Here is a 57,671-nt window from a genome sequence, read left to right as displayed (position 1 = left end):
TTATCGGCAAGGTTGAAGATGTGGTTGAGCTCAACGGAAAGAAAGCGATAATTCCGAGCATTGAAGGCTGGGCAAGGGTTTATGGCTATAATACGATTAAGATTGATGAAGAGGATCCTTATGCAGAAGGCTTTCAGGTAATTTAAGTATATCATTAATGTTTTTTAAGGATTAGTATGTCCAGAGTAATTATAATAGGCGGCGGGATAATAGGTCTAACATCTGCCTGGTATTTGCAAAAGTCGGGTTACGAAGTAACCATAATTGATAAATCCGACCTCTCGGACAATTGTTCTTACGGAAATGCAGGAATGATTGTACCCAGTCATTTTGTCCCACTTGCGGCCCCAGGAATGATAGAGAAGGGTATACGATGGATGTTCAACAGTAAGAGTCCTTTTTATGTGCGACCTTCTTTAAATGCCGGCTTATTTTCCTGGGGCTTGAAGTTTATGCAGAACGCTACCTCTGAAAAAGCTGAAAGAGCTGCGATTCCTCTACGTGACATATCCTTATTAAGTAAAGCCTTGTTTGAGGATATTGAGCGGGATTTAGGTGATTTTGGCTTGCAGGAGAATGGTATCCTAATGATGTATAAAACGGCAAAGACGGAGGAGGAGGAGCTGCATTTGGCAGAAAAGGCGCGTTCGTTAGGACTGGATGTCCAGCAGCTTTCAGCTAAGGAATGCAAAGATCTGCAGCCTGGTTTAGAAGTGGATATAAAAGGAGCGGTTCATTACAAGTGTGACGCGCACTTGTATCCTTATGTACTAATGTCGATGCTTATCTCGCGGCTGGAAGCTTCAGGAGTGAAGTTCGCAAGGAATAAGGCAATTACACGAATTAAAACCGGAGAGGGGAAAATTCTGGGTATCTATTCCGGAGATGAACATTTTACGGCCGACTACTATGTATTAGCCTCGGGATCCTGGTCGCCTGAAGTTGCCGCTCTGGCAGGACTGAAGATCCCGATGATGCCGGGGAAAGGATATTCTTTTATGTTGCCGGAACCTCAGAAGCGTATGCATATCCCCGCGCTACTTTGCGAGGCTAAAGTTGCCGTTACTCCAATGAACGGAAGTATCCGTTTAGGAGGCACGATGGAGATTGATAAGATAAATAGCAGGGTTAACATGAACCGTGTAAAGGGTATTGTAGAATCTACGAGGAATTATTTTCCGGGTTTAAAACCAGAACTTCCTGAGATTTCAAATGTCTGGTATGGCTTCCGTCCCTGCTCTCCCGACGGATTGCCTTACATCGGCCGTTCGCAAAAGTTGAACAATTTGATTGTAGCAACAGGACACGGCATGATGGGGCTAAGTCTTGGTCCGGCCACAGGTAAACTTGTATCTGAGTTGATAAAGGAGGAGAAAACATCTCTCGATGTTTCCGTTTACTCTCCCAATAGGTTTTAGTAAATTAATAGTGTTTATAAGAAAGGCCATGGTGATTGGATTCACCCGGCCTTTATACTTGAATTCTAATTTGTTTTTTTTTTTGTCCTAAAGAACCCGCCTTCAATTGCTCCCCTGTTTGGGAATTCGGTTCCTGCGGGTTTTGTTATTATTAATTAACGTACTGATCAGTATAAGATCGTGGCGATAATCCTGTTGTAGATTTAAATACCCTGTTGAAATTTGTAATGCTGTTAAAACCACAGGTGTAAGCTACTTCTGAAATGCCTGAGAAGTTACCACTCGTTAGCATTTTACATGCTTCATTCACCCTTACCTTATTTAAGAACGTGACAAGTGTATGCCTGGTGTGTTTTTTGAAATACCTGCAGAAAGCATGAGGGGTCATAAACGCTTGGTCAGCTACATCCTCCAGGGTTAAAGGCTTGTTATAATTCTGCATTATATAATTATAGATGTTGGCTATTCTCATACCCTCACTGTCGTTTATGGATTTGGGGTAAGAGTTAACTGCTAAAGGCTCCAGATCCTGGGTTCCACTCATTTCTTTTAAAAGATTTAAAAAGATCATGAATTGTTCTATTCCATCAGTTTTAAGCATGGAACTAATACTGGTTGACACTCGCGATACAGTTTGCGCTGGTACTTTAAACCCGTTTTGAAATTTCCCCAGAAATGAGGTGATGTTCTTCATCTCTGGAAGATCAAATAAAGAATTGAGTTTACCACGGGGATTGAAGAATATCGTTGTTGCATGAATATTTTTTTGACTGTTAAGTTCAAAGTATGAAGGATCGCTTTTAAAGAGATGCGGCAGGTTTGCCCCCAACAGGAAAATTTCCCCCGAATTAAACATGTGCATGTTATTTCCTGCAATTAGTGTCCCTTCGCCTTCCTGAACCCAGGTAACCTGAATTTCCTCGTGGCGGTGAAGATGACTGTAGAAATAGGGAAGCTTTTCGTCCTGAATAATGACTGTCCGGTCAAAGGGAACAGGGATGGTAAACGGTAGTACTTTCATGCTCACAAGAATTGATGGTTATACATAAATTAACCCGGATGGTTAACCTACTGTTAAATCTAAGATAATTTGTGGTGATATGCAAGATAGTATCTCGAAGTGGTGAAAATGTGATTAAGGTTGGTTAATATATGGTAAGTTTGAAGGAAAATATGACAGAAATCATATTTTCCTAAGGAGTATTGCCTTCTATCTACTCAATCGTATTGCTGATTTCTTAATTTATGCTGTCGTTTTATTGATTTTTTTAACGAATTTGCAAGAGACACGCCTTAATTAAGCTTCCAACTTTTCGCATTTTTCTTTAAGCCACTCTGCTTCCTCAGGCTCCAAATAGGGTTGTAATTTTAAATAGACGAACTCATTATAGTCATTCAACCATTTTATCTGTTGTTCATCAAGCAAGTCTGTAAGGATTAAAGATGTATCGATATAGCAAAGAGTAATAGTTTCAAATTTTAAAAACTCTCCGAATTCACTGCTACCGTCAGCAACTGTTAATACCAGGTTTTCAATCCTCACCCCGTGTTTTCCTGGCCGGTAAATTCCGGGTTCTATAGAGGTGATCATACCTTCCTCTACAGCAAAGGGGGCATTAGCGGGGCCTATATTTTGTGGCCCTTCGTGGACGTTCAAAAAGTACCCTACGCCGTGCCCGGTACCGTGGCCATAATTTATCTTATTTTCCCATAATGGCTTTCTGCAAATTGCGTCTATCTGGTAACCTCGGGTTCCCTTCGGAAAGCTTGCATCTGAGCCAGAAATAAGCGCAGCAAGTACGAGTGTATAATCACGTTTTTCTTCCAGGGTGTTTTCTCCCAAAGAAACGGTACGGGTAATGTCTGTGGTGCCGTAATAATACTGTCCCCCCGAGTCTAACAAAAACAGACCTCTCTGTTCAAGTGCAAGGTCAGTCTGTGGTGTAGGGCAATAGTGGGGTAAGGCTGCATGAGCTTGGTAACCAGCGATTGAAGCGAAGCTCACACCCGCAAATCCTTCATTTTGTTCCCGGAAGTATTTTACTTTTTCTGATGCCGTGATTTCAGTAATTTCCTCTTTACCCAAGGTTTCATATAACCATTTGAAGAAGCGGGTTAGTGCAACACCATCCTTTATCATCGCCTGCTGCATGTTTTCAATCTCGGTACGATTCTTAATCGCCTTGAGCAAGGTGCTGGGATTGGTTTCCTTAATTATCCTGGCAGAAGTGGAAATTGAAGTCAGGATCTTATACGCATTTCTTTTATCATCTATTAAGACTGTAGAATCCGACGTTAGCTGGTTGATCTGGCCATAAACTTCTTCGTAAGGCTCTACCTGTACCCCCTGAATGTGGAGGCTGCTGATTGAGTTTTCGCTAAGTTTTTCTTTATCTATAAAAAGAGCACAGCTTTCGGTACCTATCATAGCATAACTTAGAACCACAGGATTGAAGTTTACGTCATTACCTCTAATATTGAAGAGCCAGGCAATGTCATCCAGGGAAGAAATAAAATGGAGATTGCACTTAGATGCTTTCATTGCAGACCTTACATGTTTTAGTTTTTCAGCAACTGATAGTCCGCACGCGATTTCCTCAAGCAGAGTAGCCTTCTGAGCTGGTAAGGCGGGGCGGTCAACCCATATAGGAGAGATGAAATCACAATCGTTTATGGAAATGTTCTTATAAGACAATTCTGTTCTCAGTTGATAAGCTATCTGCATCGAAAGGAGGCTGAAGTCGAATCCCACCTTTGCATTTTCAGGGAGTTCCTGATATAGCCATTGAATATATTCTGGAGTGTGCTGAACTTTTAACTTTACCAACTCGTAACCGCTGTCTTTTAATTGTTCTTCCGCCTGGACGAAGTAGCGGAAATCTGCCCATAGACCGGCGAATTCCCGGGTAATAACCAGGGTACCGGCAGAGCCGGTAAAGCCCGATGCGAAAGCTAGTATCTTATAATATTCAGGTACGTACTCGCTAATATGTGAGTCGGAAGAAGGAATGATATAAGCATTTATATCCTGTTCTGACATTAAAGACCGGATAGCGGCTAACTTTTCTTTAAAGTTCATGAATGACTAAGTTTATACAAGCACTAAAATAACTTCCCATCTTCTCCAATCTAACCGGATTTTAACTTGTAGTAGTTTGATTTTGTAATCCCCGTATCGTGTAAAAACATTGCGCCCCGGCATCAATCCAAAAGATTCTCCTGACTCTGTCAATGCTAATCCCCTGGGCGAATGTCGGAAAATTCCTGATTCAAGTTAATTCCTGGTAGGTTTTTGATAAAATACGAAAAAGCTGAGATGCGATTACTAAATATATTTAGCAAATAGATTTTCCTTATGTTTCTTACAAAACGAAATGCATTTTTATTGGCCTTTTTGGTTAATCAGGCTGTGGCTCAAACAAAACCTGCTCCGTTCGTTCCTTCCCGGGAGTATTTAAAAATTGCTTTTCGCCGGGCTGAGATGCTTGATTCTACGGCAAGAAAATCAGTATACAAAACAACAGTTAGTGCAAACTGGAATCCTGATGGATACTCTTTCTGGTATGTTAACAGGCTGGCAGGTGATAAACAAGAATATATTTATGTAGATCCGGGCAGAGGTATTAAACGTGAAGCATTTGATGCAGGTAAAATTGCAAAAGTACTTTCCGAGCTTGAAGGTAAGAGAGTGTTGCAGGATCGGCTGAATATTGATGAGATGTATTTTCTGGAAGGTGGGAGCAATCTTCAATTAAAAAATAAGGGAAAGTGGTATCTGATAGATCTTACTGATTACTCGTTCGTGGAAGCAAAGCTACCCGGCGGGGAGCGCTATAAAGACAGCAGGCCCTTGCAGTATTCCCGGCCAAGATGGGAAGACCCTAAAAGGGATTCTGTCTCTGCCGATCAGAAATGGGTTGCTCTTGTAAAGGACGGAAATGTATTTTTGAAGGAAAAAAATGGAACAGAGGTAAAGCAGTTAAGTACCGATGGAACTGCCGCAATCCCTTATGATGCCTTAAGTTGGGCTCCTGATGGAAAAACTATCGTAGCATGGAAGGTAGATGAACGGAAGGAGAAGGAGGTGCACTTACTTCTAAGCTCAGTATCGGGTACCACACGTGCGCAATTAAAATCCAGGCCTTATGCGCAGCCTGGCGACGAGTTTACCAGCTATGAAATGAATTTATTCAGTCCGGAAACCAGGTCGCATATTAAGCCTTCGGTTGAGAAGATAGATTTTTTCGGTGCACCAGAATTACATTGGCGCAATGCGAGTAGCCGTTATTTTACTTATGAGAAAGTTGACCGCGGACATCAGCGCTTCCGAGTGATAGAAGTGGATGCTCTTACCGGGAAAAGCAGGAATATTATTGATGAACAAACTCCTACGTTTATTTATGAGCAGCGGATTTACACACATTATCTACCTAAGACCGCGGAAATTGTTTGGATAAGCGAGAAAGATGGCTGGCGTCATATTTACCTGATCGATGAGCGCACAGGTAAACAAAAGCAGCAGATAACCCGAGGGAACTGGGTTGTACGTGGTATAGACAGCGTTGATGCTAAAAAGCGGGAAATTTGGTTCAGGGCAAGTGGAATGAACCCTGATGAGGATCCTTACCTTATTCATTACTACAGGATCGGCTTTGATGGGAAGAATCTGATAAATCTTACACCGGAAAAGGGGACGCATTTGGTTAGATATTCTCCTGATAGAAAATACTTTATTGATACCTATTCGCTAATAAACGTTGCCCCTGTTACAGAATTAAAGAGGACATCTGACGGCAGGGTAATTATGCGGCTTGAAACTGCTGATCTTAGAGATCTGGAAAAACTTGGTGTAAAAGCTCCGGTTCCTTTCTCCGCAAAAGGAAGGGATAGTAAGACAGAAATTTATGGTATCGCTTGTTTCCCAACTAGCTTTGATCCTGATAAAACATATCCTGTTATTGAAAATATATATGCCGGTCCCCAGGATTCTTACGTACGAAAAGATTATTCTGCCTATAGCGAGATGCAGAGCCTGGCGGATGCAGGCTTCATCGTTGTTCAAATAGATGGCATGGGTACGGCGAACCGGTCGAAGGCATTTCATGATGTTTGCTGGAAGAATTTAGCTGATGCTGGTTTTCCTGATCGCATTTTATGGATGAAAGCATTGGCGGCCAAATATCCTCAGGCTGATATTAGCAGGGTAGGGGCCTATGGCACCTCCGCTGGCGGTCAAAATGCAGCTGGTGCATTATTGTTCCAATCTGATTTTTATAAAGCCGCTGTAGCTTCCTGCGGTTGTCACGATAATCGCATTGATAAGCAATGGTGGAATGAACAATGGATGGGGTATCCGGTTGGGCCTCATTATGATCAGCAGTCGAATATAAGCAACGCTCAAAAGTTACGGGGAGATCTAATGCTGATTGTTGGTGAGGTCGACGAGAACGTTCCTCCCGAGTCTACTTACCGGTTTGCCGACGCGCTGATTAAAGCGAATAAAGATTTCGACTTTCTGATGATCCCCGGGATGGGGCACAGCGATGGTGGCACTTATGGTAGAAGAAGAAAAAGGGACTTCTTTCTTAAGCACCTGCATCATGTAGATATACCAAACAGGGATGAAAGTAAAGAACTATCTGTCTCAGGAAGATAGATTTTAAATGATGATCGAGAAGGGGCGAAAAGCCCCTTTGTTGCTCTTTATTTTGACTGTTTTAAATAATGAATCAAGTCCTTTAACAGTTCATTCTGCTGTTGTTTTATATCCAGATTTCGCTGGGTAGTATGTTTTATAAATTTGAATATCACAATAATTAGTACTGCAATTATTAAAAAGAACAGGACAGGGATGACGGAGATTAATTGGAATACAGACATAGCTAGATAGTTTAAAGATTATTTAAAAGGCAATTGCCCTCATTGCTTCAATTTCGGATATAGTTTTCTGCAAGGGTTGTCCCAATACTTTTGCACCATCATTGGTAATTAAAAAATTGTCTTCGATGCGAATTCCACCGAAGTGACGATATTCTTCCAGAAGCTCATAGTTGATATATTCCCTGTGTTTCTTCTCTGCCTTCCAAAGATCAATAAGATAAGGATTGAAGTAAATACCTGGTTCCACGGTTAACACAAATCCAGGTTGTAGTTCTTTACCTAATCGCAGTGATTTAAGACCAAATAGTTCAGTTTCTTTTTTTACGGAATCGTTGTAGCCTACATACTCTTCTCCCAGGTCTTCCATATCGTGAACGTCCATGCCCATCATGTGCCCCGTTCCACATTGGAAAAACATAGCGTGAGCTCCTGCAGCTACTGCCTCATCCGGATCTCCTTTCATTAAGCCCAGATCTTTTAGTCCCTCTGTGAGTTTTTTGCAGGCAGTAAAATGAACATCCAAATATCTTGTGTTTGGCTTAAGTGCCTCTGATGCTGATCTCAGTGAATCAAGTACAATTTTATAGATCTCTTTTTGCCGCTCGCTGAACTTTTTCCCAGCCGGAAAAGTTCGGGTAAGATCTCCACAATATCCCATTGCGGTTTCAGCTCCGGAATCGTTAAGTACAAGGTCTCCGTCAGTAAGAGTGTGGATCCTATTGTAATTATGGAGGATATGCCCGTTCTTGGTAAGGATAATAGGATAAGCCAGATTCCCGCCGTCCTTCAGCGCAGCCTCATGGATCATGGCAGCAACTTCAGATTCAGTGGAACCTGGTTTGGTATTTAACATGGCCAGCTTATGCATCTTGACTGATGTATTTACTGCTTTTTCAATTTCCTCTACTTCTTCGGCACCTTTGACTGACCTTTGTTCTACTACGGCTTTTATGAACTCGACAGAAGCCGACTCTTTAATCTTATTTAAATCCAGCGCCAGAAGCTGCTGCAGCTTTATCTTATTTTCTGCCCTATAGGGTGGTAGGAAGTGAACCGGTCTGTCTTGGTCCTTCGCATGTTTGATAACTTCAGCGAGCTTATAAGCCGGGTAAGCTCCTTTTACTCCCGCCTTCAGACACTTCTCTTCCAAGGTCTCCAACTGTCCTGTCCATACCAGGTCGTCAATGTTCATTTCGTTTCCAAACATCATCTCCGTATTCTGATCCAGATCTATAATTGCTGCAAGGCCTGGCGCACTAATTCCAAAATAGTATAAAAAGCTGCTATCCTGGCGAAAATGATAGGTGTTAGCCTCATAATTCATAGGACTTTCCTCGTTACCAAGAAATAGTAATAGTCCCTTTTGTACTCTTTGCTTTAATTTTCCTCTCCTTGATAAATAAACTTCAGTTTCAAACATTTGATGGCTCAATTAGAATTGAAAGATTGAAAGTAATTAAAAAGCAGAATTGGTAGAAGTATTAGATTAAAGAGGCTAATATCTGGTATAATAGAGCGAATATTTGCTAATCATCTCAGTCTTTTTAATAAGATATTCGCTTTATTAATTGATTGTAAACTAAGGATAACTAACCATTTTCCTCTAAGCAGCATCTGATTTTAATTTATTAGGCAACAAGTGATTCGAGAATGAAGGGTGTCGTTCTTGTGTTTCTTTTTTCTTTTTTGCGATTTGTTAAAGTATTTTTAATCGGATTGAAGGAATGTAGCCTACTGCTGAATGATTTTACGCAGTTTTTTTATTATTTTAATATTTTGCGAGGTTTAGTGTTCGTTTTTTGGATGAATCATTCGTTTTTGTTCTAAATTATTGCCCTAAGTTTCTGTGATGTTAATATCTGGTTTGAAAAAGTAAATATCTGGCTAAAAAACGACTCGTTTTTACTCGATTTTTACACCTGTTGAAATATGATAAGAAGTAATAAGTATCCTGCCAGTGTGCCTTATATTATTGCAAATGAAGGGGCCGAAAGATTTAGCTTTTATGGGATGAGATCAATACTGGCGACTTTTCTGGTTGCCCAGTTTTTTAATCCAACATTGAATCCTGCCCTTCAAACTGTAGCTGAAGCAAAAGCCAATGAAGCTACTCATTTCTTTGTGTCCTTAGCTTATGCCTTACCATTTATTGGAGGCCTAATGGCCGATTGGTTTTTTGGAAAGTATAAAGTTATTCTTTATATATCGGTAGTATACTGTCTTGGACATTTAATGCTGGCTTCGTTTGAAACAGATCTAACCAAATTTCAGTATGGTCTTCTGCTTATCGCGATTGGAGCTGGAGGGATCAAATCATGCGTTTCCGCTAATTTAGGTGACCAATTTGACAGGAGCAACCGGCACTTGCTATCTAAAAGTTATGGCTGGTTTTACTTTAGCATCAATGTAGGATCAGTCCTGTCTACAATATTTATTCCCATGCTATATGCTAAAGCTGGGGCAGCCTGGGCTTTTGGGGTACCGGGAATATTAATGGCGCTGGCCACCATTGTATTTTTCCTCGGCCGGAAGAACTATGTTAAAGTTCCGCCATCAGGTGTAAATAAGAACAATTTCGTATTCATATCTTTTTATGCCCTGTTTAATTTCGGAAAGAAAAGGAAGGGACAGCACTGGCTGGATGTAGCCAAGGATAATTTTAATCCGGAGAAAGTTGAAGACGTGAAGACTGTTTACAATGTGCTGATCGTGTTCTCTTTTATTCCTGTGTTTTGGGCATTATGGGATCAGAATTTATCAGAATGGGTGTTGCAGGCCACTAAGTTAGACCGCCATATTCTAGGCGTCGAGCTGCTACCCGAACAGGTTCAAACCTTCAATCCTGCTTTTCTTTTGATCTGTATTCCATTATTTAATTATGCCTTGTTTCCTTTTTTACGAAATATGGGTATTCGAATCACCCCTTTACGAAAAATAGGTGCAGGATTAGTTTTGACAGCTCTTTCATTTGTGGTGATAGCTTTCTTACAGGAGAAAATCGATCAGGGAGCTGCTCCTTCCGTTTGGTGGCAAATATTAGCCTATGCAATATTAGCAGCAGCAGAAGTGCTTGTTTCTGTAACTGGTTTAGAGTACGCTTACACCCAGGCTTCCAAATCAATGAAAAGTACAATGATTGCCCTCTGGTTACTTACTACAGCCCTGGGAAATTTATTTACCGCGCTTGTGAATCGTAGTATTTCATCCAATACTACTTTTTTTGGCGATTTAAGCGGAGCAAGGTACTATTGGTTTTTTATAACGCTACTATGTGTTTTTATAGTGTTATTTATGATCATTACTCCATTTTTGAAAGAACGGACTGAGGATGCGTACCAGGAGGTTGAACCCGATCTTGATGATCAGAAAGTTTTATCGGTAGCGAATTAAAATTATGCAGAAGTTAACAGTTTACAGGGCAATTGGCTTTGCCTTCCTTTTTCAACTCTTTTCAAGCAATCTATTACTTGCTCAGGCAGTACGGTGGACTCTAGACAATAAAGGAATCTACGAGGTTTCTGATAATAATATTATTGTAAGAGACATTTCAGGTGCAGTGAGTAATGTAATCGTCAAGAAGTCGGATCTGATACCAGCTGGAACCAGCCGTCCTCTCGAAATCAAGAATTTTGCCTTCTCAGCTAATCGATCCCTGATCCTCATAAGTACCAATACCCGCAAGGTTTGGAGGTACGAGACCCGTGGAGATTATTGGGTGATGGACCTTAAAACGAAGCGTCTTTTTCAAATCGGAAAGGCACTGCCGGAAGCTTCTTTGATGTTTGCGAAGTTTTCGCCGGATGCCTCCAAAGTAGCCTACGTCTCCGGCCATAATTTGTATTGCGAAGAGCTTTCAAACGGAAAAATCACGGCTCTAACAAAAGATGGGAGTAGCAAGATCATCAACGGAACGTTTGACTGGGTATATGAAGAGGAATTCGACTGCAGGGATGGCTTCCGCTGGTCTGATAATAGTAAAAGTATCGCTTTCTGGAAGCTGGATGCCGGGAAGACCAGGAATTACCTGATGTTGAATACTACAGATTCCATTTATTCACGTACCATACCTGTAGAATATCCTAAAGCCGGGGAGGATCCAAGTAAATGTTCAATTGCTGTGGTAAATATAGCCACCGGAGAGACAACGCTGATGGATATACCCGGAGACCCTGTGCAAAACTACATTCCGAGGATGGAATGGGCAGCCAGCTCTGATCAGATTATCCTGCAGCAACTAAACCGGGAGCAAAACCTCAGTAATATTATCATTTGCGATGTAAATGGGGGCAACTCAAAAGTAATATACACAGAAACCGATCCTGCGTGGATTGACGTAAAAGCCAGGTGGAGCGAGGACCCTACAGGTTGGGATTGGATCAATAAAGGCAAAGAGTTTTTATGGGTCTCTGAGAAGGATGGTTGGAGGCATATTTATAGGGTAGATCGCGAGGGGAAAGAAAAGCTGATCACCCGGGGCGATTATGATATGATTTCACTTAGCCTTGTCGACGAACCTAATGGCTATATCTACTATATGGCTTCGCCTGATAATGCTACAGAAAGCTATTTGTATAGAACAAGGCTGGATGGCAATGGTAATGCTGAAAAAGTAACTCCCCAATCACTGAAGGGTAGTCATTCTTATCAGATTTCAGACAAGGGGAAGTTTGCTATACATCGTTTTTCAAACGCATCAACGCTACCGGGGCAGGAAATTGTAAGCTTAGCTGATCATAAGAACATGTCTGGTAAATTAAATGCTGCTGAAGCAAGTGCTGCCAGCCCCGAGTTTTTTAAAATTAAAACAGCGGAGGGTGTTGAAATGGATGGGTGGATGTTGAAACCGACCGACTTCAACCCTAAGAAAAAGTACCCTGTATTATTTTATGTATATGGAGAGCCGGCCAGTCAAACCGTGACAAACAGGTACGGCGCTGGACGCAACCGACTTTATAAGGGGAGCATGGCAAACGATGGCTACATCTATATATCTCTGGAAAACCGGGGCGCTCCAGCTCCAAAAGGTAGAACCTGGCGAAAATCAATTTATAAAAGCATTGGTACTGTAAATATAAGGGACCAGGCAATGGCTGCTAAAGAAATTCTTAAATGGTCTTTTATAGATTCTTCGCGCGTGGCGGTTTGGGGCTGGAGCGGTGGCGGTTCATCTACCCTGAATTTAATGTTCCAATATCCCGAGATCTACAAAACCGGGATTGCTATAGCAGCTGTTGCAAGTCAGTTTACCTACGATAATATTTACCAGGAGCGCTATATGGGTAATCCTAAACAAGATAGCACGCCTTACCTTAAAGGTTCGCCACTTACTTATGCTAGAAATCTCAAAGGAAATCTTCTTTACATTCATGGTACCGGGGATGACAATGTGCATTATCAAAATGCCGAGCTGTTGATCAACGAATTAGTAAAGTACAATAAGCAGTTTGAAATGATGGCTTACCCAAACCGAACCCATTCCATATCTGAAGGGGCAGGGACAACAGAACATTTAGCAACGTTATTCACCGAGTTTTTGAAAAAGCACTGCCCTCCTGGGGGCAGGTAGTCTATAGGGGTATGAGAATAAATCGCCTTCAGTTTTCTCTTCTGTGCTTCTTTTGCTTATGCTTCTCCCTCTCAGCGCATGCTCAGTTTTATAAAAAGGAGAAAGTTTTTAGCAGGGCGGATTCTTTAAGAGGTTCTTTAACTTCACTGCGATCAGTTTACGACATCACCTATTACCATCTTAACGTTAAGGTAGATCCTGAAAAGAAGTTCATTCAGGGATCCAATCTCTTTAAATTCAAAGCGACAGGTGATCTTGATAAGTTACAGTTCGATCTCTTCGCCAATCTTAAAGTGGATAGCATAGTCTTTAACGGTAAAGCTGTTCCTTTTTCGCGGGAACATAATGCTGTGTTTATCAACTTCCCTTATTTAATTAGAGAGGGAAGTAATCAAAGCTTTATTGTTTATTACTCCGGCTTTCCAACAGTGGCTATAAGGGCTCCCTGGGACGGCGGCTTTGTGTTTTCCAAAGATGCAAAGGGAAAGCCATGGATAGCAACGGCTTGCCAGGGAATTGGAGCAAGCGTATGGTTTCCAAATAAAGATCACCAGTCTGACGAGGTTGACAGTATGCTGCTCAGTGTAAGTGTTCCTGCCGGATTAAAGGATATTTCCAACGGGACGCTGAGAAAAGTTACAAAACGTAAAGATGGTTATACCCAGTTTGATTGGTTTATCGCTAACCCGATTAATAATTATAGTGTGGTCCTTAATATTGGTGATTTCGTTCATTTCTCTGATAGCTTTGTTGGGGAAGCTGGAAAATTACGACTAGACTATTGGGTTCTTCCGGAGAACCTGAATAAAGCAAAAGTTCACTTTGGCGCTAATGTGAAAAAGATGCTGAAAGCCTTTGAACATTGGTTTGGTCCTTATCCCTTTTACAAAGACGGTTATAAACTTATTGAAGCCCCGCATCTCGGGATGGAGCACCAGAGCGCTGTAGCTTATGGAAATAAATTTCAGAACGGGTACAAGAATACAGATTTAAGTGGAACCGGTTGGGGCATGAAATGGGATTTCATCATTGTTCACGAAAGCGGGCACGAGTGGTTCGGGAATAATATTACAGCCAAAGATCAGGCGGACATGTGGATCCATGAAAGCTTTACCAACTATTCAGAATCGCTGTTCCTGGACTTTCATTATGGTAAAAAAGCCGGAACGGAGTACGTTAATGGTACAAGAAATAAGATCTTAAACGATGTCCCCATCATCCCGGCTTACCATGTTAATGCAACCGGGTCGGGAGATATGTATTATAAGGGAGGTAATCTTCTCAACATGATCAGGACCATATTGAACGATGATGAAAAATGGCGAAGAATTCTAAGGGGCCTGAATGAGCAGTTTTTTCATCAAACGGTTACTTCCGCTGATGTTATCGGGTATATCAATAAAGAGGCTAAAAGGGATTTCAGCAGGATATTTGATCAATATTTAAATTACACCAGCATTCCTGTATTGGAGATCCGCCGGAAAGAAGGCAAATTAATGGGCCGTTGGATCGCTAACACCCCGGGATTTGATATGCCAGTGAGACTAAGAGTTAAAGGTTCTGAATATTCTATTGTCGAACTTACTTCGGATCATTTTTCTGAAATTAAACTACCTGGGGCAACAGCTGAAAATATAGAAGCAGACACCTTTAACTTTTACATCGGCTTGCTTAAAGTTTAACAACACTTAGATCAATATGAATAGAGGATATTTTCAAAAACTCCTTTTTATACTGGCAATTCTTCTGCCGGCGAAGCAGGCTGAGGCCCAATCGCCATGGGAAGCTTTAGGCAAGCGCCCCTCTAATCTCCATGTAGAAAATGGTACTATAGACGTGGCTACTGAAGATTTTACGCTTAAGCTTCTGCGTTCGTCGCAGACCTTGTCGGCTTTAAGTTCAAAATTAGAGCCTGGCTTTGATTTCACACCAGGCGAGCGGTTAAATCTGAGAAGCAAAGATGGCCTATACCATTTGGGAGATCTGAACCTAAGATTAAGAGCAGGTGCTGATGCTGTATGGAAACTGTATTCTACAGCAGCTAAACGAATGGATGTAGCGAGTTTGACTGTAGGGGGAAAGGTATTAGCTGCTGCAAATCTTGCTGCAACGCTTCCTGCAGATATCCCTTTGCGGGTGATTCGCTATTGGGAAAAAGATGGTAAAGATCTGGTGCTCCGGTTTGAAATAAAGAACACTTCAAACTCTCCTGTCGAGATAGGTGCTCTTGGTATTCCGATGATATTTAACAATATTTTACATGAAAAGACATTGGAACAAACCCATGCAAGCAACGTTTTTTACGATCCTTATATCGGAAGGGACGCGGGTTACCTTCAGGTTTGCCGGCTAAAGGGGAATGGGCCGGTGTTGCTTGTTCTACCCGCTAAAAATGCGTCGTTTGAAGCATACAACCCTCTTCTGGATGATCCTACGCCCCGTGGAATTACGTTTGAGGGATTTCATGAATGGATGATACATAGCAAAGCTTATGCGGAGAACGAATGGAAAAATGCCCAACCCTGGAATCAGCCAACATCAACGACCCTGGCTGCCGGAGAAAGTAAGAATTATGCACTTAAATTTACCATAGCGGAATCTGTAAAAAAGATAGAAGCAAAGTTACTGGAAGAAAAGCGTCCGGTAGCTGTGGGTATCCCAGGTTATGTTATATCACAGAATATTCCCGCTAAGTTATTCCTTAACTATAGCTCTAAAGTGCTTAAAACAGAAGTGTTCCCTGAAGGATCATTGGCAGTTGCACCAGTATCCAAAGGAAGGAATGGCTGGAGATCTTACCAGGTAACTGGTAAGGTTTGGGGACGATCAAGGCTTTCTGTAACCTACGCGAACGGACTTACTCAAACGGTTCATTACAAGGTTATTCAGCCGGAAGAGAAAGTTCTTTCAAACTTCGGGAAGTTTCTTACAAGCGAGCAGTGGTATAAAAAAGATTCAGATCCGTTCAAACGAAGCGAATCAGTGATAAGCTATGATTACGAAACTAAAAAGCAGGTAACGGAGGATAACCGTGTTTGGATTGCAGGACTGAGTGATGAAGGTGGAGCTGGCGGATGGTTGGCTGCTATTATGAAACAATTGGTCCAGCCGGAGAAGGCTGAGGTTGAAAAGCTGCAACGCTTTGTTAATCATACACTTTGGGGTAATTTGCAGGTCGCAGATGGAGATCAAAAATATGGGGTGAAAAAAAGCTTGTTCTATTACGAGCCTGATAAAATGCCTGCCGGTACTTATAGCAAGGATATTAACTATAAAGTTTGGTCGGCCTGGCCGCAAAAAGAGGCTTTCAATTTAGGGCGTTCCTATAATTATCCTCATGTTGCTGCCGCTCATTGGGTTTTTTACAGACTTGCCCGTTTTCATAAAGCTCTTGTAACCGAGCATTCCTGGGACCTGCATTTAAAAAATGCCTTTCACACATCAATTGCAATGGTTGAATTAGCACCGCATTATGCTCAGTTCGGGCAGATGGAAGGGAGCGTTTTCTTATACATCTTGAAGGATCTGAAGGCAGAAGGATACAATGATCTCGCAGAGAAGCTCGAAACCGAAATGAAGAAAAGGGCTGATCTCTGGAAATCTTTAAGTTATCCATTTGGCAGTGAAATGCCATGGGACTCAACAGGACAGGAGGAGGTATATATGTGGTCAGATTATTTTGGCTATAATGATAAGTCGAAAGTAACGCTGGATGCGATACTTGCTTATATGCCTACCGTACCTCATTGGGGATACAATGGCAGTGCCAGAAGATATTGGGATTTCCTTTACGGAGGGAAGTTGTCGAGAGTAGAGCGACAGTTGCACCATTACGGATCCGGATTAAACGCTATTCCGGTACTGCAGGAATACAGAAAGAATCCGGAGGACCTTTATTTATTGCGTGTGGGATATGGCGGCTTGATGGGTGCAGTATCAAACATCACCGAAGACGGGTTTGGCTCCGCTGCTTTTCATTCATTTCCATCAACGCTAAAGATCGATGCCCTTTCAGGAGACTACGGTTCAAATTTTTACGGTTATGCTGTGAATACCTCCTCTTATATCCTAAATGACAAACAATTGGGCTGGCTGGCATTCGGTGGATTGCTAGAGAAATCTGGCAAATGGATCAATACAAAGATTACCACTGCAGCAAAGTCGAAAGTGTTTATTGCTCCTGCGGGCTTATGGCTTACATTGGATGCAGGCAAAGTTGAACAGATAAGTTACAATATTAATTCAGGAGAAGTTCTTTTAAGCTTAGCAGAAGATGATGGGTCGACTCCCTCAGCATACCTTCAGATGGAACAAATGAATAAGGCTTATAAGTATAGCATTGCTGGAAACTATCCGACTGAAAGAGGGCGGATCGTAGTACCCTTAGGTGAAGGAAAAACTTCAGTAAGCCTGAGGAAAGAAAACTGATAGAACGAGTAGAATGGCTGATATAAAGTTAAGATTGGGTAACAGCCTGCTAATATCTTAACCTCCATATCGGGGATGGTTTGGTAATTTAGGTTTTGTCTACGCAGGTTTAAATGGGCCTCTTTTAAAACTTCAATATTGATTCAATGAAATTTAGAATTTTTATATTTCTACTCGCTTCTCTCCTTTGTGTCTCCCTAGGCTACTCTAAAACCTACGATCTTTTGTCGCCAGACAAAAAGATTAAAATACAGGTACTTGCAGATAAAGATCTTAAATGGTCAGTAAGCCGGCAGCAAGAAATTTTACTTGATCCTGGTACGATCGCGTTATATTTTAGTAATGGCAGGTCGGCTGGCACTTCACCGGCGATTGATAAAGTCGAGAGGACAACGGTTAGCTCTACAATTACATCCATTGTTCCCATTAGGAGTAAACAAATTCCAGAGCATTATAACGAACTGAAGCTGGTTTTAAAAGGCGGCTTTGCCGTAGTTTTCCGGGCTTATAATGATGGCGTAGCTTACCGCTTCGAGTCAGCTTTGTCAGATGCGAAAGTGCAGGTTGTAAAAGAGATTGCTGACTTCAACTTCAACGAAAACTGTGAGGTTTACCTTCCACAGGAGAAGGATCCGGAAATGCAATCGCACTATGAAGGGAACTTCAAAAGACAGAAATTTAACGAGATAAGCGATGGGCAATACGGCTTTCTCCCGCTCCATATTTCTACGGGAAAAGGAACTAAAATGGTGGTAACAGAGTCTGATCTTTATGACTACCCTAACATGTTCTTGTTTGGAAGTGGAGGCAACTCACTTAAAGCGAACTTTCCTAAAGTAATTCTGGAAAATAAACTGAAGCCGAAATCCGACAGGTCTGAGATTATTGTAAGAAAAGCAGATTATATCGCAGAAACAAAGGGTGCCAGAACTTTCCCCTGGAGAACAATTATAATCAGCCCTGACGATCGGCAGCTGCTGGAGAACGAGCTGGTTTACAAGTTGTCCAGTCCTAATGTAATAGCCGATCCCAGTTGGATTAAGCCTGGAAAAGTAGCCTGGGACTGGTGGAATGCTAATAATATTTATGGCGTTGACTTCAAATCGGGAATTAATACAGATACCTACAAGTACTATATTGATTTTGCCTCGGAATATGGATTAGAGTATATCATTCTGGATGAGGGCTGGTCTTTGACAACAACTAATCTGTTGGCTACTACTCCTGACCTTAACATTGAAGAACTGATAAGATACGGCAAGAGCAAAAATGTAGGAGTGATTCTTTGGGCCTTATGGCAACCCCTGGACAAGGATATGGACCGGATCCTGGATCGATTTGTAAAGTGGGGCGCAGCAGGCATAAAGGTTGACTTTATGGCACGTGCAGACCAGTACATGGTGAATTATTATGAACGCGTTGCCGCAGCTGCTGCTAAGAGAAAATTATTGGTTGATCTGCACGGCGCTTATAAGCCCGTGGGATTGAACCGGAAATATCCTAACGTGGTGAATTATGAAGGTGTTCGCGGACTTGAAAACAACAAGTGGGAGGAAACGATCACACCCGAACATAACGTTACGCTTCCTTTTACCCGAATGGTTGCAGGGCCGATGGACTACACGCCCGGAGCAATGATTAACGCCACTAAAAAGAATTTTCATATCACATTTACCGAACCGATGAGTATGGGTACCAGAGCCCATCAGGCTGCCATGTACGTAATCTATGATAGTCCATTGCAGATGTTGGCTGATAACCCTTCCAACTACAGGAAGGAGCCGGATTTCACCCGTTTCATTGCTCAAATGCCTACCACCTGGGATAAAACCATAGGGCTTGCAGGCGAGGCTGGTAAATATGTAGTTACTGCAAGAAAGAACGGATCGAAATGGTATATCGGGGCAATGACTAACTGGGATGAAAGGGAAATAAAGGTTGACCTGTCATTTCTGGAACCTGGTAAATATAAAATGCAAATCCTTCAGGACGGTGTAAATGCAGATAAGCATGCCGCCGACTATAAAATTTTGAAGGATCAAGATCTTACTTCAAAGTCAATTACAGCAAAATTGGCTTCAGGGGGAGGATGGGTAGCTGTGATCACACCTGAAAAATAATACATACATTAATCTATTTTCAATGATTATAAAAGGCGCTTTAAAATTTGCTTGTTGTTGCTCTATAGCGGCTGCTCTGTTCGCATCAGAGAATGCTTCAGCCCAACCGCAGTACTACCCAATGAAAGGTACTCCCTTGGTTAATAAGTATGAAAATGTTGTAATAAGCAGGCCTCCGGCTTCTTTAAATTTCGATGCATTTTATAAAAAGTATATCGATGCTTGTGGGATTCCGGTTGTATCCTCTGAAAAAGTTTCTGATGCCGCTTTACTAATGGCAAGAGACATCATCAATTATATGCTGGCGAAGCGCCCTGATGTTAGAACTCAGATGATGAAAGATAAGGCGATGCTTTCGATAATGGCATATACGGAAATGCAAACTGACCTGCCGGAATACAGAGATTGGAAAAAGCCGGCGAAGGATGATATCCGTCTGATCCCATCAGAGCGCGAAAACTATGATAAACCAGGTGGGATTGCGAGTATGACAGATAAGGAGTACTGGAACAAAAGAGCTCGGGGAATGGGAGGGATTCAGACTTCCTGCGCCGAAGAAAACTTATTGGGATTTCCTGGTACCAAGTATTTCGGAGAGAACATCATGATACATGAATGGAGCCATAATATTATGGAAGCTTTGAGGACCTGTGATCCTGAGCTTATATCAAGGGTGGAAAAGGCCTATGAGAATGCAAAGAAAAAGGATATGTATAAGAACCAGTATGCCATTAACACCATTGACGAATATTGGGCTGAGGGGACGCAATGGTGGTTCTGGTCTAACTTCGAATTCAATGATGGAAAAACACGACTTCAGGGACCGGATGATTTAAAAGCGTATGACCCGGTTTTATATGAGATCTTGAGTGAAGTTTATATTGGTCATCATATTCCAGCAGATATCTATTACGGGAAAAATATAAAGAAGAACTTCTGAGATTGCAATAATTTTTATTGCCTCAGGTTTGTTTTGTTTAATAGCTACTCTTCACAGGGTAGCTGTTTTTTATTAATAGAGGTTGTTGAAATTATTACTGGAACTTGTCCTTATGATCGTTAAAGACCATCACAGCCAAATTATATCTTATGAGGTCTATCCCTCTTTTTTAGCTAAAAAGCACAGCATTGGGTCTCATTCGTTAACTTCAGTAATAGACAGTGAAAAAGTAAGCTATAATTCGGGAAAGCTAATTATTATGTTAGGAGTACAGTATAGGGATGAGCAGACGAAAGAATTGCTGTTTAAGTACGAAGCGCGTGAGGAAGTGAACTTCTTTTTAGAAGATGAGAATAAGGATAAACTTGACTTCGGGAACCTGTATGTTCAGATTTGTAATAAAACTTTTGATTTTATAGCCAATGGGCCGGTTAAAGATTTTGCCAGATGTGAGATAGAAGAAGGATCAGTAGATGAACAAGCTGATTCTATTATAAGGAACCTTAAGTTTAATGGGTTTTATAAACAGGAATAGGCTGTTCTCTCCTGGCTTTTAGAAATCATCTGTCTACTAAACATAAGAGAACAGATGATTTCAATTCTTTAAACTTCTACTTCAACGTAACGTCCAGATAAACTGAATGACGACCGTAGGTATTATAAAAGGGTTTGAACACTACACCATCAAGAGTGAATTCTAATTTTTTAGGGTCACCCTTAATTGATCTTCCAATGTCTTCGGCATCCAAAGTTACTTTGCGCCATTCTTTTCTGGCTTCGGGTTCCTGTGCGGCAAGCAGTACCGGGCCATAGAATAAACTTGCTATGTTCTGCTGATCCATAACGGGATCCAGATGAAATTGGAAAGGCATCTTCAACTCTATTTTATCCCCATCTTTCCACTGACGTTTGATCTTTAAGTAAGTTCCCGGAGTTGAACTGATCTTCTCTTCTTTCCCGTTGATCTTCACAAAGAATCCTTTTGTAGCCCAGGAAGGGACACGCACATTAATATCAAACTTTCCACTACCTCTGACAGTCAGACTGGTATGATCCTCATTTGGAAAGTTAGTGGCTTGCTCCACGCTTACCTTACGTTCTGTCCAGTTTAATACTGATGGGACGTACAGATTCACGTAAAGGGACTTATTATCTTTATCTTTAAAGTAGATAGAATTTTGAAGCTTCGTGCTGCTTTCTATTGCTGTACCGTTACAGCAAGTAAAACCGCTCATATCATCGTTACCAAACTGCTTTACTGATCCAGGTCTCAAGGGTACGTGATAAGTATTTGCAGGACTATCTTCTGCAACGGAAGCCAGAATATGGTTATACAGACCGCGTTCGTAGTAATCCATATACTCGGCCCGTTGATCAAAGAAAAATAATTGACTGGTCAGTTTCAGCATGTTGTAAGTAGCACAGGTTTCGTTCTGCCCACCGGCAGAAAAACCGTTTTGGTACAGCGTTGAGGGCTGACTGATAAAACACTCTGCATTTGCAGGATTACGTGCACCTGCAACTCCTCCTATACTGTACATATATTCGTTTACCGCCTTATACCAGAAATTTTCGGCGATCTTGTAATACTCTGGATTTTTTGACGCCTGGTAAGTCTCGATACTTCCAACTATTTGAGGGATATGTTGATTAGCGTGTAAGCCCCGGAAAATATCGACATTTTTGGCCAGCCCGTGAGAATGAGCAGTATCGCCAAAGAACACCTTTATATTATCAAACAGCTGAGCTGTTTTCAAGTATTTCTGCTCGCCGGTGATCCTGTATAAATGTGCCATCGATTCGTTCATTCCTCCAAACTCTCCGGCTATGTAAGTGTTCCACATTTTTATCAATGTATCTGTAGGAACATTGCTAAGTCGGGCATTCACCCAATTACCCATACCGTTCGCTATTGCCAGGGCCTTTTTATTCCCACTGACTTCATAAACATCGATCAGGCCGGCGAGTATCTTATGCAAAGTGTAATAAGGTGCCCAAATCTGGTTCTTTTGCCCCCCATATTTTGCTCCTTTCTCGAGCATGATAAATTGGTCGGGAGGGTAGGCGCTAATAAAACCGGCACCCCAGTTCCAATAATCTCTCCGGATCCCTTCATCGCTGAGATCGGAATCATAAGTTGTTTTTCCTGGACCATAAGGAACTGCTCTTGGATCCGAAACTTCTGATCCTCCTGCTTCTTTTGCTTTTCCTGATAGCTGGGATAGCTCGTAAAGGGAATTTACCATGTACTCCATCTTCTTTGCGAAATTGGCTTGCAGCGCTTTATCGTATCCCGTACCGGCATAAGCTTGGGCAATGGCCGTCAGATAATGGCCGGTAGCGTGTCCCCTTAATTTCGTGTCCTCACTGTCCCAAACTCCGAGAGGTTTTGCTCCTTCAGGTTGTTTCTGACCGAAGGCATGGCGGAACATATATAAGAAAGAATTGGGATCGGTTTGAGCTAATGTTTTTATAAACTTATCGCGGTTCTCTATGAACTTCGTTTGATGTCCGTTAATGTTTGATTTGAGGGAAACCTGATCAAGATTAAATGCCTCCAATCTGAGCTTAGGTTTAATAACTTTGTCCGTGTTCTTAACCGTAACAAGTGCCTTAGGCTCAAAAGCAGTTCCGGGAACCCGGCCTGTAATAGTATATTGGCCAGACTTGATCACAGATGTGTTATCGACAGGCGCAGGCCATATCACCCGAATTTTAGGGCCCTTCAATCCATTCTTATAAGTTCCCTCTACAACAGCTGGAAGTCGTGGTAAATTGCCCGCCTCAGTTTCAACTTGTACGTCTGAAACACCAGCTAAATAAGCCGTATAAAGCTGAGGAGTGTTGGTTGAAAAACGTTGAAGATCATCCACCTGCTCAGGCTTTGTGTTTACAGAACTCTGATTAATGCCTTTTTGAGCATTGTTGTAGATCCCTGCAATCTGCCTGCTGTCTAGAGCTACCCGGTAGAGACGGAAATCATGGATCATAGCATTTAGATAAGGGTCCTCTGCTTGCAGTGATTTTCCTATATAAAGCAGTTTTTCTCCTGTTTTCGCTCCGAAAACATCGGTTAGCTCCCGAGGAGTGTCCTTTGACATTCCGGCTGGCTTTCCGTCTACATAGGTCGTTATCGATTTTGAAGGAATATCTACGACTATGGCCAGGTGGACCCACTTATTCAATTCTATAGCAGGAGATACTGCTCCGTTTTTACTGTCTTTTTCAGTTGTAATTAGTGCCAGAAGGCCTTGTTGCTTCTTTGTCCCTACAGGCGCAGTAAAAAAGTGCCTGTTGGCATCCCTGCCGAAATCAAAAAAGCGCTGACCAGGTTCTTTCGAGCGCAGGAATATCCATCCAGAAATACTAAGTGATTCCAGATCTGTTAAAGCTTCTCCAGGTATTTTAACATGGGAGGTGCTTTCTCCGGATAGGGACAGAACCTTTCCAAAGCGGTCATCCGTTACAAACCTTACGCTGGGACCCAGAGTTTTAGCATGGAGTGTATTGCGGGACCAGTCTTTGGTATCTCCGTTAAAAACATACCGGGCTATCATTTCGGTTTCACCAATCCCATCTAATATCTGATCTCCATTTTGTGCTAAAGCGCTTTTGCAAACACAGGCAAAAATACCTGCTGTTAGCATGCCGCGGAAAAGCATACTATATTTTCTCATATGTGTGTTCATTAAAGCCTTCGCTTAAATTATTGATATTTTTATTATTATCTAAGAGAGCTTAACTATTAAGGAGGTTATATGCTAACTCATGCAGCATTGTAAAACTAAAGACATTCCTTGTAGTGATCTATGTTAATTTTAGCTAATAATTGCTTGATTTTAACAGGAATTAGACCTCTTCAAAAAATCTTCCATCCTTCTTTTGTTAGCTGCCCTTCAATATCCATTGTTCCCATTTCACTGATTAATATCTGTTAAGAAATGGATAATAAGCGGAAATGATAAGCGAATTCAAGCCCCTAGTTTTGAACCCGTAAAACGAGGTTCTCAAATCCAAAAACATAGGAAAAATGATTAACTATACATTTAACAAAGCTGACTTCAGGTCAGCCGGGCGGATTATTTCATCTAATGTTTTTTATCAGTTAAGCCCCGAGGCACTAGTTAAAGAAACACTTGGTAGAGGACTTGGAGTATTAAATGATGCGGGCGCTTTAATTGTTAAAACCGGTAAGTTCACCGGTCGTTCTCCTAAAGACAAGTATATAGTGAGTGACCACTATACTAAAGAAACTGTTTCCTGGAACGACTTCAACAATCCGGTAAGCGAGAGTACTTTCAATAACCTATATGAGCGTGTGCTTCAGCACATAGAAGGTAAGGATACATGGGTTAGAGATGCAAGCGTTTGTGCCGAAAGTCTATATCGTTTGAAATTGAGGGTGATTACGGATACACCCTGGGCAAATCTCTTTGCCTATAATATGTTCTTGAGACTCTCCTTAGACGAGCTGCAAGCTTTTGGACCTGATTGGCTTATTTATCATATAGAATCGTTTAGGGCTATTCCTGGACAGGATGGAGTACGGTCAGAAAACTTTTCGATCATCAATTTTTCAAAAAAAATCATCTTAATTGGTGGTACTGGCTATACCGGAGAAATCAAAAAGGGAATGTTTAGTGTTTTGAATATGATCCTACCTCTGGAGAAGAAGGTATTGAGCATGCACTGCAGTGCTAATATAGGTATAAAGGGAGATACTGCTCTCTTCTTCGGACTTAGCGGAACGGGCAAAACTACTTTAAGTGCAGATGTGGATCGTTACTTAATTGGAGATGATGAGCATGGCTGGTCAGATAATGGGATTTTTAATTTCGAAGGTGGCTGTTATGCTAAATGTCAGGGATTACACAAGGAAAAGGAGCCACAGATATTTAATGCTATCCGACCCGGGGCCTTACTTGAAAATGTAGTTTTTGTTGAAGGCTCCAACGAGATCGATTTTAATGATACTACAATTACAGAAAATACCCGTGTAAGCTATCCTATACATTTTATTGAAAACGCTGTTTCTCCCTCCGTAGGAAAGGTACCTCAGAACATCTTCTTCTTAACCTGTGATGCTTATGGGATTTTACCTCCGGTATCAAAGTTAAACACCGAACAGGCGATCTATCATTTTCTTAGTGGTTATACTTCGAAAATTGCAGGAACCGAGCTAGGTATTACTGAGCCTGTCCCTACATTCAGCACGTGTTTTGGAGCACCCTTTCTTCCACTCGATCCTATTGAATATGCTAAGTTATTAGAAACTAAAATAAAAGAGAATAATGTTAATGTATGGTTGATTAATACTGGTTGGACGCGAGGACCATACGGCATTGGGGAGAGGATTGGCTTGAAATATACCAGGGCAATTATAAGGGCGGTTCTGCACGATAAATTGGATGTTATTGAGTATAGTGAGCACTCCGTTTTTGGAGTTGCTATTCCCACAAGTTGTCCTGGTGTGCCATCCTCTATTCTTGATCCCGGATCTACCTGGAAAGACAGAGCTGAATATGAGGAAAAAGCGAGGGTATTAGCTGATAAGTTTATGAATAACTTTAAAAAATTTGATGCTTCTGTTTGTTCTCATTTTGTAAAAGGCGGGCCATTCATCTCTTAATATAGCGAGATGTAAGTGAACTATATTGAATTTCAGGGATATTCAGAAAATTCCTTTTCCGGAAAAATAAATGTAATTTAGACAATTGCAAGAAGAATGTTACCTTAGGGTTTCAAACTAATAACCAATTAAAGCTGGCAGTTCGTGCTACTTAAAAACATTTATGGCTTCAAAGGATTTAAAATATTTGGAAGACAATTCGCTTTTTGAGTTGCTAAAGCTAAATAGCAAACAAGCCTTTGATGAGCTTTATAACCGGTATTGGGAAAAGCTCTTCTTGTACCTGGTACGGGTTATAAAAGACGAGGAGGAAACCAAAGACATTATTCAGGAGGTATTTATTTCGGTATGGAACAGAAGGTTCGAGCTGGAAAACATCGAATCTATAAATGCCTACCTTTTTTCATCGGTGCGTTTTAAAGGGCTCAACTTCCTTCAGAGAGAAAGTAAAAAGAGTTTTATAATAGACGCGCTGTTAATCCAGTCAGCACAGGAGGATAATTCTCTTGACTCTCTGCAATCTGTAAAAGACATCAATAGTTTGCTCGATAGCACTATTGAAAACCTTCCTTCCAAAATGCAGCAGGTTTTTATTCTGAGCCGTAAGGAACAACTGTCCTATAAGGAAATAGCCGAGCGATTGAGCATTTCTGATAAAACCGTAAAAAAGCAGATCAGTAATGCCCTGAAGATATTCCGTCTTAGCCTTCAACGGGAAAAATTAATTAGCATATTCCTGCTTATAAACCTGCTATTCAAGTCCTGATAATTTTTTTTAAAAAAAATCTACTACCATCGCCCCCCCTTAATGTACTTACTTATACTAACCGATTATGGACAAGGATAGACTTATCTCTTTATTAGACCGGCACGCAAAAGGAACATCTACTCCTGAGGAGGAGCATGAACTCCATATATGGTTTGAAAAGACTTCGGAGAGGGGAGAGTGGGTATGGTCGGATGAAGAAAAAACGAAAATAAGTTCTGAGCTTAAGTCAAAAATTGATTCAGGAATCGAAGTAAATAATCGTCAAACTAATTCTGGCTGGGGCTTCCTTAAAGTTGCAGCAACCTTAGTGTTAATATCTGCAATCGCATTTCTGTTCTGGAAAAGGGGATCTTTCAAAACTGTATCTGCTACCCAATATGCAGTGTCGGCTGCAGAATCTGGAAAAAGAGTAAGCCTTAAGCTTAGCGATGGTACTACCATTATTCTGAATGCTGAAAGCCGTTTAAAGTATCCTCTGAAGTTTAATGATAGTATTCGCAAGGTGGAGCTCCTGGAAGGGGAGGCTTATTTCGATGTTGCTCATGACGAGACAAAACCTTTTATCGTTATCAGCGATAAAACCCGTACCCAGGTACTTGGAACAGCTTTCAACATCCGGGCTTACCGTTCATTTACAGATATAAAAATCACTGTTACCCGCGGAAAGGTAGGGGTTTGCAAGACAGATAAAAATGAGAGGCCGGTTAGTGGGGCAGAGCTCCTGTTACCAAATGAACAATTGCAGATCAACCGAAATACAGGAGATCAGAAGAAGGTTTATACGGATGGTAATGAAATTCTCGGATGGACCCAGGGAAAACTGATCTTCAATAATGAACGCTTAACGGATGTAAGCACACTACTGGAGAATACTTACGGAGTGCAGTTTAAATTTGCAAATGAATCTATTGGAAGGATACGGTTCAGCGGGTTTTTTAACTCCAGTGACAGCTTTAGGGAAATCCTCTTTTCTATAGCAAAAGCTAATAACCTGAAATACACTCAAACAGGAAATACCATCACATTTAAAACTAACATCAATTAAACTTAAAAAAGAAAGCTATGACGTGAGTATGTACACAAAAAAACCGGCATGAGCTGGTCAAACCGGTTTCAGACAGCTTCCTAACGCCAATTAATAGGCTGTCTGCTCTTTAGTAATAAACGCATTTATTAACCAAACATCATCAAAGGTATGAAAAATTATACCATAAGGACGAACTATGCCCTTAAGCAAACCATGAGAATTAGTTGTCAAATTTTCTTCGTGCTGGCTTTAAGTACACAGCTTTTATTAGCCAGTACCTCCGAGGGACAGGTTGCATCCGAAGTGAAAATTGATTTGCAGGCCGAGAACAAAGGCTTGAAAAACATCCTGAATACTATTCAGAAAAAAAGCGGCTTAAGATTTATTTATAATGATAAGCTGATAGACACCTACCGGAACATCAGCATTTCTGAAAAGAATAAGGCGGTAGATTATATTTTGAAGGAAGTCCTAAAAAATACCGAACTGGATTACCTTGAACAGAATAAGAAAATAATCATTATTACAAGGTCTGCACCCCAGAAAAACAAAGAAGTTTCAAAAGCGGAGTTACTTGATATTCCGGTGAAAGGAGTGGTGAAAAGTGAAAAGGGGGAAACTCTTATCGGGGTTGCTGTTAAAATTAAGGGGGGCACAAGAGGAGCTACTACTGATACTCGCGGCGGCTTTAGTCTTTCAGTACCTACAGAGAATACAGTACTTGTGTTTACCTATCTGGGTTATGAGGCACTGGAAGTTCCACTGAATGGCAGGACAAATGTCGAAGTTGTTATGCGCGAGTCAACCAACAATCTTAATGAGGTTGTAGTGATCGGTTACGGTTCGCAAAAGCGGGCAAATGTTACTGCTTCTGTTGCAACAGTAAAAGCTGAGAATTTTGTTAAAGGACCTGTGCAGGATGTTGGCCAATTGATACAGGGTAAAGTGGCTGGTTTAACAGTGTCAAATCCTAATGGAGATCCAACTGGCAGCTCCCAGATTCTCCTGAGAGGTAATACTACTCTATTTGGTGCCAATGGAGATCCTCTTGTTATTATAGATGGGGTACCCGGCAGTCTTAAAACTGTAGCGCCTGAAGATATTGAATCCATAGATGTATTAAAAGATGGTTCAGCAGCAGCGATATATGGGGTAAGAGGAACTAATGGAGTAATACTTATTACAACAAAGCGTGCAAGCGGAAACTTTAGCAATGCTGTTGAGTATAGCGGTTCTGCAAGTACTCAGACCATTGCAAAGCACCCTGAAATGCTTACAGCTCAAGACTATCGGGCACAGATAGCAGCAGGAACCCGTGATGCCAACCAGGAGTACGGTGCTTCAACTGATTGGCTAGACGAAATAACTCAAACGCCGGTAACACAGATCCATAATTTAACTTTCAGAGGAGGTAGTAATAAAACGAATTATCTGGCTTCTTTAAATTACAGGGCTTTGGAAGGTATTTTCCTTAAATCGGATAACAAAACTTTTACCGGAAGGGTGGATGTGAATCATTTCATGCTTAATGATAAATTGAAGGTAAATCTTACGCTTTTAAGCCAGAACAATAATTTTACTCAAACACAAAATGGTGGCTCATTTAATGGTTATACCTACCGGCAGGCACTTATCCGAAACCCGACAGAACCAGTTTACGGAACAGACGGTAAATGGCTGGAATTGCCCGGGAATTTTAACTACGAGAATCCTCTTGCCCGGATCTACGAAAGTGACGGACAAACGAAGGGTATAAATTCAAGGGTGAATGGAACCCTCGTCTATAATCCCGTTAAAGGACTGAGGTTGTCCTCCCTTTTCTCTTACAACCGCTTTAACTCCAATTCCGGTTATTCTGAAACCAAAGGTCATATTTCTAACATACGTGATAATATGAATGGATATGCAGCAGTTGGAAGTTCCTTGTCTATAGACCGCTTAATGGAGCTTACTGCCGAGTATTCAACGAAGATCAAGGATCACCAGCTAACCGTATTGGGCGGCTATGGTTACCAAGAGTCTGAATCGTACAACAATTTTATACAAAACTGGGATTTTACTCTGGATGACTTTGGGTATAATAACATTGCGTTAGGCCGGGCAATAAAGGACGGAAAAGGGGCAATAGGAAGTGGTAAAGGCGAGTCTAACCTTGTAAGTTTTTTTGGCCGGATGACGTATAGCTATAAAGATAAATATCTCCTGATGGCTAATGTGAGGCATGAAGGTGCTAGTCAGCTTTTTGGCGCAAACAAACCCTTCGGTACCTTTCCTGCCGTTTCCGTCGGATGGCGAATTACTAACGAAGGCTTTATGAAGAACCAGAAGATCTTCGATGACCTGAAGTTAAGAGCGGGTTACGGAGTAACAGGGAATCCACCTGCAGGCGGTTTTCTTAGTCAGGCACTCCTTGGGTTTGGCTCTTTTGTCTATAGTGACGGGAAGTGGATCCAGGTATTGGAGCCTTCTACAAATCCGAATCCCTATATCAGATGGGAGGAGAAGCATGAATCCAATTATGGCATTGACTTTAGTATGTTCAAAGGAAGAATCTTCGGTAATTTCGACTACTACGAACGAAGGATAAAGGGCTTGCTTTACGACTACCAGGTTCCTAGTCCCCCTAACTTATATCCCTCCACGAGAGCCAATGTGGGCACTATGGAAAATAAGGGACTCGAAGCGATCATAAGTATGGTTCCTGTAAGGTCCAAAAAGATCAACTGGACAACCAGTTTCAACTTCTCAACGAATACAAACAAGTTAATAAGTTTATCTAACGACCTGTATAAAACTACTAACAACTATTTTACCACAGGTGGAACTGGAGAACCTATTCAAACGTTTACCAATATTGTTTTCATTGGGAAAGGTATCGGAGACTTCTATGGCTTCAAGGTGGTGGATATTGACGAGAATGGAAAATGGATCTATGAAGACAATAACGGTGACCGGGTGCCTTCCGCTAGCTTCGCTCGAACTTTCGAAAACAAAAAGGTGCTAGGCAATGGACTTCCAAAATATTATGCAGGTTGGAACAATAATTTTCAGTACAAAAACTTCGACCTGTCAGTAACCATGCGTGGTGCGTTCGATTATCAGATCCTGAACTTCGAAAGGATGTACCTTGAAAATCCTACGATTAAAAATTATAACCGCTTGAAGTCATCGGAGGAAATGGTTTTTGGGAAGAGCCTGTTAAATGAGCCCCTGGAATTTAACAGCTATTATATTGAAGATGGTGATTTTTGGAAGATCGATAATATCACATTTGGATATAGCTTTAATAAGCTGAAAACAAAGTATCTTAAAAGTGCAAGGGTTTTTGCCAGCTGCTTAAATACGTTTGTGTTTACAGGTTATTCCGGGATAGATCCTGAGGTTAACAGAAGTGGTCTTTCTCCTGGTAATGACGTACGTGACCGGTATCCGACGACACGCACTTTTACGGTCGGACTTAATTTGAACCTCTAATTCTGGTTTTAAAGAGTTTCATCCAAGCAATGATTTAATTTTCAGAGCGGTATTGCTATCGCTGGAATTATAACAAATTTCCCTTATAACCCGAATGTAATATGAAAACCAATTTTAAATACATAAAAGGCATCTTCTTATCCTCTATCTTACTAGGCAGCTTCTCCTGTACCAAGTTAAAGGATGAGCCATATACAACTATAATTTCCTCTCAGCTTACAGTTAATGATCAAAGTAGTGCAGCTCTTTTAGGGGCAGCCTATTCGAACTGGCGCTTCGTTTTACTGGATTGGGATGGATTATGGAGAGCGCAAGAACTGTCTGCAGATCAGGAAGTCATTCCTGGAAGACCCAACGGTTGGGTAGATGGAGGCGTTTATAAAAGGATCCATGATCATAAATGGACAGCAGACGAAGGAATTGTTGTCAATACCTGGGGCCGCACCTATGCCGGAATCACTAACTGCAACAGGCTGATCTACCAGATTGAAACAGGATTAATCCCACTGGGTGCTACGAAGGAAGCAACAATAGCAGAGTTAAAAGCATTAAGGGCATCCTATTACTATATCTTATGTGACATTTTTGGAAATGTCCCAATTGTAACTCAATTCGACTTGCCTGAAGGTTTTCTGCCTCAGCAGAGTACACGTAAACAGGTCTATGATTTTATTATCAAGGAATTAACAGAGGCCATTCCTTTGCTTAACGAGAAAAACGATGCTTCCACTTATGGCAAGTTTAACAAATGGACTGCTTATACCCTGCTCGCTAAAATGTACCTTAATGCCCAGGTATATTCAGGCACAGCTGAATGGGCTAAATGTATTGAAGCCTGTAATGCTGTTATTAATTCTAATGCAGGCTTCAGACTGGAAGCCGACCAGAAGAATGTATTTCTCACCAATAATGAGAATTCAAAGGAAATAATTTTCGCTTTGCCTCTGGATGAAAAATATACGAATAACTGGAATGCATTTGATCTTCACATGCAATCTCTTTCTCCCGAAAATCAGAAGACGTATAATTTGTTATCTGCTCCATGGGGGGGGATGGCTGCAATTCCTCAATTTATCAGCTCTTACGATCCTGACGATCAGCGTTTCAGGAAAAACTGGATCAAGGGGCAGCAATATGCCGCTGACGGAACTCCATTACTTGGTACTATGGGTGCTACGAAAGATAAGCCGCTTGTTTATCTTAATGAAATTCCAAGCATTGATTTTGGAGAATCTGTCCATGGATTACGCTTAGGGAAATTTGAGATAAAAATGGGTGCTACCGTTCAGTTAAGTAATGATTTTCCGCTATTTCGATATGCTGATGTATTAATGATGAAGGCAGAGGCGTTGTTGCGTACCGGGCAGGCTGATGCTGCTGCTCTTATTGTAACCGAAATTAGACGAAGGGCTTTTCCAGGCACTCCAGACAAGGCTGTTGTTACTGGCGCTCAGCTTCAGAACGGAAGCACATATAATTATGGTCGCAGAGATAAAGATGTTACTACCAACGAAGGTGGAGCAAATATTACCTATGGTAGGTTTCTGGATGAATTGGGTTGGGAGTTTGATCAGGAAGGCAGAAGAAGGCAGGATATGATCCGCTTTGGGGCATTCACTACCAAATCCTGGTTCTCTCATAATGCAGATAATAACCCAGACAAGAACCTCTTTCCAATTCCAAGACCGGAGATCGCAAAAAATCCAAATCTTACTCAAAATAAAGGCTATTAACTCGTACCAAGGGTTGATTTAATTGGTAGTCATCGGGCATTGCCCGATGGCTTTTTATGCCGCACACACATGAATGATAAATAATTAAGCAATGAAAAAAAGTACTTTGATTAAAGCAACTCTGGCTCTGATCTTTTCAGGAGCATTGGTTCCGTCATATGCACAGCAGAAAGATTATCCCTTTCATGCGGTAAATTTCACTTCCGTAAAGTTTACTGATAATTTCTGGCTTCCACGTCTTCGAATAAACCATACGGCCACTATACCCGCTTCCTTTGAGCGCTGTGAAAATACCGGACGGGTTAAGAATTTCGAGATGGCTGCGTCAAGAAGCGGGAAGTTCTGCACGACATTCCCATTTGATGATACTGACATCTACAAAACAATAGAAGGTGCTTCTTTTTCACTAAGCCTTTTTCCGGATAAGAAACTGGAGTCTTATATAGATGGTCTTATTACAAAAGTGGCAAATGCCCAGGAGCCTGACGGTTATCTGTATACGGCTCGTACAATCGATCCTTCACATCCCCATGCCTGGGCTGGATTACAGCGCTGGGAAAAAGAGCGCGAGTTAAGTCACGAGCTATACAATTCAGGGCATTTATACGAGGCTGCTGCCGCTCATTACTATGCAACCGGGAAGAAGAATCTGCTGAATATAGCGCTTAAGAATGCCGACCTGGTTTGTTCTGTTTTCGGTGAAGGCAAAAAACATGTTGCTCCCGGACACGAAATTGTAGAAATGGGACTTGTGAAGTTATATCGTATTACTGGCAAGAAGGAATATCTGGTAACTGCGAAAGACTTTATTGACGAACGCGGCCGCTATGCGAAATATGATAAAAGTAGTAGTGACCCATGGAAGAACGGAGCTTACTGGCAGGATAATAAACCTGTTACAGAGCAGAAGGAAGCTATCGGCCATGCTGTAAGGGCTGCCTATCTGTATTCTGGAGTGGCAGACGTTGCTGCACTTACCGGAAATAAAGCGTATTTAGAAGCAGTGGATAGTATTTGGGAAAATACAGTTAGTAAGAAGATGTATGTGCAGGGTGGTATAGGTGCTGTACCAAGCGGAGAAAGATTTGGAGATAATTATGAGCTACCTAATACTACTGCTTATAATGAGACTTGTGCGGCTATCGCTAACGTTTATTGGAACCATCGTATGTTCTTGCTTCACGGTGATTCAAAGTATATGGACATTCTGGAGAAGAGCTTATATAATGGGTTGATATCAGGTGTAGCCTTAGATGGCAAATCATTTTTCTACAGTAATGCCATGCAAATTAAACATAGCTTTTCCCATAGTGCAATGGAGCCAGAAAGGGCAGGCTGGTTCGAGTGCTCTTGCTGCCCAACCAATATGACCAGACTTCTTCCTTCTATTCCTGGTTATGTGTATGCTCAGAAAGATCAGGATGTATATGTTAACCTATTTGTAAAGAGTAATGCAACTTTAAATGTAAAAGGCAATTCAGTAAGTATAGAGCAACAAAATAACTATCCCTGGCAGGGAGCTTTAAGGTTTATCATTTCTCCTAAGAGTTCATCATCGTTTGGAATGAAGATCCGTATCCCTGGCTGGGCAAGGAACGAAGCGATGCCGTCTGATCTTTACCGCTTCACGAATAATGTCCCATCAAAAGTAGAGATCAGGGTAAATGGCAAATCACAAGATTATAAAATTGAAAAGGGTTACGCTTACATTAACAGAACCTGGAAAAAAGGAGATGTTATTGATGTAAATCTACCGATGGATGTACAGAAAGTAGTGGCCAATGAAAAAGTTAAAGAGGATATGGGTAAAGTGGCTCTTCAGCGGGGTCCACTCGTTTATTGCGCTGAATGGGTAGACAATAATGGAAAAGCTTCAAATATGTTAGTGCCAGCTGAAGCTGCTTTTCAAACTGAATTCCGACCTGATCTTCTCAACGGCGTTATCATAATCAAAGCGAAAGTGCCGGTCATTGAAATTGATGCTAAGGGACAGAACGTTACTACAGTGCAAAAGGATCTTACTGCAATACCTTATTACTCCTGGGCGAACAGGGGCAAAGGAGAAATGCTCATTTGGTTTCCGCAACAAATAAAGGACCTCGATGTGATAACTGCCGATGTCGGTGATAAAAGTGTGCGTAAATAAGGTAGTCAAATTATTGGGTCATGTTATAAAAGTAGTGTTTGCGCTACAGAAAAGCCATAGCCTTGAACTTAACGGTTCAGGGCTTTTTTGATACGATTGTGAGGAGTATTTTTCAACCCTTTATCATTTCAGAATTTGGGTAGAATTTTGGATAAGTAAATTGGGATTGGTGTCGTTAAGAATTTGGAAACTATTAAATTTGGGTCGGTGCTTCTTGAATTTTGCTAACCATTCCTCTAAATATGATTCACATCCGTTCCCTTTTAGTATCTGTCCTGTTCCTTTTTTCATTTTCTGTGCTTTCAATAGCTCAAAATAATTCATTCGATTCTACGGTTATTTTTCATCCTAAGTCAGCACTTAAGCTGGTAAGCAGACAATTTTCTTTCACCGAAGGACCGGCGGTAGATAAAAAGGGAAACATCTATTTCACCGATCAACCGAATAACAAGATTTGGAAATACACAAATACCGGGCATCTGGAGGTCTTTAAAGAAGATGCTGGCCGCTCAAACGGAATGTATTTCGATTCGGAGAACAAGTTAATCACCTGCGCCGATGAGCATAATGAATTGTGGCAGATTGATCGCCATGGAAATGTAAAGGTCCTTTTGAAGGATTTTAAAGGAATAAAGTTCAATGGCCCGAACGATGTCTGGACAGACAGAAGCAGGGGGATTTATTTTACGGACCCCTATTATCAGAGGGACTATTGGGTAAGGAAACAACCGGATATGGAAAAACAGAGGGTGTATTACCTGTGTTATGGTGCCGATTCAGCGAAGATTGCAACAGATGATGTTAAGCAACCAAATGGCATTGTAGGTACCCCGGATGGTAAAGTTCTCTATATAGCCGACTTTGGACAGGGTAAGACATTCAAATATTCCATAGCTGCTGATGGCTCATTATTCGACCGTCAGGTATTTGCTAATATGGCCTCGGATGGTATGACTATAGATGATAAAGGGAATGTTTACCTTACCGGTAAAGGTGTAACTGTATTCAACTCTTCGGGGCACCAAATTGCTCACATTTCTGTGCCAGAAAAATGGACAGCCAACGTATGTTTTGGAGGGAAGAGGAAAGATCTGCTATTTATAACAGCATCAGAGGGGATCTACATAAGAAAAATGGCAGTGAAGGGAGTTGAGTAGGGTTGAGGGATTTCTGGCTGTTTGATCCCTGCGCAGATGAATCATTAAATTACATGGCCGACTTTATGCACAAGGTGTTTAAGTAGCAGGCAGGAACAAAGGACCTGAATGAAAAAACGTTTAGGTCCCTTGCTTTAGTTCGATATAAAATAAACTTGCTTTATAAATTATTTGATTCCTGAAAAAAATCTGTAGTTTAGTGGTACATCTACTAACAACATGACTTTTCTTTTATTTAAGCGGTTCTTCCACGAGCCCGTTAACCTATATTCTTTTTTACAGACCTTAACGTTTACTCTGCTGGTAGACTTTCTGTTTATTTCAATTCTGCTGATTAAGCTGGAATTTCTTTAGGCAAGTAAACTATCAGCCGGAATTCAAATCCTGGTATGAGGTGCAGAGTTAGGATGATCTCGCAGGAAGGCGTGATGAAGCTCAAGAAGATCGGTATATTTCTGCTTCCAGAACAAAGCATTAACGCGACTGGATTTGCTATCGGTGTTCTTTTTGGCCGACAACTCAGGAAGTTCTTCTGAGAAATCATAGTCAAGAACCAGGGCTATCTCTTCGATTATAGCAAAACTCAGATCGGGTTTCTTGAACCAATTATAAATGGTTCTTCTGCTAACGTTTAGATGCCTTGAAAATTCGGAAATACTAATCCTGGTCCTGATGATCTTTTCGATGATTTGTCCACGATGTTCCATTTTTAATTGGTATTGGGTTTATAATAGTTTAGCTTAAGGTTGAGCCTTATACGTATTAAGATGCGTAGAGGTTGCAATGTTTTTACGAAAATTTCGTCTAAATGTACCATATAATGGATCAGAAGCACAAGAAGCCAATTCTTTGGATACCGATCTTTGATAAATCCTTGTTGAGAGCTGAAGCTGAAGTTTCGATTGGAAATTTAATTCAAATTCTTTTGCCTTGCAGGAAGTTGACACAGAAAAAATATGATGAAAAATAAGTCTAAGGTCATGATAGCGCTGTTTGCTGCGTTAGCAGGAAACGCTTTCGCTCAGGAGACAACGATTAAGGATATTAAGGTTATCAATTCAGGTGCATTTGAAAATCAGGGGAAATCTTCAACCTGCTGGTCTTTCTCAGGAATGTCTTTCTTCCAGGCTGAACTGTTGCGAATGGGTAAAGCAGATGATTTGAATTTGAGTGAGATGTTTGTTGTCAGGAATATGTATCCCTTAAAAGCTGAGAACTTCGTTAGGATGCATGGGAAAGCGAACTTTGGCGAAGGAGGAGGTTTTAGCGATAACCTTATTTGTTTGAGAAGGTTTGGTCTTGTTCCTCAGACGGCTTATTCCGGAAAGGCTGAGGACGGAACCTACAACCATAAGCAACTACTTGAAAAGATGGAGCCCATGTTGAGCAAAGTGGCAAATGCTCCTTCGACGATCGATACCGGCTGGAAACAAGATCTTAATTCTGTCCTTGATCAATATCTTGATAAAATCCCGCAGAGTTTCGACTATAAAGGGAAAAAGTATACGCCTCAATCTTTTGCAAAAGAACTTGGACTGAATGCTGATGATTATATTCTAATCACATCCTTTACTCATCACCCTTATTACAAGCCGTTTGTGCTTGAGGTTCCGGACAATTGGAATTGGGAGACTGTGTACAATCTTCCTGTATCTGAGCTTACAGAAGTTGCGGAGGTTGCACTTCAGAAGGGTTATCCTGTTGCCTGGGCGGCAGATGTAAGCGATTCCGGATTTAGCAGGGACAAGGCGATTGCACGGGCGAACGAAGGGAGGCCTGTAAGCACGGAAGAGAGACAAAAGGCCTTTGATAATTTCGATACGCAGGACGATCATGGAATGTTGCTGGTTGGGCTAGCGGAAGATGGAAAGGGTGCTAAGTATTTTAAGGTAAAGAACTCCTGGGGAGACCGTTATCCTGCAGGCAGGTTCCTGTATGCTTCTGAAAATTATTTCGCTTACAAAACTACTTCTATAATGGTTAATAAACATGCCCTTCCAAAAGGGATAGCCAAGAAATTGGGTGTTTAGTTTCCTTCAGAAGGGGAGAGCAATAAGCAATGGAAATATTAGGCTGTTTTGCGTCTTTTGCGATAGGTGTGTTACTTGGACTGTTGGGCGGTGGAGGCTCGATCCTTGCTCTCCCGGTAATGGTCTACCTTTTTAGAGTTCAGCCCGTGCTTGCTACTTCCTATTCACTGTTTGTTGTTGGGTTCACTAGTGCTGTCGGATCTCTTGCTTATCTGCGTGAACGGCTTGTACATCTTCGTATCACCATATTTTTTGGCATTCCTTCTGTCTTAACGATCCTTTTCATACGAAGGGTATGTTTGCCGCGAATACCTGATAAGATCCTTGTTCTCGCTGGTCTGGATCTAACCAAGGCTTTTCTAACAATGCTTTTTTTTGCCCTGTTGATGATTTGGGCAGCAGTAGCAATACTGAAGGATGATACCCTAAATGCCAATTACCCTGCTAAAAGTGAAATGAATGCTTTTACATTACCCTTTTATGGAGTGCTGGTTGGATTGGTAACCGGACTAACGGGTGCTGGTGGTGGCTTTCTTCTGTTACCCGCGCTGGTGTTGTTCTTTAAACTGCCTATGAAAGCAGCGGTTGGAACTTCCTTGTCCATCATCGCCTTTAATTCCCTCTTAGGTTTTATTGGCGATCTGGATCATATCACAGTTAACTGGAAGCTGTTGTTGAGCATTACTGGATTAGCAGTTTGCGGGGTAATAAGTGGCCGGGCACTGAACCGGAAGGTCGGCGCTGATAAATTGAAGAAAGGTTTCGGGCTTTTTGTCCTGGTTATCGGTCTGTTGATCCTTATCCTCGAGTTAAGCCGGAGCGTTAATAATTGATTGTCTTTTTAAAATTTTTTTGATATGATTATCGAACAGATGTATACAGGTTGCCTGGCGCAAGGAGCTTACTTTATCGAATCGGATGGTGAGGTGGCCATAATTGACCCGCTGCGGGAGGTGGATCAATACATTGAGAAGGCAGCTGCAGCAAAAGCAAGCATTAAATATGTGTTCGAAACGCATTTTCATGCTGATTTTGTATCGGGGCATGTTGATCTCGCCAATCAAACGGGCGCAGTGATTGTTTTTGGTCCCCATGCCAATCCTGGTTTTGGTGCTCATATCGCGATGGATAATGAAGAGTTCTCGGTGGGAAAACTTACAATTATTGTCTTGCACACTCCAGGGCATACCATGGAATCCGTCTGTTACTTGCTAAAGGATGAAGAGGGTAAGAATTGTGCCCTTTTTTCAGGTGACACTCTTTTTATAGGGGACGTGGGACGGCCAGACCTGGCCCAGGAAACGGCAGGAATAAGTCAAAACATTTTAGCGGGCTTATTATATGATTCGCTTAGAGAGAAGATTATGCCGCTGAGTAATGATATTATTGTTTATCCCGCTCATGGCGCCGGTTCTGCTTGTGGAAAAAACATCAGTAAACAAACCAGTGACACCTTGGGTAATCAGAAAGAAGCGAATTACGCTTTAGCCGCAGATTTAAGTAAGGAGGATTTTATAAGGGAGGTAACTGAAGGACTTACGCCTCCTCCACAATATTTTCCCGCCAACGTTTCCCTGAACAAGGGGGGGTATGGTTCTTTCGAAATGGTATACAATAAAGGTACTCAGCCTATTGAGATTGAAGTCTTCGCCTCTATTTTAAGTGCTGGACGCCTGATTGTTCTTGATACGCGTAGTCCTGAAGATTTTGCCAGAGGCTTTGTTCCTGGATCTTTAAATATAGGCATCGATGGTAGTTTCGCTCCCTGGGTTGGTGCGATAGTAACTGATCTGTCTTCTAAAATTCTGATCATTGCCGACGAAGGGAGAGAAGGGGAAGTGGTAACGCGTCTTGCCCGTGTAGGATTTGATAATAGCATTGGTTATCTTAAAGGAGGCTTCGATGCATGGAAGGCTACCGGAAGGCCCTGGGATACCGTAAATTCCATAAGTGTTGATGTATTTGCGAGCATGGAAGAGCATTCGGCAATAGTCCTCGATGTTAGAAAGAGGAGTGAATATAAGTCAGGTCATCTTGAAGGCGCTCTTAATATTCCTCTGGATTATTACCACGAAGAAGTGGAAGAACTGGACCGGGAAAAGGAATATTTTATCCATTGTGCCGGAGGTTACCGTTCAATGATCTTTTGTTCCTTACTGAAGGCAAGAGGCTTCGAAAGGGTTTGGGATATCCAGGGCGGCTTCAAGGCAATAAAGGATAGCAGGAAGTTTTTACTCGAAGATGCCTTTTAAGTCCTCAATGTCCTGTAGTTTTCATTTATAGTACCATATACTCTCCGGTCCATCGCCGACCTTAGCTTTTTATTAAAGCTGGAAATTTTGGAAGTATACCTGGACAATGCAGCAACTACCCGCATGGATGCTGCTGTTTTTGATGTTATGGCTCCTTTTTACAGGGAAGCATTTGGAAATCCCTCGGCAACACATACCAGAGGGCGAAGAGCAAGACTTGAAGTAGAAAAGGCCAGAAAGACAATAGCTGAATGTCTGAATGCAGCCCCTGCAGACATTTTTTTCACCTCAGGTGGTACGGAAGCCGACAATATGGCAATCCATTCTGCGGTTAGGGCTCATGGAGTTAAACGGATTATTAGCAGTCATCTTGAGCATCATGCTGTATTAAACGTTTTGAAAGATCTTTCTGCCCGGGAACTTGTAGAGATTGTATTTCTTGATCACGATAGCCAGGGAAGAGTAGATCTGGACCAGCTGGAGAGTTTACTTTTAATCAAAGGAGAAACCCTGGTAACACTTATGCATGCCAATAATGAGGTAGCTACCATGCATGATATAAGCTCAATTGCCAGGCTTTGCCATAGCTACGGAGCACTTTTCCATTCAGACACGGTACAAACCGTAGGTCATTATCAGATGGATATGCTCGATGAAACATCTCCTGACTTTATCGTAGGCTCTGCTCATAAATTTCATGGCCCTCAGGGAACCGGCTTCCTTTGTCGCCGCCCCACTATAGCCTTATCGCGATTTTTACACGGAGGGGGACAGGAAATGGGATTACGTGCCGGTACAGAAAATGTAGCCGGAATCGTGGGTATGGCCAAGGCCCTGGAGATAGCCTGTACCAATATGAAAAATCATCAACAGCATATCCTCCAACTTAAGAAGCGATTAATGAAAGGGATTATTGAAATTTTTCCTTCAGCACAGTTTAATGGAACTTCCGGACAAGAAACCGGTCTTTGTTCTGTTCTTAGTGTTTCCATGGATATCCTTGATGATGAACTGCCAATTTTAGCTAAACTTAATATCGCAGGAATTTATGCGAGTGGGGGAAGTGCCTGTACAGGAGGCTCAAAATCACATGTTATTAATGCCCTTGGGACAGGCGAGAGGAAGGAAACTATTCGTTTTTCTTTTAGCAGAAATAATACCTCTTCAGAAGTAGATTATGTGCTCAGCGTGATGTCAGCCGTAGGCACTGTAAAAGTTTGACTTGTTTTCCTTGGGTACAAGATCATATAAGGTTATTTGGAAGAATATTTGCACCCAAACCTGATATTTGCTTATTTGTTCATTAAACTATGGAATTTGCAATACTTGGAAAATCAGATTTAAGGATCAGTAAAATAGGGCTTGGATGCATGTCTCTAACTGGAAGTATTGAAGAAATTGAGCCTGTGATCTCTAAAGCCCTTGATGCAGGTATCAATTTTTTTGATACAGCAGACCTTTACGAAAGGGGTGCCAATGAAGCAAAGTTAGGTAAGCTTTTACAACGTCGCAGGAAGGACCTTATTCTTGCTACCAAGGTTGGAAATCAAATGAAGGCAGACGGCTCGGGCTGGGATTGGAATCCGCGAAAGGAGTACATTCTCAAAGCGATTGAAGAAAGTCTTAGGAGATTGCAGACGGATTATATAGATCTCTATCAGCTGCATGGGGGAACTATTGAGGATTCAATAGATGAAACTATAGAGGCATTTGAAATACTAAAAGAGCAAGGGAAGATCCGCTCTTATGGCATTTCTTCTATCCGTCCAAATGTGATCAGGGAATATGTCACTAAAAGTAGAATAGATAGTGTGATGATGCAGTTTAGTCTTCTTGACAGGCGCCCTGAGGAAGAGGCATTTCAGCTGTTGGAAGATAATAAAATTGCTGTGTTGGCCAGAGGAGTGGTTGCCCAGGGATTGCTGGCAGGTAAGGAATCAAAAGCTTACCTGGAAAGGCCGTTAGCTGAGGTGGATACTGCTGCAAGGGCTGTCAGAGAAGTTTCCGGTACCAGCAGGACTTTAACTCAGACGGCAATACTATATGTACTTTCTAAAAGAGTAGTAGCAAGCGCTGTATTTGGAACTCATTCCCTGCAACATCTCTCAGAAGCTATAGGTGTTTTTGATGTACCTCCTCTCGAGGCTGAGGAGGTACAGTATTTAGATGAACAGGTAAAGCCTAACCTTTACACAGTCCATCGTTAATTTTAGTTCTTCATCCTGTTTGCTTCGGCATCAAGTCCGGTATTCCTGTTCCGTTCAGGTTTTATGTTGCTATTGCCGAACTTATAGGAAACAGATAAGTTGAAGACCCTTGATTCCCATTTATTATTGAAATTCAGGTTCATATTTGCGTAACTGGTCTTACCGCGGTTTTCACGCATATTAAAAATGTCATTTATGTTGGCCCGGAGATTCATTTTATCTTTATAGAAGCTTCTTTTTAATCCCAGGTTGAAAGCGGGAGTATTGTTGATCTGGAATATACTGTAGCGCAAGGGCGACATGTACCAGAAAGAAAGTTCGGCACTGGTTTTCTTGTTGATAGTGAATTGATTATCCGAATTTATTTGAAAAACAGTTTGATTTACATCCAGCTGCGAACCTAATAAATCTGACTTAAAGCCCATGTTGAACACCTGAGTATTGTTATTGATCTTCCACCATTTGGCGATCTGTATCGGGGTATAAAGATTAACCGAATAAACAGTCTGGCTACTCAGGTTCCTTTCCTGTGCTAGGGTAATCTTTGTCTCATCGTTCTGTTCGGTGATTTGGGCAATTACATTGTTTGTTTTGCTGTAATTGAAGGTAAGTGTATAAACGCTTTTGAAAGTGTAAGACAAGTCTGTAGAATTGGTGAACTGAGGTCTTAAGTAAGGGTTGCCTTGCTCGTAGGTGTAATCGTCGAGGATATAAATAAATGGATTGAGGTTATTATAATTAGGTCTGTCTATTCTTCTGCTAAAGCTTAATCCAACCTGATGATCTTTACCTAACTTCTGACTTACCGATGCACTTGGAAAATAGTTTAAATAGTCCCTTTTTATAACACTATCCTGAGTTTTCGAATTTCCTTTAGAATAGGTTTGCTCTGCCCTTAACCCAATTTGAATAGTAGTTTTCTTAAATTGCTTATTTAGGTTAAGGTAGGCGGCATTAATATTTTCATCGTAAATGAAGTGATTAGATCTACCTCCGTCAGTGATCCAGGCATCGTTCCTTAAGGTATCGAACCTGAAATTGTTATCAGTTCTTACAAAGCTGCTTTTTAGTCCTGCCTCCATTTTCAGTGTCTTTGAGAAAGGGTGAGTATAATCCAGTTTTGCAGATACGATATTAATATCGGCAGGGGCAAGGTTATGAATAGATTTCACCGGGCGACTGGTAATATTGTTCCGGCTATAAAAGTTATCCCTGAACTCGTCCATTTTACCATTATAGGTCGAGTAGTCTGCATCAAAAGTGATCTCGCGCCCGCTGGTATCAAGTGAGGTCTTAGCGTTAAAGTTAAAAGCAGTATTCACATAGCGCTGATTGTTCCTCCCGTCTACATTGATCGCCTCTTCCGGTTTGAAGGTGGAATTTGCGGAAAGATACCTAATCCCCGTCCCACTGCTCGCGTCCTCATCAACAGAGTTGTTATAACCGTTGATCATAACGCCGAGGGTGGTCTTCTTAGTTGCAAAAAAGTCTATCCCTGCTTTGTACGAATTGTTAAACCTTCTGCCATCCCAGCCATTATTTTGGGTAAAGGATGTTATTTCATTATCGTCGGTCACCAGGCGGTTCAAATTAAAACGACTGATATTTCCGTTGTTACTGTAGTTATAATTTCCAAAGACATTGATTTTTCCCTTACGGAAGTTCAGATTTGTTCCTGTATTGTATTTAGAAGTCTTACCATACCCGGTGCCTGCATTGATCGTTCCGTTAAAGCCCAGGTTTTTGTTCCTTTTGGTTTTGATATTAATAATGCCGGCGTTGCCCGCAGCATCGTATTTGGCAGAGGGATTAGTAATGAGTTCGATGGTTTCGATCTGGTTACTTTGCATGCTTCTGAGCATGTTGGCTACATCTGCACTGCTCATATACGTTGGCTTACCATCAATCATGATCAGTACGCTGTTCTTGCCATTCATGGAAATATTATCATCCTTGTCTATAGATACTCCCGGAGATTTTTGTAAAACCTCTAATGCCGTATTTCCTGCTGAGGAAGCACTGGATTCAACATTTACGACCAGTCTGTCTGCCTTCCTTTCAATAAAGGGTTTCTGAGCAGTGATGGTAACTGCTTTCAAGGTTTTACTTTCCCCTACTAGTACAAGCGCTGGAAGGTTTATAGAATTATGAGCCGAATCTAATTGAAGAGGCCCACTATAAGTTTTGGAAAACCCTACAGAGTTTGCCATTATTAAATAAGTTCCAGGTTTTGAAGGAGTGAAGCGGTATTCACCCTGTTTGTCGCTCAGCGCGGTTTTCACCAGGGTAGAATCTTTCAGATTAAGCAGGCTGATGGAAATAAAATTCAGCGGTTCCTTCTGTTCGTTCACAACTTTTCCGCTAATCGAATAAGTGCTCTGACCAAAACTATTAATGGTGTTGAGGAAAAGAGCAAGAACTATAATTGGTAGCGTTAATAATTTCATCTTATGATCTGATCTGGTAACTCAATATTCTTGGGTTGGTTAAGTGCTAATAAGAGTGGTTGAAAACAAGAATAGTTACAAGGAATTTTAAAATAAACCTCGCTTTTACCCTAAACAATTAAAGCGCTTGTACTATTTCTAATACTTTACAAATTTGTTGTATGATCAAAGCGTATAAGTTATTTACGGGAGAAGATGGACATTCGCACTTTCAAGAGGGTACGGTGGCTGAAAATCTAATCCATCATGTAGAGGGTATCAGGTTTAAGGAAACGCCTGCCGATTTCGAGTACGACTGGCATAATGCCCCTACAAAGCAATATGTTCTTACCTTAACCGGTACTCTCGAATTTGAGACACGCCTTGGAGAGAAGTTTATTTTGCGACCTGGAGAGGTATTAATAGCACTTGACGTAACTGGCTCTGCTCATCGTTGGAAAATGCTGGGTGATCAGCCCTGGAAACGTGTGTATGTTTCTATCAAAGATGAGGCTGACCTTAATTTCATCCCAAATTCAAAAGATTAGGTAAATCCTGGAAATTTATCTTCAGATTTTTCTAATAGACGGGTTCCTTGTATCTTGCGGGGATGTTTAATAGTAAAATTGAGAAGAGGCAGTCGGGGATTCTTTTATATGGTATTACGCCTCCAAAAGCAAATAATTCTGCTGAGAAAATAGAGGAGATCACTAAGAGGACTATCGGCCGCGTTCAGGACCTGGATATTGACGGGCTGGTGATCTATGATCTGCAGGACGAAGCTACCCGGAACCCTATGGAGAGGCCTTTTCCTTTTTTTCAGACTATTGATGCATTTACTTATGCTAATGAATGGTTCCGTGATCTTAATCTTTCAAAGATCGTATATTGCTCTGTTGGTAAGCTAACTGAAGATGAGTTGTCCAGACAGGTTCAGAAAGGACAGGGGAATAACGCGACGGTTTTTGTGGGCGCTCCTTCCAGAGATCATCAGGTGCAGTTATCCTTGGATAAAGCATATAAGATCTGGAAGGATTATAATCCCTCATCATTGTTAGGGGCAGTAGCGATACCAGAAAGGCATAACCTTAAGAAGAATGAGCATATTCGTATTGCTAATAAGATGCAGAGCGGCTGTTCTTTTTTTATCACCCAGTGTGTCTATAATGTTGAGTATGTAAAGAATCTTGTTTCTGATCTATACTTCTCGTCTCAGCAGACAGGTACTGATATTCCTACACTTATTTTTACACTAACCCCCTGCGGTTCTGTTAAAACATTGAAATTTTTAGACTGGTTAGGTATTCATGTACCCGAATGGCTGGTAAATGAGTTAACCTACTCGAATAATATATTGTCACGATCTGTAGATCTTTGTATTCAGATTGCCACGGAGATTATTGATTACTGCCTTGACAAGAACATACCCTTTGGCTTAAATATAGAAAGTGTTTCTATTCGAAAAGAAGAGATTGAAGCTTCTGGCCTACTCCTTAAGTCTGTAGCTAAGATATTGGAGGAAAAAGGAGTGAGATCTAAATTGGAAAAGGGTTTGCTTGCCTAAAAAAGGAGTTTATTTTGAAATGGGGGAAGTTTTTCAAAGAATCTTCCCCCATTTCTATCTAAAGCATGAATAGTAGCCAGGTAATAATTAGTACTAAAACCAGGGGTGGAATGATCCATTTTAATGCAGGCCCTGCTCCTTCATCATTTTCCTGATGTACAGCTTCATGCGAAGGCCCCGGATTACGTTGGTGGTGCTCATAGTCGTGCTCCACGTGCTCCATATTTTTTAGCTTTTCCTGATTGATCGAATTGTTCTCCATTTGTTTAATATCTGAATTAAATGTCCAACAATTATAGCGGGACTAAGTTCTGTTTTGCTTTAACAAAGATTGGCCGAGGCCGAATTTGAAAGCTGCCTTTGTATGCGGCTTAATAGCGTTCTTTCGTCGAATGGCTTGGATATAACATCGTTCGCACCTACCTCACTGATCGTATTATAAATTTCAGGAACAGCAGAAAGTATTACTATTGGAATTACTGATGTTTCCGGGTTACTCTTAAGTTCCTTGCAAAGGGTCCGACCATCTTCATTTTTCAAAATGATGTCGAGCAGAATTACGTCAGGCTGGAAAGTATCTATAGCTTCATAAAGACCCTCTCCACCTGAAAGCGCTTTTACCCGGTAATCTGCATTCTGTAAAAGTAAGGCTATGGTTTCTCTCACATGCTCTTCATCTTCAATAATTAGTATTCCCGGATTCATTGTTGTATAAAAAAAAGTACTCGAATTATAAATAAACTTAAATACAAGTTGAGCCCCCTTTTGGTTTACGTTTTCTTGCAGGACTTATCCACAGGTTTATGTTATGCACAATGGTCAGAATTTTGATCATGTGAAAAGCACGCTTAAGCGGTTGAAAAAAGTATAGTCTCATATGAGAGGCTGCGAATAAAACAGAGTTCGAAAGGCAAGTGCACATTTGTACGAAGATCTCTCCTTCGAAATGAGGTGATTTAATAGCCCCTGCTAGTTTTATTTTTCATGTTTTTAAAATGTTTATCTAATTAAATGATTGTTTCGTTTTTAATAATATAAAAATTGTAGAATAAAATATTGAAATTGTTAAAGAATAGCAGGAAGAATTGAAAAATTTGTATACTTGCTTTCGCTGATGCAGACAATAAGAGGACAATTATGATTCGGCTAAAAAGAACGTCCAGTAGGGACATAGATTTTAAAAACCTGACTATGGAGTTGGATAGTGACCTTCAGGGAAGATATCAGGATGTCCAGTATCAGTTTAATGCTTACACAGATGTTTCAAAATTAAATACAGTTGTTATCGCATATATTCAGGATATAGCAGTAGGCTGTGGTTGTTTCAAGGAAATATCAGACCGCGCAGTGGAAATAAAAAGGATGTTTGTAAATCCCTACTTCAGGGGATTTGGAGTGGCTTCTTCTATTATTGATGAGTTGCTGGTATGGGCGAAACAGCTTTATTATAATGAGGCGCTTCTGGAAACAGGAAAACGACAACCTGAGTCCATCAAGCTATACACCAAGCATGGTTTCCTGATCATAGACAATTTCGGTCCTTATGTAGGAATGACTGAAAGCGTGTGTATGAAACGCGAACTCTAAAGATCATAAACAAAATAAGTCCGTTTTTCCGGACTTATTTCTTGTTGTTTAACTGAGGGAAAAAGAACGATTGTGTAATTGTTTTTCTGTTTTCGTAGGTATGTATGTAGGGTTGAGATTGATGCTTATGCTACCAAAAGGCCGTCGTCTGAACCAGGTTTTAACGTTTTAATTATCTGCTCTTTAGCTTCTTTTACGGCTTTTAGCTCGTTATTAAGGATTTTAAGCAGTTGTCTGTCGAACTTTTCTGTTAACTTAACAATTTTAGTTTCGGTGAATTTTTTCATAACAGTTAAAATTAGGTTGATCGAGTATTTTTTTGGGTGATTAATCTTCTTTTGTATTCTCTTCGTCTTCACTGAGATTGTTCTTCCTTCTCTCAGCTTCATTCTTCTGACGGATCAGCTGTTCCATGTCCCTTGGATCATGTGACTGCTCCGGATCTTTAGGGTTTTCCCAGTCAACTTCGGGCTGGTCATTATCCTTTAGCTCCTTTGGTAATTTTATTTTATTGACGACGACCATTTGTTTATCGCTTGTGTCAAATATTATTCATAATCCATACCAATTCGGAGATTTTTCACCTCAGCTGAGAAACTTAGCTGTCTAAGGTTTTGATTTATAGCTTGATAGCAGTTTTTTGCTTTTTTCTCAGTTGTTTTACTTTGCTGACTTTATCCTACAAAAGATGTATTTTCCCTACAATTCGTATTTTGCTTGTATGAAATTTAGTACGAAAACTGTCGAACAACAGTGGTTAAACTAGCTAAAAGCTTTAGTTTTGTATATCGTGAAATGGTAGTTGAAAAGGGGCTACCGTAATAGGATTATTTATATATTACAATCTATTAAACTTAATAAGTAGTGGCTGAGAATAATGTAAATTATAGTGAAGACAGTATACGGTCTCTAGATTGGAAAGAACACATTCGTTTAAGGCCCGGAATGTATATCGGGAAGCTGGGTGATGGTTCTGCTTATGATGATGGTATCTATGTTTTACTTAAGGAGATCATGGATAACTCTATTGATGAGTTTGTAATGGGGGCAGGGCGCACCATAGAGGTCAATATCACTGAACATAAAGTAACCGTTCGCGATTATGGTCGCGGGATCCCTTTAGGAAAGGTGATAGATTGTGTATCCAAGATAAATACTGGTGGTAAATATGATTCAAAAGCTTTCCAGAAATCTGTAGGATTGAATGGGGTAGGTACCAAAGCGGTAAACGCCCTGTCTGCTTCTTTTACTGTTCAGTCCTACCGGGATGGAAGAACTAAGATTGCAGAATTTGCTAAGGGTGAAATAATAAGAGATGAATCTGAGAAGGATACAACTCAGAGAAATGGAACAGCTATAAGCTTCGTTCCTGATGATTCTATTTTCCGGAATTATCGCTTTATCCCTGAATTTATTGAAAACATGATCTGGAATTACGTTTTTCTTAATTCAGGACTTACTATAAACTTCAATGGGCAGAAGTATTTTTCTGAGAAAGGCTTACACGACCTTCTCACAAAAAATACAGATACTGAAACTATCCGCTATCCTATCATCCACCTGAAAGGGGAGGATATAGAGGTTGCCATGACTCACGGTCAGCAATATGGTGAAGAGTATTATTCTTTTGTCAATGGTCAGCACACAACGCAGGGTGGAACTCACCAGGCAGCTTTTAGAGAGGCGGTAGTAAGGACTGTACGAGATTTCTATAAGAAAGAGTTTGATGCCGCTGATATCAGAGCCTCTATTGTTGCAGCGATTGCCATAAAAGTTCAGGAGCCTGTTTTCGAATCTCAGACTAAAACTAAACTGGGATCTCAGAATGTCGGTCCGGAAGGCCCCACTGTTCGTACTTTGATCAATGATTTCCTTAAAAAAGAGTTGGATGATTATCTGCATAAGAACCAGGCAACAGCAGATGCGCTATTAAAGCGAATCCTTCAATCAGAACGTGAGCGTAAAGATATTGCCGGTATTAAGAAGCTTGCAAATGAGCGGGCTAAAAAAGCGTCATTACATAACCGAAAGCTAAGAGATTGTAAGATACACTTCGAGGATAATCACGAGCGCAAGCAGGATACTACCCTGTTTATAACGGAGGGTGATTCTGCCAGCGGATCTATAACTAAATCCAGGGATGTAATGACTCAGGCTGTATTCAGTTTGAAAGGAAAGCCTTTAAACTGTTTTGGTCTTACCAAGAAGGTTGTTTACGAGAATGAAGAGTTTAACCTTCTTCAGCATGCCCTAAACATTGAAGACGGTTTAGATGGCCTTCGTTATAACAATATTGTTATTGCCACAGATGCCGACGTAGACGGAATGCACATTCGCTTGCTGATGATGACCTTCTTCCTTCAGTTCTTCCCGGATCTGGTAAAAGCAGGGCACGTTTCCATCCTGCAGACTCCTTTATTCAGGGTAAGGAATAAAAAGGAAACTATCTATTGTTATAATGAGGAGGAAAAGCAACGTGCAATGGCTAAACTTGGAGCAAAACCCGAAATTACCAGGTTTAAAGGTTTGGGAGAAATATCTCCGGACGAGTTCGGCTTATTTATCGGAAAGGATATCAGACTGGAGCCTGTGATCTTGAAGGATGCAAATATCCATTCCTTGCTGGAGTATTTCATGGGTAAGAATACACCGGTTAGACAACAGCATATTGTGGGGAATCTCCGGATAGAAAAAGACGATGCACAGTTGGCAGCAAGCGTAGAAACCGTTGAGGAAACAGTAGCTGCATAAGAATACTATAAAATAAGAAAGGAGTCCTGAAAGATCAGTGACTCCTTTTTCTCAACTATAACCAAATAATATCTTAACTAAAAGAACTGGACACATTCGTAATCTTCCAGCCTTTAGATGTGTTGTTAAATGTTACAAAATTAATACGCGTAAATTCTTCGTATTTCTGTGTTACCCTTACAATTGTTTGAGTTGAATTTTGTTCAACAATAGCGTACTCTGTAGTACAATTTTGCTTTACTCCTTCTGATGACTTCAAAGATGATAACATCTCTGATTTTGAATAGTTCACAATTTTTTCACCTCGGGTCACCGTAAATTTTACGTCACCATCTAGCACATCTGCAAAGCCTTTAATCTTTCCTTCACTTACAGCGTCTAAATAACTTTTAAGAGCGTAATCAATGCTTAATTTGTTAGAAGTGTTAAGCTCGTCAGCAAAAGTTCCAATGGTGATCACCATTAAAAATGCGGTTAGGAGAGTCTTTAGCGTTTTCATATCTTTTGTTGTTGGGTTGGTTTTGTATAATAGACGCAAGGCTATTTCTTCCGTTACAACAAATTTTATTTTTTCAGATAAATAATGTCTTTAGTTTTTATTAAAGTTGTGCTACCATTATAAGTGTACATCCAGTTCCCGGAAAAGAATTTCTATTCCATGAGTGAAAGTGTTCATGGTCCCTGGGTTAAGGGAAGGTTCAAATGACTACAGGGAGTAAATCCAGCGAAATAATTTAGTGCTATAATAGAAATGGCCTCAGCGTTTATCTGAGGCCATTTCTATTATAGTTGTTTTAGCACGATCAAGCCATTTCACGCATGTCTACTGCTACTACCCTTGAAATACCTTGCTCAACCATTGTAACACCGTAAATAATATCCGTACTTGCGATGGTACGCTTATTATGTGAAACAATAATAAATTGGGACTCATCAGAGAACGTCCTGATGATATTATTGAACTTGTCGATATTTGTATCATCTAAAGGAGCATCCACCTCGTCAAAAATACAGAACGGTGCAGGCTTTAGCAGGTACAGCGAAAACAGTAAAGCTGTTGCTGTAAGCGTTTTTTCTCCACCTGAAAGCTGATTGATAGATAGCGGACGTTTTCCTTTTGGTCGTGCTATAATATCGATATCAGACTCTAATGGGTTTTCAGGATTATCCAGGATCAAATCGCAGCTGTCTTCTTCGTTAAACAACGATCTGAAGACCCTGATAAAGTTTTCACGAACACTTAGAAATGCATTCATGAATTTATCCTGCGCACTGTCATCAATTTCTTTGATCGTTTGCAGAAGGGCTAATTTAGCTTCCTGAAGGTCTTTCTTCTGATTCATAATGAAGGTATAGCGCTCATTCATTTCGCGGTAAGCCTCCATAGCAGTGGAATTGATCGCTCCAAATTCTTCAAGCTGCTTTTTCAGTCGATCTGTTTGAATTTTAAGGTCTGTTTCACTTTCTCCTTCAGGGATCTCCGTATCAAAAAGATCAGCGATATCGATATTAAATTCCACTGAGAGGCGTTCTTTTAAGCCATTCAGCTCCAGGCGAAGACTTGTTTTTTTATCCTTTATCTCGTTTGAAATGAAATCGGCATTTTCTTTATTCCTTCTTAACGTGGCGATATTGTTTTCCGTCTCCGTTATCATACCGCGGGAAGCAAAATAATCCTGCTCAGCTTCGCGTACACCCTTTTCCAGTTCTTCTTTTTGAGCATACATTTCCAGCAAGCCCTCATCATTATGGTCAACGTGCTGTACTGTATCTGCGATTTCTGTCTTTACTTTTTCAAGTTCTACGCTGTTTGTTGCTATCCTCTGGTCTAAAGCTTGCTGCTGCGTATCCCGGTAGTCAAGGTCTTTTTCAATGTTAGAAACCTTATTTTGCTGCTGGTGAAACCGGATATTCTCCTGGTTAAAAGCAGTCGATTTCTCCGTCACCAACTCAGTAAGTTCTGTATAGGAACTTTGTTGGTCACGCAATTCATCGGCCATCTCCTTCATCCGTTTTTCCAGACCTGCAAGAAGCGGTTCAGACTCGGCTATTTCTGCCGTGATTGCAGCGATCTTTGTCTCTATATCCTGTTTACGGTTCTGACTATTCCTTATAAAGGCTAAATACTGCTCCTGGCGGGTCTTCAGTGAGATCAGTTCATTTCCAAAACGGTTGGTTTCTTGCTGCAGGAGTTGGATATCTGGTTTCCGGGAAGAAGTTTTTAAAGTCTGAAGTTTTTGAGTCTCCTGCTCTATAGAAGACTTTAGATTTCCTATTTCTGCTTCAAGGGATTTGATTTCCTTCGCAAGTATTTCAAGATTTTTAGCCCGGCCGATACGTTTACCCTCAAATAAGCCTACAGAACCGCCAGCCATACTGATACGGCTCTTGGTGAACTTCCCGCTCCCGCTAAGTATCACGATATTGTTCTCAGGCATCAGGTTATTCAGCTCTTCATCATCTCCCGAAGTAAGGATATAAACGTTGTTCAATAACTGGCGACAAAGTTTACCGTATTTAGCATCAACATCAATGATACTAAGCGCAGGAATTAAATTATCAGCCACAAGGTCCAGTTTCGCGGGCTCTGGGGTTTTGTTCAGCGCTTCTAAAACGAAGAAGTTCGATCTTCCTTTTGACGAGTCGCTCAATAGACGAATGGCCTGAACTGCGTCCTGTTGTGTTTCCACCACGTAATGGTTCATTACGGGTTCCAGATAATTCTCTATTGCTACACGATAGTCTTCTTTACAGAACAATACGTCAGAGAACAAAGGAGTTTGCTTAGTCCACCCCGCGTTCTTTTTAAGGAAACGGATAGATTCAGGAAAACCTTCCAGATTATCTACAAGGGATTTGGTAAGGTTATACTCATTCTGTTTAGCGTCCAGCTTCCGGGACTCCGATGATACCTTGTCTTTATATTTCGCTATTGTTTCCTCGGTAAACTGAATCTGCTGAGTAAGGTCTTCTTCAAAGGCTAAAAGCTCACCAAGCTCTTTTTGCTTTTGTTCTGCTTTTGCCTCCAATTCATTTATCGCTTTATTAAATTCATTAAGTTCGGTTTCCTTTGACGCTGTATCTGCCAGGTTACGGTTACTCTCCTGTAGAAGTGCGTCTTTCTGGATGTTCAGAACAGCAACATCTTTTTCAATCTTATAAAGCTGGTTTTGGATCTCATTATTTTCTTTAACCAGGAGATCTAATTTGTTCTTTGTAGTTTGTTGCTGGATCTTCAACTCATCCAGTTCTTCCTTTTTATCTGCAAGACTGTTTTTTACACTTTCAAACTGTTGAGATTCCTGTAACTGTTCTTCATTTAGTCTTTTGATATTATAAAGAACGTTATTTAACTGCGTTTTGTCTTTCTCGAGTTCATCTGTTAAACGCGCCTCTTTATCCTGTAAGTGACGCAGTTGCTCGTTCTTTATTTTCTTCTCACTCTCGTAGGCTCTGATCTTGGCAGTAAACTCATTTGTCGCCTTTTGCTGTGCTCCTAAATTCTTTTCTTTGGTAATATTGTCTGTTTTATACTGCTTGATCGCTTCTTCAAGCTTTTCAATTTCGGTAACCAAAGCCGATTTCTGATTCTCATGCGATTGTTCCTGTTGTTCAAGGCTTTCCAGGGAATTCCTAAATCCAACGATCCTAAAGGCTGCTAATGTTACACTCAGTGCACGATATTGCTCTTTTAGCTTATAATAACGCTCTGCTTTTTTTGCCTGATTTTCGAGGGTTTTCAGATTTTTCTCGATCTCAAATAACAGATCTTCTACACGGCTCAAATCACCCTCTGTCTCTTTAAGTCGTGAAAGTGTCTGCTTCTTTCTAAGCTTATATTTGGAAATACCTGAAGCTTCTTCAAAAAGAACCCTTCTTGAGCCTTCTTTATTTGCAATGATCTCATCGATCATCTTTAACTCTATGATGGAGTAAGAATCGGCACCGATACCGGTGTCGAGGAAAAGGTCGGTAATATCTTTTAAACGGCACTGTACATCATTCAGACGGTACTCACTTTCGCCGCTGCGGTAAAGTTTACGGGTAATAGTTACCTGCGTAAAGTCCGTGGGAAGGATGTTTTTGTTATTGTCGAACGTCAGTGAAACCTCAGCTAGTTGTGCTGGTTTCCTGGTTTTGGTTCCGTTGAAAATGATGTTTTCCATCTTTTCAGAGCGAAGCATACGGGTGCTTTGCTCTCCCAAAACCCATCTTATGGCATCAACAACATTGGACTTTCCGCATCCATTTGGTCCCACAATTGCCGTTACCCCTTCGTTAAAATGAATCGTGATTTTATCTCCAAAGCTCTTAAAGCCCTTAATTTCCAGTCTGTTTAATTGCATTTTTTCTCAACAGGTTCTATCCCTTACTCTTCTAAAAAAAGATCACCAAGTTATGGTATTTAATTAAATTTAGGGAGAAAATTACGGGCTTTTTTGTGGATGTTTGTAACTTGTAAATTATGGAAAACTTTATTCCTTTTCTGATTGGAATTGCCTTGTTTATTTATAAGGTCTGGTCAAATTTCAGCAAAGAGCAGGAGAAAGCCCGGAAGAGAAATCCGGCTAAGTCTGGAACTTCTGAAAAGAGATCTGTAGATTCTAAGCGACGTCAGGCTGCGGCGCCTGCAAATGTTCCTCAACCTTTCCTTATTGAAGAAGTAACTGATACGAATAATCCTTACGAACCTAAATACAAACATCTTTACCAACGGGAGAAGCGGAACAGCAAAGAGTATGAGCCTAAAGTTAATGAGCTATCTAACAAAGAAATGCAGATAGCGAGAGAAGGTTATAATCCTGAGATCCCAGCTGAAGAAATTAAAGCTAACCGGAAAATTCACAGAACTCATAAGCATGGGGAGGTTTCGATACCTGAAGTGGAAAACCCGGTTGAATTCGATATGAGGAGTGCTGTAATTGCTGAAGCTATTTTAAATCGTCCAAAGTTTTAATGCGTTTTTTATTAAGAAGCAAAGAGCTTGTAGTTTTACAAGTAATGATAGCTTTTGTCTTTTCGGCAAAAGCGCAAAAATTAATTGACAAAGGGGTGGAGTTCTGGCCTCAGTATTATCTTCAGGTTCCCGTTGATTCGCTTTGGTCTGTTTCTGCAGATTATTCTGACCGGTATGATGATTTTAACGAGAAAGTGCAGTGGATAGGACGGATAGGGGTTAATCATCAGCTTAATAGTTTCTTTTCGGCATCTGCGGGATATGCCTACTCCGAATATTTTACAAATTCGGGAACAAGAAGGGAGAACAGGCCCTGGCAACAGTTGGCAGTTGCCCACAAATATAGATTCTTAAGGTTCAGTCACCGCCTGCGATTGGAAGAACGCTTTCAGAGGGATGATAGAAGCACGCGTTACAATTACCGCTTACGCTACCAGTTTCAGGTGCAGGCGCCGATTTTAAAAAAGCAAAAAGGCTATGTTTTTATTTCCGATGAACCGATGATAAACTTTGGTAAGGAACTTAATGACCTTAATAAATTTGATCAGAACCGCCTTCAAATAGGATTACAGTTTAAACTATTTGAAGAATTTTACCTTACTCCCGCTTATATGAGCACTTACCAGATCCAATCAAACAAGAAGGATTTTAGAAGTTTGGATATATGGAGGGTTGGGATCACCTATAGGTGGGAGTAGAAAGGATTTTAGGGAGGACAGGAGATCTTATACAAAGATCTCTCCCTTCAAATAAGTTACAGCCTTCCCAGACATCAGCACCCGGTCGCCTTTCAGCTCGCACCATAGTTCCCCTCTTCTGGCTGATATCTGAAAAGCATGGAGTTTAGCTTTCCCAAGTCTCTCAGCCCAATAAGGTATTAAGTTACAATGTGCAGACCCGGTTACGGGATCCTCTGGTATACCTGCAGCTGGTGCAAACATCCTGGAAACAAAGTCACTGTGGTTTCCTGGCGCAGTGACGATAATTCCGATGGCATCAATTTTAGCTAAAGCGTTAAAATCAGGCTGGATGGAAGCAATTTGCTCCTCTGTCTCGTAGATTAGCATGTAATCCCTCGACTTATGTGTTTCAACAGGAGAACCTGCCCCAAGTGCTTCAATCAGTTCTGGAGGAGCCTCCGCCAGTTCAGGTACACGGGAAGGAAAATCCAGGGTATAAAGGTCGTCATTGCGACTAACAATTAAAGTTCCCGCCTTTAGTGTGTGAAAATGGATGATATCTTTTGAGTAACCAAGCTCTGTAAAAAGTATATGGGCGGAAGCAAGCGTTGCATGCCCGCAGAGGTCGATCTCCATCTCAGGAGTGAACCATCTTAATTTATATCCCTCGCCTTCCGGAACAAAAAAAGCAGTTTCTGCAAGATTATTCTCTGCTGCAATTTTTTGCATCACTGGTTCTGGCAACCATTGTTCCAATGGGCAGATAGCAGCTGGATTACCGCCAAATAGTTTATCCGTGAAAGCATCAGCCTGGTATATGGGTAAAGTCATACGTGCAATTTACAAATCTATTTATTAAACAATTAAAGGAATTTTCTCCTAATTGTTTAGTACTGTGCTTTTGATCTGCAAATTTTCTTTCTGCTAAAC

General features: G+C 41.1%; 41 protein-coding genes (1 of these 41 only partly in view). 28 read left to right on the top strand and 13 right to left on the bottom strand.

From position 1 onward, the window contains the following. On the top strand, nt 1-146 hold the final stretch of the coding sequence (locus J4N24_RS00765) for a 4-hydroxyproline epimerase (RefSeq protein ID WP_207531732.1). The gene continues 856 nt to the left of window position 1, outside the view; 146 of the gene's 1,002 nt are visible here — the last part of the coding sequence; its start codon lies off the left edge, out of view; it ends in the stop codon at nt 144-146. Nucleotides 147-176: 30 nt separating this feature from the next. Next, nucleotides 177-1,418, top strand: a complete 1,242-nt coding sequence (locus J4N24_RS00760) for an NAD(P)/FAD-dependent oxidoreductase (protein WP_207531731.1) — start codon at nt 177-179, stop codon at nt 1,416-1,418. A gap of 151 nt (nt 1,419-1,569) precedes the next feature. On the opposite strand, the gene J4N24_RS00755 is transcribed toward J4N24_RS00760, so the two are convergent. Both J4N24_RS00755 and J4N24_RS00750 read right to left on the bottom strand, forming a co-directional pair. Next, nucleotides 1,570-2,439, bottom strand: coding sequence for an AraC family transcriptional regulator (locus J4N24_RS00755; protein WP_207531730.1), 870 nt, complete (start codon nt 2,437-2,439; stop codon nt 1,570-1,572). Between the two features lie 276 nt (nt 2,440-2,715). After that, the gene (locus J4N24_RS00750) at nt 2,716-4,497 is read right to left on the bottom strand and encodes an aminopeptidase P family protein (protein ID WP_207531729.1); all 1,782 of its coding nucleotides are present in this window, start codon (nt 4,495-4,497) and stop codon (nt 2,716-2,718) included. A gap of 276 nt (nt 4,498-4,773) precedes the next feature. On the opposite strand from J4N24_RS00750, the gene J4N24_RS00745 reads away from it, so the two are divergent. Next, nucleotides 4,774-7,074 (top strand): S9 family peptidase, encoded by a 2,301-nt coding sequence (locus J4N24_RS00745; protein ID WP_207531728.1) that lies wholly within the window; start codon nt 4,774-4,776, stop codon nt 7,072-7,074. Nucleotides 7,075-7,320: 246 nt separating this feature from the next. Here J4N24_RS00745 and J4N24_RS00740 read toward each other — a convergent pair whose 3' ends face one another. After that, nucleotides 7,321-8,718: an aminopeptidase P family protein gene (locus tag J4N24_RS00740; RefSeq protein WP_207531727.1), complete on the bottom strand. Its 1,398-nt coding sequence runs from the start codon at nt 8,716-8,718 to the stop codon at nt 7,321-7,323. Nucleotides 8,719-9,227: 509 nt separating this feature from the next. Here J4N24_RS00740 and J4N24_RS00735 point away from each other — a divergent pair. The 7 genes from J4N24_RS00735 (at nt 9,228) to J4N24_RS00705 (ending at nt 20,887) form a co-directional block, all read left to right on the top strand. Further along, nucleotides 9,228-10,688 (top strand): POT family MFS transporter, encoded by a 1,461-nt coding sequence (locus tag J4N24_RS00735; RefSeq protein ID WP_207531726.1) that lies wholly within the window; start codon nt 9,228-9,230, stop codon nt 10,686-10,688. A gap of 4 nt (nt 10,689-10,692) precedes the next feature. Next, complete coding sequence (locus J4N24_RS00730; RefSeq protein WP_207531725.1) at nt 10,693-12,864, top strand: S9 family peptidase; 2,172 nt, start codon at nt 10,693-10,695, stop codon at nt 12,862-12,864. A gap of 11 nt (nt 12,865-12,875) precedes the next feature. Further along, nucleotides 12,876-14,546, top strand: coding sequence for a M1 family metallopeptidase (locus tag J4N24_RS00725; protein WP_207531724.1), 1,671 nt, complete (start codon nt 12,876-12,878; stop codon nt 14,544-14,546). Between the two features lie 16 nt (nt 14,547-14,562). Then, nucleotides 14,563-17,292 (top strand): DUF5695 domain-containing protein, encoded by a 2,730-nt coding sequence (locus tag J4N24_RS00720; protein ID WP_207531723.1) that lies wholly within the window; start codon nt 14,563-14,565, stop codon nt 17,290-17,292. Nucleotides 17,293-17,438: 146 nt separating this feature from the next. Further along, nucleotides 17,439-19,412, top strand: coding sequence for a glycoside hydrolase family 97 protein (locus J4N24_RS00715; protein ID WP_207531722.1), 1,974 nt, complete (start codon nt 17,439-17,441; stop codon nt 19,410-19,412). Between the two features lie 22 nt (nt 19,413-19,434). Continuing rightward, nucleotides 19,435-20,352, top strand: coding sequence for a glycoside hydrolase (locus J4N24_RS00710; protein ID WP_207531721.1), 918 nt, complete (start codon nt 19,435-19,437; stop codon nt 20,350-20,352). Nucleotides 20,353-20,437: 85 nt separating this feature from the next. Further along, entirely contained in the window at nt 20,438-20,887 is a 450-nt protein-coding gene (locus J4N24_RS00705) for a hypothetical protein (protein ID WP_207531720.1), read from the top strand. Nucleotides 20,888-20,963: 76 nt separating this feature from the next. Here the strand turns inward: J4N24_RS00705 and J4N24_RS00700 are convergent, their stop codons facing one another. Continuing rightward, the gene (locus J4N24_RS00700) at nt 20,964-24,029 is read right to left on the bottom strand and encodes a beta-L-arabinofuranosidase domain-containing protein (RefSeq protein ID WP_207531719.1); all 3,066 of its coding nucleotides are present in this window, start codon (nt 24,027-24,029) and stop codon (nt 20,964-20,966) included. A 353-nt stretch (nt 24,030-24,382) separates the two neighbouring features. Here J4N24_RS00700 and pckA point away from each other — a divergent pair, with 353 nt between their 5' ends. From pckA to J4N24_RS00665, 7 genes are all read left to right on the top strand, one after another. After that, nucleotides 24,383-25,981 carry a phosphoenolpyruvate carboxykinase (ATP) gene (pckA, locus tag J4N24_RS00695; RefSeq protein WP_207531718.1) on the top strand — a complete coding sequence of 533 codons (1,599 nt, stop codon included), beginning with the start codon at nt 24,383-24,385 and terminating at the stop codon, nt 25,979-25,981. Between the two features lie 163 nt (nt 25,982-26,144). Next, entirely contained in the window at nt 26,145-26,747 is a 603-nt protein-coding gene (locus tag J4N24_RS00690) for an RNA polymerase sigma-70 factor (protein WP_207531717.1), read from the top strand. A 67-nt stretch (nt 26,748-26,814) separates the two neighbouring features. Further along, nucleotides 26,815-27,795, top strand: a complete 981-nt coding sequence (locus J4N24_RS00685) for a FecR family protein (protein ID WP_207531716.1) — start codon at nt 26,815-26,817, stop codon at nt 27,793-27,795. Nucleotides 27,796-27,945: 150 nt separating this feature from the next. Then, a complete protein-coding gene (locus tag J4N24_RS00680) occupies nt 27,946-31,251 on the top strand; it encodes a SusC/RagA family TonB-linked outer membrane protein (RefSeq protein ID WP_207531715.1) in 3,306 nt (1,101 codons plus the stop codon). 101 nt (nt 31,252-31,352) lie between these two features. Continuing rightward, on the top strand, nt 31,353-32,984 hold the full coding sequence (locus J4N24_RS00675; RefSeq protein ID WP_207531714.1) for a RagB/SusD family nutrient uptake outer membrane protein: 1,632 nt from the start codon (nt 31,353-31,355) through the stop codon (nt 32,982-32,984). Between the two features lie 91 nt (nt 32,985-33,075). Then, on the top strand, nt 33,076-35,130 hold the full coding sequence (locus J4N24_RS00670) for a glycoside hydrolase family 127 protein (RefSeq protein WP_207531713.1): 2,055 nt from the start codon (nt 33,076-33,078) through the stop codon (nt 35,128-35,130). A gap of 242 nt (nt 35,131-35,372) precedes the next feature. Further along, nucleotides 35,373-36,287 (top strand): SMP-30/gluconolactonase/LRE family protein, encoded by a 915-nt coding sequence (locus tag J4N24_RS00665; protein WP_207531712.1) that lies wholly within the window; start codon nt 35,373-35,375, stop codon nt 36,285-36,287. A 377-nt stretch (nt 36,288-36,664) separates the two neighbouring features. On the opposite strand, the gene J4N24_RS00660 is transcribed toward J4N24_RS00665, so the two are convergent. Next, entirely contained in the window at nt 36,665-36,994 is a 330-nt protein-coding gene (locus tag J4N24_RS00660) for a helix-turn-helix domain-containing protein (protein ID WP_207531711.1), read from the bottom strand. A 249-nt stretch (nt 36,995-37,243) separates the two neighbouring features. On the opposite strand from J4N24_RS00660, the gene J4N24_RS00655 reads away from it, so the two are divergent. The 5 genes from J4N24_RS00655 to J4N24_RS00635 all read left to right on the top strand — a co-directional run bounded on the left by J4N24_RS00655 (nt 37,244) and on the right by J4N24_RS00635 (nt 42,776). Then, nucleotides 37,244-38,317, top strand: a complete 1,074-nt coding sequence (locus tag J4N24_RS00655; protein ID WP_207531710.1) for a C1 family peptidase — start codon at nt 37,244-37,246, stop codon at nt 38,315-38,317. Nucleotides 38,318-38,346: 29 nt separating this feature from the next. Continuing rightward, on the top strand, nt 38,347-39,150 hold the full coding sequence (locus J4N24_RS00650) for a sulfite exporter TauE/SafE family protein (protein WP_207531709.1): 804 nt from the start codon (nt 38,347-38,349) through the stop codon (nt 39,148-39,150). A 24-nt stretch (nt 39,151-39,174) separates the two neighbouring features. Next, nucleotides 39,175-40,569: an MBL fold metallo-hydrolase gene (locus tag J4N24_RS00645; RefSeq protein ID WP_207531708.1), complete on the top strand. Its 1,395-nt coding sequence runs from the start codon at nt 39,175-39,177 to the stop codon at nt 40,567-40,569. An 87-nt stretch (nt 40,570-40,656) separates the two neighbouring features. After that, on the top strand, nt 40,657-41,790 hold the full coding sequence (locus J4N24_RS00640; RefSeq protein WP_207531707.1) for a cysteine desulfurase family protein: 1,134 nt from the start codon (nt 40,657-40,659) through the stop codon (nt 41,788-41,790). Nucleotides 41,791-41,879: 89 nt separating this feature from the next. After that, nucleotides 41,880-42,776 carry an aldo/keto reductase gene (locus tag J4N24_RS00635; RefSeq protein ID WP_207531706.1) on the top strand — a complete coding sequence of 299 codons (897 nt, stop codon included), beginning with the start codon at nt 41,880-41,882 and terminating at the stop codon, nt 42,774-42,776. Between the two features lie 2 nt (nt 42,777-42,778). Here J4N24_RS00635 and J4N24_RS00630 read toward each other — a convergent pair whose 3' ends face one another. Beyond that, a complete protein-coding gene (locus J4N24_RS00630) occupies nt 42,779-45,223 on the bottom strand; it encodes a TonB-dependent receptor (protein ID WP_207531705.1) in 2,445 nt (814 codons plus the stop codon). 161 nt (nt 45,224-45,384) lie between these two features. Here J4N24_RS00630 and J4N24_RS00625 point away from each other — a divergent pair, with 161 nt between their 5' ends. Together J4N24_RS00625 and J4N24_RS00620 are read left to right on the top strand one after the other, a co-directional pair. Next, the gene (locus tag J4N24_RS00625; protein ID WP_207531704.1) at nt 45,385-45,750 is read left to right on the top strand and encodes a cupin domain-containing protein; all 366 of its coding nucleotides are present in this window, start codon (nt 45,385-45,387) and stop codon (nt 45,748-45,750) included. A gap of 62 nt (nt 45,751-45,812) precedes the next feature. Next, nucleotides 45,813-46,766 carry a methylenetetrahydrofolate reductase gene (locus tag J4N24_RS00620; RefSeq protein ID WP_207531703.1) on the top strand — a complete coding sequence of 318 codons (954 nt, stop codon included), beginning with the start codon at nt 45,813-45,815 and terminating at the stop codon, nt 46,764-46,766. A 58-nt stretch (nt 46,767-46,824) separates the two neighbouring features. On the opposite strand, the gene J4N24_RS00615 is transcribed toward J4N24_RS00620, so the two are convergent. Together J4N24_RS00615 and J4N24_RS00610 are read right to left on the bottom strand one after the other, a co-directional pair. Next, entirely contained in the window at nt 46,825-47,028 is a 204-nt protein-coding gene (locus J4N24_RS00615) for a hypothetical protein (protein WP_207531702.1), read from the bottom strand. Between the two features lie 59 nt (nt 47,029-47,087). Further along, a complete protein-coding gene (locus J4N24_RS00610; RefSeq protein WP_207531701.1) occupies nt 47,088-47,471 on the bottom strand; it encodes a response regulator in 384 nt (127 codons plus the stop codon). A gap of 432 nt (nt 47,472-47,903) precedes the next feature. Between J4N24_RS00610 and J4N24_RS00605 the strand changes: the two genes are divergently transcribed. After that, a complete protein-coding gene (locus J4N24_RS00605) occupies nt 47,904-48,353 on the top strand; it encodes a GNAT family N-acetyltransferase (RefSeq protein ID WP_207531700.1) in 450 nt (149 codons plus the stop codon). Nucleotides 48,354-48,478: 125 nt separating this feature from the next. Here J4N24_RS00605 and J4N24_RS00600 read toward each other — a convergent pair whose 3' ends face one another. Further along, on the bottom strand, nt 48,479-48,640 hold the full coding sequence (locus J4N24_RS00600) for a hypothetical protein (protein ID WP_207531699.1): 162 nt from the start codon (nt 48,638-48,640) through the stop codon (nt 48,479-48,481). A 40-nt stretch (nt 48,641-48,680) separates the two neighbouring features. Then, nucleotides 48,681-48,878 (bottom strand): hypothetical protein, encoded by a 198-nt coding sequence (locus J4N24_RS00595; protein WP_207531698.1) that lies wholly within the window; start codon nt 48,876-48,878, stop codon nt 48,681-48,683. 339 nt (nt 48,879-49,217) lie between these two features. Here J4N24_RS00595 and J4N24_RS00590 point away from each other — a divergent pair, with 339 nt between their 5' ends. Beyond that, nucleotides 49,218-51,104 carry a DNA topoisomerase IV subunit B gene (locus J4N24_RS00590; protein ID WP_207531697.1) on the top strand — a complete coding sequence of 629 codons (1,887 nt, stop codon included), beginning with the start codon at nt 49,218-49,220 and terminating at the stop codon, nt 51,102-51,104. Nucleotides 51,105-51,177: 73 nt separating this feature from the next. Here J4N24_RS00590 and J4N24_RS00585 read toward each other — a convergent pair whose 3' ends face one another. Together J4N24_RS00585 and smc are read right to left on the bottom strand one after the other, a co-directional pair. Further along, a complete protein-coding gene (locus J4N24_RS00585) occupies nt 51,178-51,603 on the bottom strand; it encodes a nuclear transport factor 2 family protein (protein WP_242691449.1) in 426 nt (141 codons plus the stop codon). Between the two features lie 304 nt (nt 51,604-51,907). Next, a complete protein-coding gene (smc, locus tag J4N24_RS00580; RefSeq protein WP_207531696.1) occupies nt 51,908-55,450 on the bottom strand; it encodes a chromosome segregation protein SMC in 3,543 nt (1,180 codons plus the stop codon). Between the two features lie 119 nt (nt 55,451-55,569). On the opposite strand from smc, the gene J4N24_RS00575 reads away from it, so the two are divergent. Together J4N24_RS00575 and J4N24_RS00570 are read left to right on the top strand one after the other, a co-directional pair. After that, the gene (locus J4N24_RS00575) at nt 55,570-56,061 is read left to right on the top strand and encodes a hypothetical protein (RefSeq protein WP_207531695.1); all 492 of its coding nucleotides are present in this window, start codon (nt 55,570-55,572) and stop codon (nt 56,059-56,061) included. Then, nucleotides 56,061-56,759: a DUF2490 domain-containing protein gene (locus tag J4N24_RS00570; RefSeq protein WP_207531694.1), complete on the top strand. Its 699-nt coding sequence runs from the start codon at nt 56,061-56,063 to the stop codon at nt 56,757-56,759. Before J4N24_RS00575 ends, J4N24_RS00570 begins: the two co-directional genes overlap by 1 nt. Nucleotides 56,760-56,786: 27 nt before the next feature. Here J4N24_RS00570 and J4N24_RS00565 read toward each other — a convergent pair whose 3' ends face one another. Next, nucleotides 56,787-57,572, bottom strand: a complete 786-nt coding sequence (locus J4N24_RS00565; protein ID WP_207531693.1) for a PhzF family phenazine biosynthesis protein — start codon at nt 57,570-57,572, stop codon at nt 56,787-56,789. Nucleotides 57,573-57,671 lie beyond the last annotated feature (99 nt).

Origin of the sequence: Desertivirga arenae (genome assembly GCF_017355785.1) — a bacterium.
GTDB lineage: Bacteria > Bacteroidota > Bacteroidia > Sphingobacteriales > Sphingobacteriaceae > Desertivirga > Desertivirga arenae.
Note: the sequence above shows the minus strand (reverse complement) of the source record. Positions and strands in the feature narration are given on the sequence as shown.

Coding starts and splice junctions, on each gene's coding strand:
- J4N24_RS00760 (WP_207531731.1), top strand. CDS start 177: ATGTCCAGAGTAATTATAATAGGCGGCGGGATAATAGGTCTAACATCT.
- J4N24_RS00755 (WP_207531730.1), bottom strand. CDS start 2,439: ATGAAAGTACTACCGTTTACCATCCCTGTTCCCTTTGACCGGACAGTC.
- J4N24_RS00750 (WP_207531729.1), bottom strand. CDS start 4,497: ATGAACTTTAAAGAAAAGTTAGCCGCTATCCGGTCTTTAATGTCAGAA.
- J4N24_RS00745 (WP_207531728.1), top strand. CDS start 4,774: ATGTTTCTTACAAAACGAAATGCATTTTTATTGGCCTTTTTGGTTAAT.
- J4N24_RS00740 (WP_207531727.1), bottom strand. CDS start 8,718: ATGTTTGAAACTGAAGTTTATTTATCAAGGAGAGGAAAATTAAAGCAA.
- J4N24_RS00735 (WP_207531726.1), top strand. CDS start 9,228: ATGATAAGAAGTAATAAGTATCCTGCCAGTGTGCCTTATATTATTGCA.
- J4N24_RS00730 (WP_207531725.1), top strand. CDS start 10,693: ATGCAGAAGTTAACAGTTTACAGGGCAATTGGCTTTGCCTTCCTTTTT.
- J4N24_RS00725 (WP_207531724.1), top strand. CDS start 12,876: ATGAGAATAAATCGCCTTCAGTTTTCTCTTCTGTGCTTCTTTTGCTTA.
- J4N24_RS00720 (WP_207531723.1), top strand. CDS start 14,563: ATGAATAGAGGATATTTTCAAAAACTCCTTTTTATACTGGCAATTCTT.
- J4N24_RS00715 (WP_207531722.1), top strand. CDS start 17,439: ATGAAATTTAGAATTTTTATATTTCTACTCGCTTCTCTCCTTTGTGTC.
- J4N24_RS00710 (WP_207531721.1), top strand. CDS start 19,435: ATGATTATAAAAGGCGCTTTAAAATTTGCTTGTTGTTGCTCTATAGCG.
- J4N24_RS00700 (WP_207531719.1), bottom strand. CDS start 24,029: ATGAGAAAATATAGTATGCTTTTCCGCGGCATGCTAACAGCAGGTATT.
- pckA (WP_207531718.1), top strand. CDS start 24,383: ATGATTAACTATACATTTAACAAAGCTGACTTCAGGTCAGCCGGGCGG.
- J4N24_RS00690 (WP_207531717.1), top strand. CDS start 26,145: ATGGCTTCAAAGGATTTAAAATATTTGGAAGACAATTCGCTTTTTGAG.
- J4N24_RS00685 (WP_207531716.1), top strand. CDS start 26,815: ATGGACAAGGATAGACTTATCTCTTTATTAGACCGGCACGCAAAAGGA.
- J4N24_RS00680 (WP_207531715.1), top strand. CDS start 27,946: ATGAAAAATTATACCATAAGGACGAACTATGCCCTTAAGCAAACCATG.
- J4N24_RS00675 (WP_207531714.1), top strand. CDS start 31,353: ATGAAAACCAATTTTAAATACATAAAAGGCATCTTCTTATCCTCTATC.
- J4N24_RS00670 (WP_207531713.1), top strand. CDS start 33,076: ATGAAAAAAAGTACTTTGATTAAAGCAACTCTGGCTCTGATCTTTTCA.
- J4N24_RS00665 (WP_207531712.1), top strand. CDS start 35,373: ATGATTCACATCCGTTCCCTTTTAGTATCTGTCCTGTTCCTTTTTTCA.
- J4N24_RS00660 (WP_207531711.1), bottom strand. CDS start 36,994: ATGGAACATCGTGGACAAATCATCGAAAAGATCATCAGGACCAGGATT.
- J4N24_RS00655 (WP_207531710.1), top strand. CDS start 37,244: ATGATGAAAAATAAGTCTAAGGTCATGATAGCGCTGTTTGCTGCGTTA.
- J4N24_RS00650 (WP_207531709.1), top strand. CDS start 38,347: ATGGAAATATTAGGCTGTTTTGCGTCTTTTGCGATAGGTGTGTTACTT.
- J4N24_RS00645 (WP_207531708.1), top strand. CDS start 39,175: ATGATTATCGAACAGATGTATACAGGTTGCCTGGCGCAAGGAGCTTAC.
- J4N24_RS00635 (WP_207531706.1), top strand. CDS start 41,880: ATGGAATTTGCAATACTTGGAAAATCAGATTTAAGGATCAGTAAAATA.
- J4N24_RS00630 (WP_207531705.1), bottom strand. CDS start 45,223: ATGAAATTATTAACGCTACCAATTATAGTTCTTGCTCTTTTCCTCAAC.
- J4N24_RS00625 (WP_207531704.1), top strand. CDS start 45,385: ATGATCAAAGCGTATAAGTTATTTACGGGAGAAGATGGACATTCGCAC.
- J4N24_RS00620 (WP_207531703.1), top strand. CDS start 45,813: ATGTTTAATAGTAAAATTGAGAAGAGGCAGTCGGGGATTCTTTTATAT.
- J4N24_RS00615 (WP_207531702.1), bottom strand. CDS start 47,028: ATGGAGAACAATTCGATCAATCAGGAAAAGCTAAAAAATATGGAGCAC.
- J4N24_RS00610 (WP_207531701.1), bottom strand. CDS start 47,471: ATGAATCCGGGAATACTAATTATTGAAGATGAAGAGCATGTGAGAGAA.
- J4N24_RS00605 (WP_207531700.1), top strand. CDS start 47,904: ATGATTCGGCTAAAAAGAACGTCCAGTAGGGACATAGATTTTAAAAAC.
- J4N24_RS00600 (WP_207531699.1), bottom strand. CDS start 48,640: ATGAAAAAATTCACCGAAACTAAAATTGTTAAGTTAACAGAAAAGTTC.
- J4N24_RS00595 (WP_207531698.1), bottom strand. CDS start 48,878: ATGGTCGTCGTCAATAAAATAAAATTACCAAAGGAGCTAAAGGATAAT.
- J4N24_RS00585 (WP_242691449.1), bottom strand. CDS start 51,603: ATGAAAACGCTAAAGACTCTCCTAACCGCATTTTTAATGGTGATCACC.
- smc (WP_207531696.1), bottom strand. CDS start 55,450: ATGCAATTAAACAGACTGGAAATTAAGGGCTTTAAGAGCTTTGGAGAT.
- J4N24_RS00575 (WP_207531695.1), top strand. CDS start 55,570: ATGGAAAACTTTATTCCTTTTCTGATTGGAATTGCCTTGTTTATTTAT.
- J4N24_RS00570 (WP_207531694.1), top strand. CDS start 56,061: ATGCGTTTTTTATTAAGAAGCAAAGAGCTTGTAGTTTTACAAGTAATG.
- J4N24_RS00565 (WP_207531693.1), bottom strand. CDS start 57,572: ATGACTTTACCCATATACCAGGCTGATGCTTTCACGGATAAACTATTT.